51 protein-coding genes and 1 pseudogene (2 of these 52 cut by a window edge) are annotated in these 55,429 nt (G+C 73.1%); 29 read left to right on the top strand and 23 right to left on the bottom strand.

Annotated elements, in window-relative coordinates:
- The 3 genes in view from ACZ3UD_RS01525 to ACZ3UD_RS01515 are tightly spaced (at most 56 nt apart) and all read right to left on the bottom strand, a layout consistent with a single transcriptional unit that may run on beyond the window.
- A protein-coding gene (locus tag ACZ3UD_RS01525; protein WP_465581029.1) for a methylated-DNA--[protein]-cysteine S-methyltransferase crosses the window boundary here: on the bottom strand, positions 1–216 show its 5' end (the start). It extends 294 nt beyond the left edge of the window; the window shows 216 of its 510 coding nt (coding positions 1–216); its start codon is at positions 214–216; its stop codon lies beyond the left edge, outside the window.
- A complete protein-coding gene (locus tag ACZ3UD_RS01520; protein ID WP_465581027.1) occupies positions 213–1,787 on the bottom strand; it encodes a DNA-3-methyladenine glycosylase 2 family protein in 1,575 nt (524 codons plus the stop codon). Before ACZ3UD_RS01520 ends, ACZ3UD_RS01525 begins: the two co-directional genes overlap by 4 nt.
- 56 nt (positions 1,788–1,843) lie before the next feature.
- The gene (locus ACZ3UD_RS01515; RefSeq protein WP_465581024.1) at positions 1,844–3,025 is read right to left on the bottom strand and encodes a right-handed parallel beta-helix repeat-containing protein; all 1,182 of its coding nucleotides are present in this window, start codon (positions 3,023–3,025) and stop codon (positions 1,844–1,846) included.
- A 134-nt stretch (positions 3,026–3,159) separates the two neighbouring features.
- Here ACZ3UD_RS01515 and ACZ3UD_RS01510 point away from each other — a divergent pair, with 134 nt between their 5' ends.
- The gene (locus ACZ3UD_RS01510; protein ID WP_465581022.1) at positions 3,160–3,639 is read left to right on the top strand and encodes an ASCH domain-containing protein; all 480 of its coding nucleotides are present in this window, start codon (positions 3,160–3,162) and stop codon (positions 3,637–3,639) included.
- Positions 3,640–3,705: 66 nt separating this feature from the next.
- Here ACZ3UD_RS01510 and rsgA read toward each other — a convergent pair.
- Positions 3,706–4,847, bottom strand: a pseudogene (gene rsgA, locus ACZ3UD_RS01505) (ribosome small subunit-dependent GTPase A).
- 377 nt (positions 4,848–5,224) lie between these two features.
- Positions 5,225–6,211 (bottom strand): cytochrome c oxidase assembly protein, encoded by a 987-nt coding sequence (locus ACZ3UD_RS01500; RefSeq protein WP_465581020.1) that lies wholly within the window; start codon positions 6,209–6,211, stop codon positions 5,225–5,227.
- A 277-nt stretch (positions 6,212–6,488) separates the two neighbouring features.
- Between ACZ3UD_RS01500 and ACZ3UD_RS01495 the strand changes: the two genes are divergently transcribed.
- Entirely contained in the window at positions 6,489–8,198 is a 1,710-nt protein-coding gene (locus ACZ3UD_RS01495; protein ID WP_465581018.1) for an FtsW/RodA/SpoVE family cell cycle protein, read from the top strand.
- Between the two features lie 148 nt (positions 8,199–8,346).
- Here the strand turns inward: ACZ3UD_RS01495 and ACZ3UD_RS01490 are convergent, their stop codons facing one another.
- On the bottom strand, positions 8,347–9,648 hold the full coding sequence (locus ACZ3UD_RS01490) for a YihY/virulence factor BrkB family protein (protein WP_465581016.1): 1,302 nt from the start codon (positions 9,646–9,648) through the stop codon (positions 8,347–8,349).
- A 178-nt stretch (positions 9,649–9,826) separates the two neighbouring features.
- Between ACZ3UD_RS01490 and ACZ3UD_RS01485 the strand changes: the two genes are divergently transcribed.
- The 11 genes from ACZ3UD_RS01485 (at position 9,827) to ACZ3UD_RS01435 (ending at position 19,741) form a co-directional block, all read left to right on the top strand.
- Positions 9,827–9,910, top strand: coding sequence for a putative leader peptide (locus ACZ3UD_RS01485; RefSeq protein WP_317621159.1), 84 nt, complete (start codon positions 9,827–9,829; stop codon positions 9,908–9,910).
- Positions 9,911–10,103: 193 nt separating this feature from the next.
- Positions 10,104–11,828, top strand: a complete 1,725-nt coding sequence (locus ACZ3UD_RS01480; RefSeq protein WP_465581013.1) for a nitrite/sulfite reductase — start codon at positions 10,104–10,106, stop codon at positions 11,826–11,828.
- A gap of 100 nt (positions 11,829–11,928) precedes the next feature.
- A complete protein-coding gene (locus ACZ3UD_RS01475) occupies positions 11,929–12,108 on the top strand; it encodes a hypothetical protein (RefSeq protein WP_465581011.1) in 180 nt (59 codons plus the stop codon).
- Positions 12,089–12,790, top strand: coding sequence for a phosphoadenylyl-sulfate reductase (locus tag ACZ3UD_RS01470; protein ID WP_465581009.1), 702 nt, complete (start codon positions 12,089–12,091; stop codon positions 12,788–12,790). The genes ACZ3UD_RS01475 and ACZ3UD_RS01470 overlap by 20 nt, the downstream gene beginning before the upstream one ends.
- A 46-nt stretch (positions 12,791–12,836) precedes the next feature.
- Complete coding sequence (gene cysC / locus ACZ3UD_RS01465) at positions 12,837–13,418, top strand: adenylyl-sulfate kinase (protein ID WP_465581377.1); 582 nt, start codon at positions 12,837–12,839, stop codon at positions 13,416–13,418.
- Positions 13,415–14,371 (top strand): sulfate adenylyltransferase subunit CysD, encoded by a 957-nt coding sequence (gene cysD / locus ACZ3UD_RS01460; protein ID WP_465581007.1) that lies wholly within the window; start codon positions 13,415–13,417, stop codon positions 14,369–14,371. Before cysC ends, cysD begins: the two co-directional genes overlap by 4 nt.
- Position 14,372: 1 nt before the next feature.
- Positions 14,373–15,722, top strand: coding sequence for a sulfate adenylyltransferase subunit 1 (locus tag ACZ3UD_RS01455; protein WP_465581004.1), 1,350 nt, complete (start codon positions 14,373–14,375; stop codon positions 15,720–15,722).
- A 243-nt stretch (positions 15,723–15,965) separates the two neighbouring features.
- The gene (locus ACZ3UD_RS01450) at positions 15,966–17,132 is read left to right on the top strand and encodes an aliphatic sulfonate ABC transporter substrate-binding protein (protein WP_465581002.1); all 1,167 of its coding nucleotides are present in this window, start codon (positions 15,966–15,968) and stop codon (positions 17,130–17,132) included.
- Positions 17,133–17,318: 186 nt separating this feature from the next.
- A complete protein-coding gene (locus tag ACZ3UD_RS01445; protein ID WP_465581375.1) occupies positions 17,319–18,122 on the top strand; it encodes an ABC transporter ATP-binding protein in 804 nt (267 codons plus the stop codon).
- On the top strand, positions 18,109–19,002 hold the full coding sequence (locus ACZ3UD_RS01440) for an ABC transporter permease (RefSeq protein ID WP_465580999.1): 894 nt from the start codon (positions 18,109–18,111) through the stop codon (positions 19,000–19,002). The genes ACZ3UD_RS01445 and ACZ3UD_RS01440 overlap by 14 nt, the downstream gene beginning before the upstream one ends.
- A 10-nt stretch (positions 19,003–19,012) precedes the next feature.
- Complete coding sequence (locus ACZ3UD_RS01435; RefSeq protein WP_465580997.1) at positions 19,013–19,741, top strand: sirohydrochlorin chelatase; 729 nt, start codon at positions 19,013–19,015, stop codon at positions 19,739–19,741.
- 368 nt (positions 19,742–20,109) lie between these two features.
- On the opposite strand, the gene ACZ3UD_RS01430 is transcribed toward ACZ3UD_RS01435, so the two are convergent.
- Complete coding sequence (locus tag ACZ3UD_RS01430) at positions 20,110–21,141, bottom strand: hypothetical protein (RefSeq protein ID WP_465580995.1); 1,032 nt, start codon at positions 21,139–21,141, stop codon at positions 20,110–20,112.
- A gap of 95 nt (positions 21,142–21,236) precedes the next feature.
- Here ACZ3UD_RS01430 and ACZ3UD_RS01425 point away from each other — a divergent pair, with 95 nt between their 5' ends.
- Positions 21,237–22,115 carry a helix-turn-helix transcriptional regulator gene (locus ACZ3UD_RS01425; protein ID WP_465580993.1) on the top strand — a complete coding sequence of 293 codons (879 nt, stop codon included), beginning with the start codon at positions 21,237–21,239 and terminating at the stop codon, positions 22,113–22,115.
- A gap of 89 nt (positions 22,116–22,204) precedes the next feature.
- On the opposite strand, the gene ACZ3UD_RS01420 is transcribed toward ACZ3UD_RS01425, so the two are convergent.
- The 3 genes from ACZ3UD_RS01420 to ACZ3UD_RS01410 all read right to left on the bottom strand — a co-directional run bounded on the left by ACZ3UD_RS01420 (position 22,205) and on the right by ACZ3UD_RS01410 (position 26,731).
- A complete protein-coding gene (locus ACZ3UD_RS01420; RefSeq protein ID WP_465580990.1) occupies positions 22,205–23,923 on the bottom strand; it encodes a DEAD/DEAH box helicase in 1,719 nt (572 codons plus the stop codon).
- 170 nt (positions 23,924–24,093) lie between these two features.
- Complete coding sequence (locus ACZ3UD_RS01415; RefSeq protein ID WP_465580988.1) at positions 24,094–24,300, bottom strand: cold-shock protein; 207 nt, start codon at positions 24,298–24,300, stop codon at positions 24,094–24,096.
- 316 nt (positions 24,301–24,616) lie between these two features.
- A complete protein-coding gene (locus ACZ3UD_RS01410; RefSeq protein WP_465580986.1) occupies positions 24,617–26,731 on the bottom strand; it encodes an MMPL family transporter in 2,115 nt (704 codons plus the stop codon).
- 564 nt (positions 26,732–27,295) lie between these two features.
- On the opposite strand from ACZ3UD_RS01410, the gene ACZ3UD_RS01405 reads away from it, so the two are divergent.
- The 3 genes from ACZ3UD_RS01405 to ACZ3UD_RS01395 all read left to right on the top strand — a co-directional run bounded on the left by ACZ3UD_RS01405 (position 27,296) and on the right by ACZ3UD_RS01395 (position 30,288).
- Entirely contained in the window at positions 27,296–28,189 is an 894-nt protein-coding gene (locus tag ACZ3UD_RS01405; RefSeq protein ID WP_465580984.1) for a phosphotransferase enzyme family protein, read from the top strand.
- Positions 28,190–28,361: 172 nt separating this feature from the next.
- Positions 28,362–29,363 carry a polysaccharide deacetylase family protein gene (locus ACZ3UD_RS01400; protein ID WP_465580982.1) on the top strand — a complete coding sequence of 334 codons (1,002 nt, stop codon included), beginning with the start codon at positions 28,362–28,364 and terminating at the stop codon, positions 29,361–29,363.
- Between the two features lie 112 nt (positions 29,364–29,475).
- Complete coding sequence (locus ACZ3UD_RS01395) at positions 29,476–30,288, top strand: DUF1963 domain-containing protein (protein WP_465580979.1); 813 nt, start codon at positions 29,476–29,478, stop codon at positions 30,286–30,288.
- 8 nt (positions 30,289–30,296) lie between these two features.
- Here the strand turns inward: ACZ3UD_RS01395 and ACZ3UD_RS01390 are convergent, their stop codons facing one another.
- The 4 genes from ACZ3UD_RS01390 to ACZ3UD_RS01375 all read right to left on the bottom strand — a co-directional run bounded on the left by ACZ3UD_RS01390 (position 30,297) and on the right by ACZ3UD_RS01375 (position 33,453).
- Positions 30,297–30,806: a GNAT family N-acetyltransferase gene (locus tag ACZ3UD_RS01390; RefSeq protein ID WP_465580976.1), complete on the bottom strand. Its 510-nt coding sequence runs from the start codon at positions 30,804–30,806 to the stop codon at positions 30,297–30,299.
- The gene (locus ACZ3UD_RS01385; protein WP_465580974.1) at positions 30,803–31,531 is read right to left on the bottom strand and encodes an exonuclease domain-containing protein; all 729 of its coding nucleotides are present in this window, start codon (positions 31,529–31,531) and stop codon (positions 30,803–30,805) included. The genes ACZ3UD_RS01390 and ACZ3UD_RS01385 overlap by 4 nt, the downstream gene beginning before the upstream one ends.
- Before the next feature lie 83 nt (positions 31,532–31,614).
- Positions 31,615–32,115, bottom strand: coding sequence for a GNAT family N-acetyltransferase (locus ACZ3UD_RS01380; protein WP_465580972.1), 501 nt, complete (start codon positions 32,113–32,115; stop codon positions 31,615–31,617).
- Between the two features lie 63 nt (positions 32,116–32,178).
- Positions 32,179–33,453 carry an SAV2148 family HEPN domain-containing protein gene (locus tag ACZ3UD_RS01375; RefSeq protein ID WP_465580970.1) on the bottom strand — a complete coding sequence of 425 codons (1,275 nt, stop codon included), beginning with the start codon at positions 33,451–33,453 and terminating at the stop codon, positions 32,179–32,181.
- A gap of 409 nt (positions 33,454–33,862) precedes the next feature.
- Between ACZ3UD_RS01375 and glgX the strand changes: the two genes are divergently transcribed.
- From glgX to treZ, 3 genes are all read left to right on the top strand, one after another.
- A complete protein-coding gene (gene glgX / locus ACZ3UD_RS01370; RefSeq protein ID WP_465580968.1) occupies positions 33,863–35,986 on the top strand; it encodes a glycogen debranching protein GlgX in 2,124 nt (707 codons plus the stop codon).
- 71 nt (positions 35,987–36,057) lie between these two features.
- A complete protein-coding gene (gene treY, locus ACZ3UD_RS01365) occupies positions 36,058–38,478 on the top strand; it encodes a malto-oligosyltrehalose synthase (RefSeq protein ID WP_465580966.1) in 2,421 nt (806 codons plus the stop codon).
- 2 nt (positions 38,479–38,480) lie between these two features.
- The gene (treZ, locus tag ACZ3UD_RS01360; RefSeq protein WP_465580964.1) at positions 38,481–40,229 is read left to right on the top strand and encodes a malto-oligosyltrehalose trehalohydrolase; all 1,749 of its coding nucleotides are present in this window, start codon (positions 38,481–38,483) and stop codon (positions 40,227–40,229) included.
- A gap of 1 nt (position 40,230) precedes the next feature.
- Here treZ and ACZ3UD_RS01355 read toward each other — a convergent pair whose 3' ends face one another.
- Both ACZ3UD_RS01355 and ACZ3UD_RS01350 read right to left on the bottom strand, forming a co-directional pair.
- Entirely contained in the window at positions 40,231–41,124 is an 894-nt protein-coding gene (locus tag ACZ3UD_RS01355; protein ID WP_465580962.1) for a transketolase family protein, read from the bottom strand.
- Positions 41,125–41,161: 37 nt separating this feature from the next.
- Complete coding sequence (locus ACZ3UD_RS01350) at positions 41,162–41,869, bottom strand: thiamine pyrophosphate-dependent enzyme (RefSeq protein ID WP_465580960.1); 708 nt, start codon at positions 41,867–41,869, stop codon at positions 41,162–41,164.
- 56 nt (positions 41,870–41,925) lie between these two features.
- Here ACZ3UD_RS01350 and soxR point away from each other — a divergent pair, with 56 nt between their 5' ends.
- Together soxR and ACZ3UD_RS01340 are read left to right on the top strand one after the other, a co-directional pair.
- Positions 41,926–42,474, top strand: a complete 549-nt coding sequence (soxR, locus tag ACZ3UD_RS01345; protein WP_465580958.1) for a redox-sensitive transcriptional activator SoxR — start codon at positions 41,926–41,928, stop codon at positions 42,472–42,474.
- Positions 42,475–42,547: 73 nt separating this feature from the next.
- On the top strand, positions 42,548–43,126 hold the full coding sequence (locus tag ACZ3UD_RS01340; RefSeq protein ID WP_465580956.1) for an aminoglycoside phosphotransferase family protein: 579 nt from the start codon (positions 42,548–42,550) through the stop codon (positions 43,124–43,126).
- Between the two features lie 12 nt (positions 43,127–43,138).
- On the opposite strand, the gene ACZ3UD_RS01335 is transcribed toward ACZ3UD_RS01340, so the two are convergent.
- Positions 43,139–43,660, bottom strand: a complete 522-nt coding sequence (locus ACZ3UD_RS01335; RefSeq protein WP_465580954.1) for a GNAT family N-acetyltransferase — start codon at positions 43,658–43,660, stop codon at positions 43,139–43,141.
- Between the two features lie 349 nt (positions 43,661–44,009).
- Between ACZ3UD_RS01335 and ACZ3UD_RS01330 the strand changes: the two genes are divergently transcribed.
- From ACZ3UD_RS01330 to ACZ3UD_RS01315, 4 genes are all read left to right on the top strand, one after another.
- Complete coding sequence (locus ACZ3UD_RS01330) at positions 44,010–44,435, top strand: SRPBCC family protein (RefSeq protein WP_465580952.1); 426 nt, start codon at positions 44,010–44,012, stop codon at positions 44,433–44,435.
- A 99-nt stretch (positions 44,436–44,534) separates the two neighbouring features.
- Positions 44,535–44,756 (top strand): DUF397 domain-containing protein, encoded by a 222-nt coding sequence (locus tag ACZ3UD_RS01325; RefSeq protein WP_465580950.1) that lies wholly within the window; start codon positions 44,535–44,537, stop codon positions 44,754–44,756.
- Between the two features lie 394 nt (positions 44,757–45,150).
- Positions 45,151–46,410, top strand: a complete 1,260-nt coding sequence (locus ACZ3UD_RS01320; protein WP_465580948.1) for an alpha/beta hydrolase — start codon at positions 45,151–45,153, stop codon at positions 46,408–46,410.
- 521 nt (positions 46,411–46,931) lie between these two features.
- Positions 46,932–47,198 (top strand): hypothetical protein, encoded by a 267-nt coding sequence (locus ACZ3UD_RS01315; RefSeq protein WP_465580946.1) that lies wholly within the window; start codon positions 46,932–46,934, stop codon positions 47,196–47,198.
- 90 nt (positions 47,199–47,288) lie between these two features.
- Here the strand turns inward: ACZ3UD_RS01315 and ACZ3UD_RS01310 are convergent, their stop codons facing one another.
- On the bottom strand, positions 47,289–47,846 hold the full coding sequence (locus ACZ3UD_RS01310) for a hypothetical protein (RefSeq protein ID WP_465580944.1): 558 nt from the start codon (positions 47,844–47,846) through the stop codon (positions 47,289–47,291).
- A 333-nt stretch (positions 47,847–48,179) separates the two neighbouring features.
- Entirely contained in the window at positions 48,180–49,070 is an 891-nt protein-coding gene (locus ACZ3UD_RS01305; RefSeq protein WP_465580942.1) for a LysR family transcriptional regulator, read from the bottom strand.
- A 70-nt stretch (positions 49,071–49,140) separates the two neighbouring features.
- Here ACZ3UD_RS01305 and ACZ3UD_RS01300 point away from each other — a divergent pair, with 70 nt between their 5' ends.
- Positions 49,141–49,890, top strand: coding sequence for a CTP synthase C-terminal region-related (seleno)protein (locus tag ACZ3UD_RS01300; RefSeq protein ID WP_465580940.1), 750 nt, complete (start codon positions 49,141–49,143; stop codon positions 49,888–49,890).
- A 55-nt stretch (positions 49,891–49,945) separates the two neighbouring features.
- Here ACZ3UD_RS01300 and ACZ3UD_RS01295 read toward each other — a convergent pair whose 3' ends face one another.
- Positions 49,946–50,500, bottom strand: coding sequence for a GNAT family N-acetyltransferase (locus ACZ3UD_RS01295; protein ID WP_465581373.1), 555 nt, complete (start codon positions 50,498–50,500; stop codon positions 49,946–49,948).
- 144 nt (positions 50,501–50,644) lie between these two features.
- Here ACZ3UD_RS01295 and ACZ3UD_RS01290 point away from each other — a divergent pair, with 144 nt between their 5' ends.
- A complete protein-coding gene (locus ACZ3UD_RS01290) occupies positions 50,645–51,817 on the top strand; it encodes a sensor histidine kinase (RefSeq protein ID WP_465580938.1) in 1,173 nt (390 codons plus the stop codon).
- 47 nt (positions 51,818–51,864) lie between these two features.
- Here the strand turns inward: ACZ3UD_RS01290 and coaE are convergent, their stop codons facing one another.
- Entirely contained in the window at positions 51,865–52,464 is a 600-nt protein-coding gene (gene coaE / locus ACZ3UD_RS01285; RefSeq protein WP_465580936.1) for a dephospho-CoA kinase, read from the bottom strand.
- A 101-nt stretch (positions 52,465–52,565) separates the two neighbouring features.
- Positions 52,566–53,207, bottom strand: a complete 642-nt coding sequence (locus ACZ3UD_RS01280; protein ID WP_465580934.1) for an MBL fold metallo-hydrolase — start codon at positions 53,205–53,207, stop codon at positions 52,566–52,568.
- 62 nt (positions 53,208–53,269) lie between these two features.
- On the opposite strand from ACZ3UD_RS01280, the gene ACZ3UD_RS01275 reads away from it, so the two are divergent.
- Positions 53,270–53,701 carry a MarR family winged helix-turn-helix transcriptional regulator gene (locus ACZ3UD_RS01275; RefSeq protein ID WP_387617976.1) on the top strand — a complete coding sequence of 144 codons (432 nt, stop codon included), beginning with the start codon at positions 53,270–53,272 and terminating at the stop codon, positions 53,699–53,701.
- On the opposite strand, the gene ACZ3UD_RS01270 is transcribed toward ACZ3UD_RS01275, so the two are convergent.
- Positions 53,684–55,429 carry the 3' portion of an MMPL family transporter gene (locus tag ACZ3UD_RS01270; RefSeq protein ID WP_465580932.1) on the bottom strand. It continues 456 nt past the right edge of the window, so the window shows 1,746 of its 2,202 coding nt (coding positions 457–2,202); its start codon lies off the right edge, out of view; it ends in the stop codon at positions 53,684–53,686. The genes ACZ3UD_RS01275 and ACZ3UD_RS01270 overlap by 18 nt on opposite strands.

Raw genomic sequence — 55,429 nt, 5'->3', positions numbered from 1 at the left:
GCGCCGGCCGGCGAAGTAGGCGGTCAGCTGGGCCACCGGCTCGGCGAGGGCCTCGGGGTCGAGCACCCAGTCGTCGGCGGGCTCGGCCAGCGCGTACTTCTGGCCGGGCGCGGTGACGGTGGCCAGGGCCGCCGCACCGCCGTCCTCGGGCAGCACACCGCTGAGCAGCAGTTGGCCGAAGGGGCTCTCCATGGTGGTGTAGACGGTGGTGCTCATGCCGGGTCGTTCTCCGTTCCGTTGCTGGTGCTGGTGCTCGCGGGGCCGGCCCACAGCCGGTGAACGGCGTAGGAGCGCCACGGGGCCCAGGCCCCGGCCGCGCGGGCGGCGGACTTCGGGTCGCCGGCGGCGCCGAGCCTGGTCAGGCCGTGCTTGACGCCCACATCGCTTGGGAGGAAGACGTCGGGGTCGGCGAGGGCCCGCATCCGCAGGTAGCCGACCGTCCAGGGGCCGATCCCGGGCAGGGCCAGCAGCTGGGCCGCCGCCTCCTCGCGGTCGGCCCCGCTGTCGAGGCGGACCACGCCCTCGGCCAGCGCGGCGCACAGGCCGGTGAGCGCGCAGCGACGGGCCGCGGGCATCGCGAAGTCCGCCGGGTCGGCGGTGGCCAGGGCCGCCGCCGTCGGGAAGAGCAGCCGCAGGCCGCCGCTCGGCTCGGGCAACGCGGCGCCGTACTTCTCGGCGAGCCGGCCCGCCAGGGTGCGGGCGGCACCGACGGTGATCTGCTGGCCGAGGACGGCGCGCACGGCGAGCTCGTGCGGGTCCACATGGCCGGGCGAGCGCAGGCCGGGGCGCTCGCGGACCAGCGGGCCGAGCACCGGGTCGGCGCCGAGCTGCTCGTCGACGGTGTCCGGGTCGGCGTCCAGGTCGAAGAGGATGCGCAGGCGCTGGACGGCGGTCGGCAGGTCGCGCAGGTCGGCGAGCAGCAGGCGGCAGTCGAGCCAGCCGCGGGTGCGCGGCTGGCCCGGCGCGAGGCCGTCGACTTCGGCGATGCCGTGCCCGTACGGGAGCGCGAGGGTGCGCCGGTAGGTGCGCACACCGGGGCGCGCGCCGGGTACGACCTCCTCCACGCCGGGGACGGCACGCAGGGCGAGGAAGTCGATCAGGTGGTCGCTGTCGATCGCGCCGCGGTAGGCGAGGCGCAGGGTGAGGCCGCCGGCCGGGGTCGCGGTGCGGCGGCCGGCCACGACCTCGGCGCGCAGGCCGGTCGGGGTGCGGTCGTAGACCTCGCGGACGGTGTCGTTGAACTGGCGGACGGAGGCGAAGCCGGCCGCGAACGCGATGTCGGTGACGGGCAGCTCGGTGGTCTGCAGCAGGAGGCGGGCGGTCTGGGCGCGGCGGGCGCGGGCCAGGGCGATCGGGCCGGCGCCGAGCTCGGCGGTGAGCTGGCGCTGCAGCTGACGGGCGCTGTAGCCGAGGCGGTCGGCTAGGCCCGCGACGCCCTCGCGGTCCACCACGCCGTCGCCGATCAGGCGCATCGCGCGACCGACCAGGTCGGCGCGGTGGTTCCACTCCGGGGAGCCCGGCACCGAGTCGGGGCGGCAGCGGCGGCAGGCGCGGAAGCCCGCGCCCTGGGCGGCCGCGGCGCTGGGGTAGAAGCGGCAGTTGGCGCGCTTGGGGGTCACGGCGGGGCAGCTCGGTCGGCAGTAGATTCCGGTGGAGGTGACGGCCGTGAAGAAGACCCCGTCGAAACGGGCGTCGCGGCTGTCCACGGCTCGGTACCGGATGTCGTCGTCGATCACGTTGTCCAGTTTGCGGCACCGGATGGGGGGTGACTGGCGGGAATCGGACATCGCCGTTCGGGGCCCTCCCCAGGGCCCCGCCACGGCGCCACCCTCCGCGGACCCGTCTACACCTTGCCGCAGGGCACCGGCTTGTCGTACGGGCCCGTCGCCGTCGTACGGTTGCCGCACACGGTGACCGTTGACGAGTAGTTCTGCACGACGGCTTCCGCGCCGATGAACGTGTTGTGGACCACCTCGCCGCTCGGCACGTCGACCAGTTCGACCCCGGCGGCGAAACCGCACCCGCCGGCTTGGATGGTGGTGGTGTTGCCGGAGACATCGGCCCGGGAGACGTTGCCGAGCGCGATCGTGGTGCCGAACGACCTCAGGGAATTCCCGGTGACCCGCGCCGGACCGTATTCATTCGTCGGCGGAGCGATGTAGACCGGGGGGTAACAGGTGACGGGGTCACTGGTCTGGACGTTGTCCCGGAGGATGAATGGACCGGGCTTCACGCCGTAGTCGCTCGCCGCAGCCAGCAGCCCGAGGTAGACATCGCGGTAGGTGTTCCGGACGAGCGTCACGTCCCCGGTCCACACCGCGCCCTCGATCTCCACGTCGGTCATCCAGTAGCCGACGTTGCTCACGTCGTTGTGCTCGATCACGTAGTTGTGGCAGTTGTCGCACGAGAACGCGTGCCGACCGGTCGTGTGCACGGTGGAGTCGCGGCCGGTGACATCGCGCGGCGCCACGGCGCCGTTGCCCTGGCCGTCCCACGTCCCGCCGGAGAAGAGCTCCACGGCGTCGCCCCAGGTGTTCTCGATGTGCAGCCGTTCGAGCAGAACGCCGTCGGCACCCCCGATCTTGACCCCGGCGTCGTGCTCCCGGGCCGAGTCGTAACAGGAGGGCTGGGCGACCACCGCGCAGTGCTCGGAGAAGTTCGTGCCCTGCAGGGTCAGATCACGGACGACGAAGCCGCCCCCGCGGTCGAACCAGAGCCGCGCGCGGTTGGTACTCGCGGGCGCGTCGATAGTGGCTTTGACGGTCGCGCCGTTGCCCTCGATGGTGATGTTCCTCCGCTGGGTGAAGGTGATCGAGCCGTTGGTCAGGTAACAGCCGTTGCGCGCCAGGCGGATGGTCGCCCCGTCGGGCACCGTACCCAGCCAGGTGTTGAACGCATCGGTGACGTCCTGCGAGCAGTCGGAGGCCACGGGTGGCGTGACCGGGACCGCCCGGGCCGTGCCCGTCGCCGAGATGCTCGCCAGCAGGGCGAGCAGGAAGGCCGTAGCGGTGAAACGCCTCTTCACGTCCAGCTCACTGGAGAATCGACAATTCGTAACAAGATCATCACACTGAGCAATGGTGTGTGCCCGTCGAGGACGACCGTTCGCACCGCCCGAAAATCGCGGGCCCCCGGCGGGCCCGTGGCTACGCTCGCCCCATGAGCGAGAAGCCTGGCGACCGGCCAGCCGACCCCTGCTACACCGGCCCGGACGACCCGCGGGTCGTCGCCCTGCCTCCGGAGGAGTTCGCGTTCCCCGGCCCGCTGCGGGACGAGCTGGTCGCGGCCGTCCTCAGCGGCGCCAAGACCAGCACCACTGGCCTGGTCGCTGACTACGAGCACGAGAACGAGCCCCTGCCGCAGGTCGGCGAACGGGCCGCCGTCCTCGACTCGGACGGCCGCCGGGTCGCGGTGATCGAGACCACGGACGTCCGGGTGGTCCCGCTCGCCGAGGTCGACCTACGGCACGCCCTGGACGAGGGCGAGGGCTACCGCAGCGTGGCCGAGTGGCGTGCCGCACACGAGCGGTTCTGGCGCAGCCCGGAGATGCTCGCCGCCTTCGATGACCCGGGTTTCACCGTGGACGACACCACCCCGCTGGTCCTCCATCGCTTCCGCCTGGTGGCCGACCTCCGCTGAGCCCGCCCCGCTGTGCGGAGACCGGCCGACCTGCGCGGGCAGGCCGGCCGGTCGACGGTCAGCGCTTCACCGGCCTCCCGCGGCACGCATCGACTTGGTGATCGTCTTCCACTTCTGCAGCCTGGCCTTGGCCACCCGGGCGTCCGAGCGCGAGGCGATCCACTCGTTCTCGCGCTGGAGCTTGAGGTAGCTGTCCATCCGGCGCTGCGGCAGCGTGCCGTCGGCCAGCGCCGCCCGGACCGCGCAGCCGGGCTCGGTGTGGTGGTTGCAGTCGTGGAAGCGGCACTCCTCGGCCAGCTCGGCTATGTCGGCGAAGGCCAGGTCCACCCCCTCGCCACCGTAGAGGCCGACCTCGCGCAGCCCAGGGGTGTCGATCAGCACGCCCCCGCCGGGCAGCGCCGTCAGTTCGCGGGTGGTCGTGGTGTGGCGGCCCTTCTGGTCGACCGAGCGAGCCTCCTGGACGGCCATCACCTCGGAGCCGACGAGCGCGTTGGTGAGGGTGGACTTGCCGACGCCGGACTGGCCGATCACCACGGTGGTACCGGGGGCGCAGGCGCGGAGCACGTCGATGCCCTCGCCCGTCTCGGCGCTGACCACCAGCACGGTGACGCCGGGTGCAACCGCCTCGACGTCGGCACGGATGAACTCGGCGTCGTCGACCAGGTCGGCCTTGGTGAGGACGACCAGCGGTTCGGCGCCGGACTCCCAGGCCAGGGCGAGGAAACGCTCGATCCGCCCGAGGTCGGGATCGGCCGCGAGCGAGGCGGCGATCAGGACGGTGTCGACGTTGGCCGCCAGCACCTGGCCGTCGGAGCGCTTGCCGGCCACCTTGCGGATGATCGCGGTGGAGCGTGGCAGCAGCGCGACGACGGCGCCCATCGGCTCTGGGCGTGCAGGTCGGCGGCGGCCCAGTCGCCCGTGCACGGGCAGTTGATCATGTCGGCGTCGCCCACCGGCCGGGTGTCGAGCCGGACGGTGCGCAGCTCGCCCGTCTCCGGGTCGGCCAGGACGGCGTCGCACTGGCCGCGGTCGACCCGGACGATCCGGGCCGGGAGCAGCCCGGCCTCGGCGAGCGGGGCGAACAGCTCGGCGTGTTCGGGCGTCCAGCCGTAGCGGGACAGCGGGGAGTTGTCGACGGAAGAGGAAGAGGAGAGGGAAGAAGAGGAGAGGGAAGGAGAGTACGACGAAACGGAGGCAGCGTTGAACAACGCAGTGGCCCTTCGGGAGGAGATGGTCCCGGCGGGCTACGGCTGGCGCGGAAGGCTCAGCCTGCGGCCGGGAAAAGGAGGTGAACGCGAGTGCTGCCCAGGGCAGCTATCGGGGCGACAACGACCACGGGGTTCACCTCCTGCTCTCTACTCCTCGGGTGGCCCAACGGCCCCCGAACCGGACGCGTCACACGCTAGCGGAACGGCCGTGCGCGGCCAACGTATTTTTGACCTGCGGAAATGCGGCCGCGGCGGCCGGAAGGGGCTCAACAGCGGCCCGGCAACGGCCCGACAGCGGGCCGAGAGCACGCGAGACGACAGGCCGGCAACAGGGGTCCACCAGGGGCCAAAGTTGGCCCCTTCCTCGCAGAACTCCCCTACCCGCCGTACCGGTGCTTGAGGTTCGGGTCGTCCAGCCACCAGGGCCGCATGCCGGTCTCCTCCTCCTCCGGCAGCCCCGCCGCCCGGGCCTCCGTGGCCGCCGCCTCGAAGCGGGCGTCCAGCTCGGCGTCCACGGCCTTGATCTCCTCGCGCCCCTGCACCACCATCCGCCGCACCAGCGCGGCCAGGAACGGCAGCCCGACGAGGTCTCCCAGGACCCAGAAGGCGTTGCCGCCCCAGGTCTGGTCCTGCGCCAGGCTCGGCCCCCAGGGCCGCCCGAGCGCCACGTAGTAGTGCTCGGCGACGAGGTGGCCCCCGTAGATCAGCACGATCCCCAGGCCCGCGTCGAAGATCACCTCGGCGAAGGTGATGAACAGCCCGACCAGGTGCGGGTACTCGTGCCCGACCGGGTCGATCTGCAGCCGCGGCCAGAAGTACGCCAGCCCGAGCAGCACCAGCGTCAGGTGCAGCACCACGTTCCCGGCCCCGCTGGAGAGCGACCACTCGTACCAGGGCGTGAAGTAGAGCAGCCACGGCGGCGCCATCAGCAGCGCGGTCGAGACCGCCGGGAACATCAGCACCTTGGACGGCCGGCTGCGCAGCGCCCGCAGGATCCGCTCGCGGCGGTGCTCCGGCGCGGACTCGACCAGCAGCGAGATCGGCGCGCCGAGCGCCAGCAGCAGCGGGACGACCATGAGCAGCAGCACGACCTGCACGGCGCGGTCGGTGAAGAGGATCCGCTCGTACACACCGAGGCCGGAGCAGGTGCACCAGATCCACAGCAGCAGCCCGCCGAGGAAGGCGCCGGTGCGGGTGGGCTGCCAGCGCCCGCCGCCCCGGTGGACGGTGCGCACCGCGACCAGGTACCAGCCGCCGAGCAGCACCGAGAGCGCGAGCACCAGCGGTTCGAAGGTCCAGGAGGTGACCAGGTCGGACCACTGCCACGCGGGCGGTCCGCTGTACGCAAGCGCCGCGCCGTCCATCCGTCCACTCACCTCGTCCGCAACCGCCGGAAGGCACCGGGCGGGGGCCGCGGCGCCCGGCCATGATGTCCTCCCCCACGGGGTCCGCCCCGGGCGGGGCCCACCTCTATACCGGGACCTGAACAAAGCTTTGCCGAGCCCCGGCAAAGCTTTACCGAGGCAAAGTTCTCCCCATTGCCGGCCCCGGGACCGCAACCGGCGCCGGACCACGTTCGTCTGGCAGGATGCACCGTCGGCGATACCGGCCACGTGGGTGACAGCAAGGGGACGACAAGAGGTGCGAAGCACTGCACGCGGCGAGGGCCGCCGGCTGGCCGCGCGCCACCGCAACATCGAGCTGGGCCTGATGGTCCTCGCGGTGGCCGTCTGTCTGGCGGGACACATCGACGCCTCGCTGGCGCTGACCGGCTCGATGCCGCCGGGGCTGCTGGTGCACGGGCTGTCCCTCGGGGCGCTGGCTGCGGCCGCGCACCTGGCGGTGCGGCGGTTCGCGCCGTACGCCGACCCGCTGATCCTGCCGATCGGGGTGTTCCTGACCGGCTTCGGGCTGATGCTGCTGGACCGGCTGGACTTCAGCTACAAGGCCGCGCACGCGGCCAAGGGCGACTACCAGAAGCTCCCGGCCGCGCCCTCCCAGCTGATGTGGGTGTTCATCTCGGTGGCGGCGGCGATCGCACTGATCGTCTTCGTCAAGCACCACCGCTTCTTCCAGCGGTACGTCTATGTGCTCATGGCGGGCGCGCTGATCCTGCTGGCCGCGCCGGTGTTCTCGCCGAGCGACAGCTTCGGCGCCAAGCGGTGGATCAAGCTCCCCGGACTGCCGTCCTTCGAGCCGGACGAGTTCGTGAAGGTCGCGATCACGATCTTCTTCGCGGGCTACCTGATGGCCTCCCGGGACGCCCTGGCGCTGGCCGGGCGGAAGGTCTGGGGGATGACCCTGCCGCGCGGCCGGCACGCCGGGCCGGTGCTGGCGATCTGGGCGGTCAGCCTGCTGGTGCTGATCTTCGAGCGTGACCTGGGCACCTCGCTGATCTTCTTCGGCCTCTTCATCGTGATGCTGTACGTGGCGACCGAGCGCACCAGCTGGGTGGTGCTCGGCCTGCTGATGGCGGTCGGCGGCGCGACAGTGGTCGGCACCCTGGAACCGCACGTGCACGGCCGTGTCGAGGCCTGGCTGCACCCGCTCGACTACTACAAGCCGGTGCACGACCCGGCGATCTCCGAACAGCCCGCCGAGGCGCTGTTCAGCCTGGGCACCGGGCACATGACCGGGACCGGCCTGGGCTCGGGCCGGCCGTGGCTGATCGGCTTCGCCGGGCGCAGCGACTTCATCTTCACCACCATCGGCGAGGAGCTGGGCCTGGCCGGGGTGACGGCGGTGCTGCTGGTGTACGTGCTGCTGATCCAGCGCGGCCTGCGCACCGCGATCGGCCTGACCGACCCGTTCGGCAAGCTGCTGGCCACCGGTCTGTCGGCGGCGCTCGCGCTGCAGATCTTCGTGGTCGTCGGCGGCGTGAGCGGGCTGGTCCCGCTGACCGGTAAGGCGCTGCCGTTCCTGGCCGCCGGTGGCTCCTCGCTGCTGGCGAACTGGCTGATGGTCGCGCTGCTGATCAAGCTGAGCGACTCCTCGGGGCGCACCGCCATGGAGCCGGCCCCGCCGAGCCCCGAGCCGCTCCCGGCACAGCCCGGCCCGGCCGACCGCTCCGCCGCGCCCGCCCCGGCGGCACCGGGTCCGGACGCAGGTCCGGGCGCGGACGCCGGTACGGCCCCGGGCGCCGACCCGGCGGTACCGAGCCCGACCCCGGGCGGCCTCTCGGACCCCGGCGACCCCACCGAGCTGCGCCCCGCGTTCGGCCACACCCCCGCCGCCCCACAGCCCGGCGGCCCGCAACCCTCGTACGGCTACCCGCCGGTCGCCGACCAGCCCACCCACGGGTACGGCCGGTCCCCGCAGTCCCCGTTCCCCCCGAACCCGGCCGGGACCTGATCACCACCCGACCGCCACATCCGGCCGGAAACACGCACAGGGCCTCCCCCGCACCCGCGGGGGAGGCCCTGTCCGTATGTCCCGAAACGCCCGTCACCACCGGCCGCCGCCCGGAACGCCCGTCACCGTCGCTGTCCCGGAACGCCCGCTACCGCTGCTCCCACGGCGGCCGCGGCGGCCTGGGCGGGTAGCCCGGCATCTGCCGCTCCGGCGGCGGCCCGGCCGGCCGGTCACTGTCCGGCGGCGGCGGGGCGGGCCGGTGGTGCGGCCCGCCGCGGGAGGTGAGGCGGCCGCGCACGTTGTCGGCGGCCAGTATGTCGGCCCACCGCTCGGGGTACTCGGCGGGCACGTCGACGTCGTCGACCTCCTCCTCGCCCCACTCCTCCTCGGCGCCCTCGGCCAGGCCCAGCTCGCGGGCCCGCCGGGCCCGTTCGACGGCCCGTCGGGCGGCGACCTCGCGGACCACGGCGGCGGCCGCCTCCTCGTGGGCCCGCTCGTTCTCGGCGCGGGCGTCGGCGGTCTCCAGGGTGGGCCAGCGACGGTCTATGGCGGCGTTCATGGCGGCGCCGATGAGCACCGCGAGGGCCACCACGAAGATCCACAGCAGTACGGCCACCGGCGCGGCCAGCGAGCCGTACACCGAGGGGCCCTCGACCGAGCTGACCAGGTAGAGCCGCAGGCCGACGCTGCAGAAGACCAGCACGACCAGGGCGACCAGGGCGCCGGGGATGTCCTCGCGCCAGGGCGTGGAGACCGGTACGGCCAGGTGGTAGAGGGTGGTCAGGGAGACGATCAGCAGCAGGATCGCGACCGGCCAGTAGGCGGCGCCGACGAGCCCCGCGATGCCGTGCACGGCGTTCTCGACCAGTCCGGGCCCGGCCATCAGCAGCGGCAGCACCAGCGAGCTGATCACCAGGGCACCGAGGTAGAGGCCGAGTGACAGCAGCCGGGTCTTGACGATGCCGCGCTTGCCGTCCAGCCCGTACATGACGGTGATGGTGTCGATGAAGATGTAGAGCGCCCGGGATCCGGACCACAGCGACAGCAGGAAGCCGATCGAGATGAGGTCGGGCCGGGTGTGGTCGAAGACCTGGCTGAGCAGCGGTTTGACGACCGCGTTGACGGAGGAGTCCGACAGCACCGTCCCGGAGGCCGAGACGATGTCGTGCTTGAGCCGGTCGATGGTGCCGGCGCCGACGAACTCGTCGAGGTAGCCGAGGGTGGCGGCCAGGCCGAGCAGCAGCGGTGGGATCGACAGCAGGGTGAAGAAGGCCGCCTCCGCGGCGAGGCCGGTGACCCGGTACTCGACGCAGGTGTTGGTGGTGTCCCTGACCAAATCCCACACGGTGCGGCGCCAGGTGGCCTGTTTGGCCGCGCGCCGGGAGCCCTTGCCCCGGCGCCGGGAGGGCCGCTCGGGGTTCGGTCTGCTCGTATCGCCTGCTGCTTGCACAGGGCTAACGGTATCGGGCCCCGACAGCTGCGGTTGATCTCCCCGGGGGTACGGGCGCGTGGCCGGACACCGGGCGGGGAGCGGCGGGAACCGTATGGCGTCCCGGATTCTGAAACCCCAGCGTCCAGCATTCGGATGTTAGTGGACCGCGAGTCCCGTGCCGTGCGAATCTCTTGCCATGTCTAGCGCCGGAACCACCCTGGTAGGTCGACTCCACGTCGATCTCCTTCGCGTGTCCAGCGCCATCTGTCCGGTGATCTGAGCCCACCCCGCCGCACCACCGCACCCGGCGCCGACCTCACGCCATCCCGCAGCAGCGGATGCGCAGGCGCCCGCCCGGCCCGGTCACTGCTCTCCCGGTCCTGAGAAACCCGCAGGTCACAGCAGCACCGCAGCGTCGAGCACGCCCAGCGACCCACCCGGCTCCAGCACCACCTGCCCCGAAGGACTTCACCATGGCCACCTCCCCCGAGACCGCCGAGCCCACGGCCGACCGCACCGCCGCGCGCCGACCCGCCGCGGCTCGCAAGGTGACCCGCCACCGCGGCGAGGGCCAGTGGGGCATGGGCCACTTCACCCCTCTGAACGCCAACGAGCAGTTCAAGAAGGACGACGACGGTCTCAATGTGCGGACACGTATTGAGACGATCTACGCGCACCGGGGCTTCGACTCGATCGACCCCGCCGACCTGCGCGGCCGGATGCGCTGGTGGGGCCTCTACACCCAGCGCAAGGAGGGCATCGACGGCGGCAAGACCGCGATCCTGGACCCGCACGAGCTGGACGCCGAGTACTTCATGCTCCGGGTGCGCATCGACGGCGGCCGGCTGACCGTCCCCCAGCTGCGGGCCGTCGCCGAGGTCTCCGAGCAGTACGCCCGGGGCACCGCCGACCTGACCGACCGCCAGAACATCCAGTACCACTGGATCCGGATCGAGGACGTCCCGGCGATCTGGCAGAAGCTGGAGGCCGTCGGCCTGTCCACCACCGAGGCTTGCGGCGACACCCCGCGCGTCATCCTCGGCTCCCCGGTGGCCGGCGTCGCCCAGGACGAGATCATCGACGGCACCCCGGCCATCGAGGAGATCAACCGCCGCTTCATCGGCAACAAGGAATTCTCCAACCTGCCGCGCAAGTTCAAGAGCGCGATCTCCGGCTCCCCGCTGCTGGACGTCGCGCACGAGATCAACGACGTCGCGTTCGTCGGCGTGGTCCACCCCGAGCACGGGCCCGGCTTCGACCTGTGGGTCGGCGGCGGCCTGTCCACCAACCCGCGCCTGGGCGTGCGCCTGGGCGCCTGGGTCCCGCTGGAGCAGGTGCCGGACGTCTTCGGCGGCGTGATCGGCATCTTCCGCGACTACGGCTACCGGCGCCTGCGCAACCGCGCCCGGCTGAAGTTCCTGGTCGCCGACTGGGGCGCGGAGAAGTTCCGTCAGGTGCTGGAGAACGAGTACCTGAAGCACGAGCTGGTCGACGGCCCCGCGCCCGTCGAGCCCGCCGCCCGCTGGCGCGACCACGTCGGCGTCCACCGGCAGAAGGACGGCCGGTTCTACATCGGCTTCGCCCCGCGCGTCGGCCGGGTCGACGGCAAGCTGCTCGGCCAGATCGCCGACCTCGCCGCCGCCCACGGCAGCGACCGGGTGCGCACCACCGCCGAGCAGAAGATGCTGATCCTCGACATCGCCGAGGAGCACGTCGAATCGGTCGTGGCCGGCCTGGAGGCGCTCGACCTGCGGGTCACCCCCTCGCCGTTCCGCCGCGGCACCATGGCCTGCACCGGCATCGAGTACTGCAAGCTCGCCATCGTCGAGACCAAGGAGCGCGGCCGCACCCTGATCGACGAACTGGAGCAGCGCCTGCCGGAGTTCGCCGAGCCGCTGACCATCAACATCAACGGCTGCCCGAACGCCTGCGCCCGCATCCAGGTCGCCGACATCGGCCTCAAGGGCCAGCTGGTCACCGACGAGGACGGCAACCAGGTCGAGGGCTACCAGGTGCACCTGGGCGGCGCGCTCGGGCTGGAGGCCGGCTTCGGCCGCAAGGTCCGCGGCCTCAAGGTCACCAGCGCCGGCCTGCCCGACTACGTCGAGCGCCTGCTGACCCGCTACCAGGCCGACCGCGCCGAGGGCGAGCGCTTCGCCCAGTGGGCGGCCCGGGCCACCGAGGAGCAGCTGTCGTGAGCGAGCGCAGCATGGTTCTCCCCCCGGCCGGAGGCTGGGGGAGCACCGTCAAGAGGTGCGTGATTCACGAGGTGACCGCCGAGCGCAGCGGGGTGGGCGCATGAGTGAGCGTGCCGCCCCGTTCTTCTGCCCCTACTGCGGGGACGAGGACCTGCGCCCGTCCGAGGCCGGGCACGGCGCCTGGGAGTGCCACGGCTGCCGCCGCGCCTTCCAGTTGAAGTTCCTCGGCCTGCTGTCACCGATCAACGGGGGTGCGTCCCATGAGCAGCACGACGACTGACTACGAGGAGATCGCCGTCCGGGCCGGCCGCGAGCTGGAGGAGGCCACGCCGCAGGAGATCCTGCGCTGGGCCGCCGACACCTTCGGCCAGCGGTTCTGCGTCACCTCCTCGATGGAGGACGCGGTGGTCGCCCACCTCGCCTCCTCGGTGTCCCCCGGCGTGGACGTGGTGTTCCTGGACACCGGCTACCACTTCGCGGAGACCATCGGCACCCGCGACGCGGTGGCCGCGACCATGCCGGTCAACGTCATCACGCTCACGCCGCTGAAGACCGTCGCCGAGCAGGACGCCGAGTACGGGCCGAACCTGCACGACCGCGACCCGGACCTGTGCTGCTCGCTGCGCAAGGTCGAGCCGCTGGGCCGCGGCCTCGGCGGCTACGACGCCTGGGCCACCGGGCTGCGCCGCGACGAGTCGCCGACCCGCGCCAACACCCCGGTGGTGGCCTGGGACCCCAAGCGCCGCAAGGTCAAGATCGCCCCGATCGCCCGGTGGACGCAGGAGGACGTGGATGCCTACGTCGCCGCCAACGGCGTGCTGCTCAACCCGCTGCTGTGGGAGGGCTACACCTCGATCGGCTGCTCCCCGCTGTCCTGCACCCGCAAGCCGGGCGAGGGCGAGGACGCCCGGGCCGGCCGCTGGTCCGGCTCCGGCAAGACCGAGTGCGGCATCCACCTCTGACCGTTCACCACTCCCGCGTAAGGAAAGAACCGTGACAGCTGACACTCTGGTAGCCGACGGAGCCGCAGGGGCGGCCCGCGCGGCCGCCCCCTGCGAGCGCGGCGCCACCGTGTGGCTGACCGGGCTGCCGAGCGCCGGCAAGACCACGCTGGCCTTGGCGCTGGCCGAGCGGCTGCGCGCCGACGGCCACCGGGTCGAGGTCCTGGACGGCGACGAGATCCGCGAGTTCCTCTCCAAGGGCCTCGGCTTCTCCCGCGAGGACCGGCACACCAACGTCACCCGGATCGGCTTCGTCGCCGAGAAGCTCGCCGCCAACGGCGTCAAGGTGCTCGCGCCGGTGATCGCCCCGTTCGCCGACTCCCGCACCGCCGTGCGCGAGCGGCACGCCGCGGCCGGCACCGAGTTCCTGGAGATCCACGTCGCCACGCCGGTCGAGCTGTGCGCCGAACGCGACGTCAAGGGCCTGTACGCCAAGCAGGCCGCCGGTGAGATCTCCGGCCTGACCGGCGTGGACGACCCGTACGAGGCCCCGGAGAGCCCGGAGCTGCGGATCCAGACGCAGGGCCGCGCGGTCACCGAGTCCGCCGCCGAGCTGCACGCCTTCCTGACCGAGAGGGGTCTGGCATGACCACCGCGACCGACAGCCCGGTCCGCACCGAAGCCCAGGACGAAAATTCAGGGGGCCCCTTCGCGCTGTCCCACCTGGACGCGCTGGAGGCCGAGTCGGTGCACATCTTCCGCGAGGTCGCGGGGGAGTTCGAGCGCCCGGTGATCCTGTTCTCCGGCGGCAAGGACTCCATCGTCATGCTGCACCTGGCGCTCAAGGCCTTCCACCCGGCGCCGGTGCCCTTCTCCCTGCTGCACGTCGACACCGGGCACAACTTCCCCGAGGTCATCGCCTACCGCGACCGCGTCGTGGCGCAGCACAACCTGCGCCTGCACGTCGCCCACGTCCAGGACTTCATCGACCGCGGCGTGCTGCGCGAGCGCCCGGACGGCACCCGCAACCCGCTGCAGACCGTGCCGCTGCTCGACGCGATCGAGAAGAACCGTTTCGACGCGGTGTTCGGCGGCGGCCGCCGGGACGAGGAGAAGGCCCGCGCCAAGGAGCGCGTCTTCTCGCTGCGCGACGAGTTCGGCGCCTGGGACCCGCGCCGCCAGCGCCCCGAGCTGTGGTCGCTGTACAACGGCCGGCACGCGGTCGGCGAGCACGTGCGGGTCTTCCCGCTGTCCAACTGGACCGAGCTGGACGTCTGGCAGTACATCGAGCGCGAGGGCATCGAGCTGCCGGAGATCTACTACGCGCACGAGCGGGACGTCTTCGCCCGGGGCGGCATGTGGCTGACCGCCGGCGCGTGGGGCGGTCCCAAGGACAGCGAGCCCGTCGAACGGCGGCTGATCCGTTACCGCACCGTCGGCGACATGTCCTGCACCGGCGCCGTCGACTCCGACGCCACCACCATCGAGGCCGTGATCGCCGAGATCGCCGCCAGCCGCCTCACCGAGCGCGGCGCCACCCGCGCCGACGACAAGCTGTCCGAGGCCGCGATGGAAGACCGCAAGCGCGAGGGGTACTTCTAAGATGACCAGCACCACCCGGGAAGCCACCGCCACGTCGCTGCTGCGCTTCGCCACCGCCGGCTCCGTCGACGACGGCAAGTCCACCCTGGTCGGCCGACTGCTGCACGACTCCAAGTCGGTGCTCGCCGACCAGCTGGAGGCCGTCGAGCGCGTCTCCCTGGGCCGCGGCCAGGAGGCGCCCGACCTGGCGCTGCTCACCGACGGCCTGCGGGCCGAGCGCGAGCAGGGCATCACCATCGACGTCGCCTACCGCTACTTCGCCACCCCGCGGCGGCGGTTCATCCTCGCCGACACCCCCGGACACGTGCAGTACACCCGGAACATGGTGACCGGCGCCTCCACCGCCGAGCTCGCCGTCGTGCTGGTCGACGCCCGCAACGGCGTGGTCGAGCAGACCCGCCGGCACGCCGCCGTCGCCGCGCTGCTGCGGGTGCCGCACGTCGTCCTGGCCGTCAACAAGATGGACCTGGTCGACTACGCCGAGCCCGTCTTCGCCGCCATCGCCGAGGAGTTCACCGGCTACGCCGCCTCGCTCGGCATCAAGGACGTGCTGGCGGTCCCGATCTCCGCCCTGGCCGGGGACAACGTCGTCGAGCCGTCCGCCCACATGGACTGGTACGGCGGCCCGACCCTGCTGGAGCACCTGGAGACCGTCCCGGTCGGCAGCGACCCCAGCCAGGAGAGCGCCCGCTTCCCGGTCCAGTACGTGATCCGCCCGCAGACCGAGAAGCACCCCGACTACCGCGGCTACGCGGGCCAGTTGGCCTCCGGCGTGCTGCGCGTCGGCGACCCCGTGACCGTGCTGCCCTCGGGCCAGACCACCACCGTCGCCGGGATCGACGCGCTCGGCCGCCAGAGCGACATCGCCTGGGCACCGCAGTCGGTCACCGTCCGGCTCGCCGACGACCTCGACATCTCCCGCGGCGACCTGATCGCCGCCGGGGCGGCCCCCGCCCCCACCCAGGACATCGAGGCCACCGTCAGCCACCTCAACGAGCGGCCGCTGCGCGCCGGGGACAAGGTGCTGCTCAAGCACACCACCCGCACGGTGCGCGCGCTGGTCAAGGAGATCTCCTACCGGATCGACATCACTGCGCCGATCAGCGAAGGGGGCCTCGAACAGCGCCCCGCCCCCGAGGGGTTGAACGTCAACGACATCGGCCACGTGCGGCTGCGCACCGCCGAGCCGCTGGCCCTCGACACCTACGCCGACAACCGCCGCACCGGCTCGTTCCTGCTGATCGACCCGGCCGACGGCACCACCCTCACCGCCGGGATGGCGGGCGAGGCCTTCGAGACCGTACGCACCTCCGACGCACCCGACGCATCCGAAGAGGAGGACTGGGTCTGATGCCCAGCGAGGCGTTCTCGGGCATGGACAAGGAAGGCGGCCGCATCGGCAGCGGCTCCCTCGGCAGCGGCCAGGGCGGCTTGACCCGATGTGTGGACCGACAGGCCTGAGAACGCCCTGTCACCGGGCTGACTTCCCCCCACAGCCACCCGGCTTGCCCCGGCACCCGTGCCGCGCGCACCACCTTCCGAACTTCCCGCCCGAGACCGCCTCCTGACGGTCCGTCCGCGAACAGGACTCACCATGGCACCGAACCCGACGCCCTTCCATACCCTCTCCCGCCCCAACGCCGGGCGGATCAGACGCCACGCCGTAGCCGCCGTCGCCGGCCTGACCGCCGTGGCCCTGCTGTCGGCCTGCGGCTACGGCTCCAAGGCGGCCGACAACGGCTCCGCCGACGGCTCGTCCAACTCCGCGGCCACGGGCGGCGCTTCGGGCGCGAAGCTCTCCGCGGACACCGTGAAGATCGGCTACTTCGCCAACCTGACCCACGGCACCGCCCTGGTCGGCCTCCAGGAGGGCATCTTCCAGAGGGAGTTGGGCGCCACCCAGGTCAAGACCCAGGTCTTCAACGCGGGCCCGTCCGAGATCGAGGCGCTCAACGCCGGCTCCATCGACATCGGCTGGATCGGCCCCTCCCCCGCGATCAACGGCTACACCAAGTCCGACGGCAAGTCGCTGAAGATCATCGGCGGTTCGGCCTCCGGCGGGGTCAAGCTGGTGGTCAACCCGGCGAAGATCTCCTCGCTGGACGACCTCAAGGGCAAGAAGATCGCCACCCCGCAGCTGGGCAACACCCAGGACGTGGCACTGCTCAACTACCTCGCGGGCAAGGGCTACAAGGTCGACGCGGCCTCCGGCGCGGGCGACGTCTCGGTGGTGCGCACCGACAACAAGGTCACCCCCGACGCCTACCGGCAGGGCTCCATCGACGGCGCCTGGGTGCCCGAGCCGACCGCCTCCAAGCTGGTCACGCTCGGCGCGAAGGTCCTGCTCAACGAGAAGGACGTCTGGCCGGACAAGAAGTTCGTGATCACCAACATCATCGTCTCGCAGAAGTTCCTCAACGAGCACCCGAACGTGGTGGAAGCCGTACTGCGCGGCTCGGTGAAGACCAACGCCTTCATCAAGGCCAACCCCGACCAGGCCAAGGCCGACGCCAACGAGGCCATCAAGAAGGACGCCGGTAACGCGCTGGAGCCGGCCGTCCTCGACCCGGCATGGCAGGACATCGACTTCCTCGACGACCCGCTGGCGAACACCCTCCAGGCCGAGGCCGACCACGCCGTCACCGCCGGGCTCCTCAAGAAGCCGAACCTGAACGGCATCTACGACCTCACCCTGCTCAACAAGGTCCTCGCGGCACAGGGCCAGGCCCCCGTGGCGGACGCCGGACTCGGCGCCAAGTAGAGCCGACCGTACGGCAGTTCGCCCCCCGAACCCGCGGTCCGGTCCCCCGCCCGCCCGGTCGATCCCCGATCGATGCCCACCGGGACGGGCGGGGGCCGGACCCCGGCCCCCGCTTCGCAGCCCTTTCCCTCCTCGCCCGCCGAGGGCCAGGAGGGGCCCATGACCACTCACGCAGGAGGTGCCCGGATGACCCCGGCACTGACCACCGAGGCCAACACCCCCGTCGTCGACGCCCCCGGCGGCACGCCCGCCGTCCGGATCTCGCACGTGCACAAGTCCTTCGGCCGCCCGGGCGCCCAGACCCACGTCCTGGACGACATCACCCTCGACGTCGCGCCCGGCGAGTTCGTCACCCTGCTCGGCGCCTCCGGCTGCGGCAAGTCCACCCTGCTCAACCTGGTCGCCGGCCTGGACGAGCCCAGCCGCGGCACCATCGAGGTGCCCGGCGGGCGCCCCGCCCTGATGTTCCAGGAGCACGCGCTGTTCCCCTGGCTCACCGCCGGCAAGAACATCGAACTCGCCCTCAAACTGGCAGGCCGCCCCCGCCCCGAACGCCGCGCCGAGGCCGAGCGCCTGCTCGAACTCGTCCGTCTGAAGGGCTCCTACGGCAAGCGGGTGCACGAGCTGTCCGGCGGCATGCGCCAGCGCGTGGCGATGGCCCGCGCCCTCGCCCAGGGCAGCAAGGTCCTGCTGATGGACGAGCCGTTCGCGGCCCTCGACGCCATCACCCGCGACGTGCTGCACGACGAGATCACCCGGATCTGGGCCGAACGCCGGCTGTCCGTCCTGTTCGTCACCCACAACGTGCGCGAGGCGGTGCGCCTGGCCGAGCGCGTCGTGCTGCTCTCCTCCCGGCCCGGCCGGGTCGCCCGCGAGTGGCGGATCGACCTGCCGCAGCCGCGCCGCATCGAGTCCTCCGGCGTCGCCGACCTGTCCATCGAGATCACCGAAGAACTGCGTGGGGAGATCCGTCGCCATGTCCAGCACTGACACCGCCCCCGCCCGGAACGACAGCGACACCGCCGAGGTCGGGGCCGGCCTGGACGCCCTCGACTCCGTCGCCGCCCAGCGCAGTTCGATCGGCGAGGTGCTGCGCACCAAGGCGCTGCCGCCGCTGATCGGCGCGCTGGTGGTGCTCGCGCTCTGGCAGGGCGCGTACAGCCTGCACCTCACCTCCTCGTACAAGCTGCCCAGCCCCGCCGACGTCTGGCACTCCCTCCAGGACCTCTGGTACCAGGGCACGCTGTTCTCGATCATCTGGACCAGCGTCTGGCGCGGCCTGTCCGGCTTCCTGCTCGCCGTCGTCATCGGCACCCCGATCGGCCTGGTGGTCGCCCGGGTCAAGCCGGTGCGCACCGCGATCGGCCCGGTCCTGCAGGGCCTGCAGTCGCTGCCCTCGGTCGCCTGGGTGCCCGCCGCGGTCATCTGGCTCGGCATCAACGACTCGATGATGTACGCGGTGATCCTGCTCGGCGCCGTCCCCTCCATCGCCAACGGCCTGGTCGCCGGCATCGACCAGGTCCCGCCGCTGTTCCTGCGCGCCGGACGCACCATCGGCGCCACCGGTCTGACCGGTGCCCGGCACGTGCTGATCCCCGCCGCGCTGCCCGGCTACCTGGCCGGCCTCAAGCAGGGCTGGGCGTTCTCCTGGCGCTCGCTGATGGCCGCCGAGCTGGTCGCCTCCTCCCCCGACCTCGGCCGGGGCCTCGGCCGGTTCCTGGAGGACCAGCGCGAGTTCTCCGACATGTCCGGCGTCCTGCTCGGCATCATCCTCATCCTGTTCGTCGGCATCGCCATCGAGCTGCTGGTGTTCACCCCGATCGAGCGCCGGGTGCTGCGCAACCGCGGCCTGCTGGCCGCCGCCAAGTGAGGCCCCGCTGATGCCCGCCCTTCTCCTCATCGCCCACGGCAGCCGCGACCCGCGGCACGCCGCGACCGTCGCCGCCCTGGTACGGCAGGTGCGGGCGCAGCGGCCCGGCCTGGAGGTCGCCACCGCCTACCTGGACCACTGCGCCCCGCGGATCCCCCAGGTCGTCGGCCGGCTCGACGACGCGGTGGCCGTCCCGCTGCTGCTCAACCGGGCCTTCCACGCCAAGCACGACATCCCCGCCGCCCTGCGGGCCGCCGGCGCCGCACTGCCGGTGGCCGACGTCCTGGGCCCCTCGCCCCTGCTGCTGACCGCCCTGGACCGCCGCCTCGCCGAGGCCGGGCTCGACGCCCACTCGGCCGCGGTCCGGGCCCGTACGGGCGTGGTGCTGGCCGCCGCGGGCTCCTCCGACCCGGCCGCCGACGCCGCCACCCGCGCCGTCGCCGCCGAATGGCGCCGCACCCGCGGCTGGGCCGCCGTCGAGGTCGCCTACGCCTCGGCCTCCGGCCCGCGCGTCCCCGACGCCCTCGCCGCCCTGCGCGCCGCCGGCGCCCGGCGGACCGCCGTCTCCCCCTACCTGCTGGCCCCCGGCCTGCTGCCCGACCGCATCGCGGCGGCCTCCGCCGGGGCGGACGCGGTCGCCGACACCCTCGGGCCCGCCCCGGAACTGGCCGCCCTGCTGCTGGAGCGCTACGACGAGGCCCGCCGGGCGGCGGTGGCGGTTCCGGCGCTCACCGCCTGAGCGCGGGGTCGACTCACCCGCGGTCCAGGATGCCGTGCTCGCTGAGGTCGGCGGCGTGGCGCGCAACAGTGCGACAGTCCGCGTCGTCGTGGAGGACCGTGAGTCCGTGGTGGGCGGCCGTCGCCGCAATCATCAGGTCGACCGCAGAGGCACTGCGGTGCTGGCCGGCGAGCGTCCGCCGCCGCACTGTCGATCCAGCGCCCTGCATTCTTCGGCGCCGAGACGTCGGGGTGGAGCTCGGCGAACAACTCGGAAAACTCGTCGTACTCCCGGCCGTCGCGCGCACTGAAGAGGAGCTCGGCACGCTGCGGGTAGCACGACGCGATCGGCACCTTGCCGACATCGATCGCCGGAGGAACTCGCCTTGCTCAGATCCGCCGCAGCACGAAACTGTCCGCCGGGTGGCCGGCGTTGGCTTCGGTGAGGCCTCCGGAGAGCTGGTAGAGGGCGCCGGCGGGGCCGGTGGTGACGGCGGTGGGGGTGGGGTCGGTGGAGGGGTGGACGGCGGTGAGGCGGGCGGTTCGCCAGTGGTCGTCGGAGCGCAGCTCCACCTCGGCGTCGCGGCCGGCGCCGTAGAAGAGGTTGGTGACGCCCGCGATGGTGCCGTCCGGGCGGGCGAAGATGCCGTCGAGGTGGAGCAGGGCCCCGCCGTCGGCGACCTCGACGCGGCGCAGGGCGGCCGGGTCCCACAGCGGGACCTGCCACAGGGTGCCGTCGTCCCACTTGCCGAGGACGAGCCGGCCGCCCTGGTAGGCGATGCCGTTGAGGCCGTAGGAGCCGGCGGGGGCGGTGAGGCGGTCGTCGCGCAGCAGGACGGAGCCGGTGCCGTCGGGGTCGACCTGGTAGACGTACGGGGCGAAGGAGTCGGTGACGTAGGCGGTGCCGTCGGGGGCGACGGCGATGTCGTTGGCCAGGTGGGCGCCGCCGTCGGCGGCGACGGCGGCGAGGTCGGTGTAGAAGAGCCGGCGGCCGGTGTCCAGGTCGTAGGCGGCGATGCCGGCGACGCGGCCGAGGGTGGCGGGGCTGGTGCGTTCGCCGATGCCGTTGTCGAGGTTGGTGACCAGGATGCGGCGGTGGGCCTGGTCGATCCGCAGGCCGGCGATCTCGATCAGGGTGTCGGGGTCGTCGATCAGGGTGCGGACGCTGCCGTCGGCGGCGACGGCGGAGACGGTGCCGTGGCGCAGCGAGCCGACCAGGAAGCGGTGGTGGGCCGCGTCCCAGACCGCGGTCTCGGGCACCAGGGTGGGCGCGTGGCCGGCGATCACGGCCGGGGCCGGACGGTGGGCGGCCGCGGCGGCGGGTAGCGTACCGGCGGTGCCGAGCAGGGTGGCGGCCGCGAAGGCGACCAAGGCGCGGCGGACAGTACGGTTCTGGCGGTTCATCACGAGTCCCTTGTGCATGCGGTGCGTTGTCGTGATCAAGCTTCGTTCGGGCGCCGGGGGCGCGGCAGTGCGTGGGGATACTGGTAGTTCGACCACCAGGAAGGACGGGGGACATGAACGAGGTGGAGGAGCGTCGCGCGGAGCTGTCGAGCTTCCTGCGCACCCGGCGGGCCCGGCTGACGCCGCAGGACGTGGGGCTGGCGCCGGGGGTCCGGCGGCGCACGCCGGGGCTGCGGCGGGAGGAGTTGGCGCTGCTGGCCGGGGTGGGCGTGACCTGGTACACGTGGCTGGAGCAGGGGCGGGACATCCATCCGTCGCCGGAGGTGCTGGCGAGTCTGGCGCGGACGCTGCGGCTGGACCGGGCGGAGACGGCGTACCTGTTCCGGCTGGCGAGCAGTCATCCGCTGGACGGCGAGGTGACGGCGGCCGCCGAGGTCCCGGCGGCGCTGCTGCGGCTGATGCACGCCCAGTGGCCGTCGCCGGCCTGGGTGATGGACGCCAACTGGGACGTGCGGGCCTGGAATCCGGGTGCGGACGCGCTGTTCGGGCTGTCCGGGCGGCCGCCGGAGGAGTGCAACCTGGCGTGGGTGGTGTTCGGCAACGCGGTGCACCGGCGCCGGGTGGAGCACTGGGAGGAGCACGCCCGCCGTTTCCTGGCGCAGTTGCGCTCGGCGTACGCGGAGCGGGGCGGGGAGGCGACGGCGGTGGGCCGCCGGCTGGGCCGGATGATCCAGCAGGTGCGCGGCGAGCATCCGGAGGCGGACCGCTGGCTGGACGAGCACCAGGTCGCGGAGCGTTCGGGCGCGGAGAAGGTGGTGCGCCACGAGGAGTTGGGCGAACTGCGGATCGACCAGCACGTGCTGCTGGCCGCGGAGGGGCTGCAGTTGATCGTGATGGCGCCGCGTGACGCGGAGACGGCGGAGCGGCTGCGCCGGCTGGCGCCCGCCGCGGCTGCCGAGCCCGCCGCGAGTGCCTCGACGGTCCAGCGGTAAACGGCCCGGCGGCACCGGGCCCGGAAAACGGCCGGGGCCCCTCATCGTGAGGGGCCCCGCAACCGTCGGTAAAACTCTTCCCGCAGCCGTCAGTCGGCCTTGCGCCGCTGGCGCCCGGTCCCGTAGTTGGAGCCGGACTTGGAGCCGCTGCCGGGCTTGGCGCGGCCCGAGGAACGTCCGATGAAGCCGGCGGCCTGGGGCCGCTCGCCCTGGCCGGCCGTGCCGAAGCGCTGCTTGGGGCGCGGGCGGCGGGGGTTGCCGTTCATGTCGACGTCGGCGGGCAGCCCGGAGCGCTTGGCGGGGCGGCGGCGCGGGGCGGCGGCCTTGCCGTCGGCGGGCTTCTCGACGGCCGGGGCGGCCGCGGCGGCGGGGACGAGCACGGCGACCGGGACGCCGCTGGGCGTGCGGGCGCCGGTGATCCGGGCCAGGTCGGCGTCGCCGGGGCGGACCTTGGTGACGGTCGGGCGGATCCCGGCGACCGTCATCAGCCGGTTGACCTCGCGGCGCTGTTCGGGCAGCACCAGGGTGACGACGGTGCCGGACTCGCCGGCCCGGGCGGTGCGGCCGCCGCGGTGCAGGTAGTCCTTGTGGTCGATCGGCGGGTCGACGTTGACGACCAGGTCGAGGCCGTCGATGTGGATGCCGCGGGCGGCGACGTTGGTGGCGATCAGCGCGGTGACGTCGCCGTCGCGGAACTGGTCGAGGACGCGGTTGCGCTGCGGCTGGGACTTGCCGCCGTGCAGGGCGGCGGCCTGGACGCCGGTGGCGCGCAGCTGCTTGGCGAGCCGGTCGGCGCCGTGCTTGGTGTGCACGAACATGATCACGCGCCCGTCGCGGGAGGCGATGTGGGCGGTGGTGGAGGCCTTGTCGGCGGGGTCGAGCTGCAGGACGTGGTGGTCCATGGTGGTGACCGCGCCGGCCGAGGGGTCGACCGAGTGGGTGACCGGGTCGTTCAGGAAGCGCTTGACCAGCCGGTCGACGTTGCGGTCCAGGGTGGCGGAGAAGAGCATTCGCTGCCCGTTCTCGGCGACCTGCTCCAGCAGCTTGCTGACCTGCGGCAGGAAGCCCATGTCGGCCATCTGGTCGGCCTCGTCGAGGACGGTGATCGCGACGTCGGAGAGGCTGACGTCACCGCGCCCGATCAGGTCGTCCAGTCGGCCGGGGGTGGCGACCAGGACCTCGGTGCCGCGGCGCACCGCGTTGGCCTGCCGGCTGATCCCCATGCCGCCGACGACGGTGGTGATCCGCAGGTTGACGGCGGTGGCGTAGGGGGTGAGCGCCTCGGTGACCTGCTGGGCGAGCTCGCGGGTGGGCACCAGGACGAGCGCCAGCGGGTGCCGGGCGTCGGCGCGGCGGCCGGCGGTGCGGGCGAGCAGCGGCAGGCCGAAGGCGAGGGTCTTGCCGGAGCCGGTGCGGCCACGGCCGAGGACGTCGCGGCCGGCGATCGAGTCGGGCAGGGTCGCGCCCTGGATCGGGAACGGCTCGGTGACGCCTTCGCGGGTGAGGGCGCTGAGGATCGCCTTGGGCAGGTCGAGTTCGGCGAAGGTGGCCGCCGGGGGCCGGGCCGGGGTGCCCTCGACGACGGTGAAGTCGGCGGGCTCGGCGGCGGTGGTGCGGGCGCTCTTGGAGGAGCCGGTCTTGGGGGCGCCGGTCTTGGGGGCGCCGACGCGGCTGCGCGGCTTGCGGGGGCGCTCGGCGCTCTCCCCGCCGCGGCGCGGGCGGTCGGTGCGGCGGCCCTGGTCGGCCGGGCGGTGCTGGTCGTTGTCGCGGGCGCCGCGGTCGCGGGGCGGGCGGGCAGGGGTGGTCACGGGGTCTCCGTCCGTCGGTCACCAGCCCGCGGTCGCGGGCTGGTCGGCCGTCGGATTGGAGTGCGCCGCCCCGGCCGTTCGGCGGCATGAACGAGGGCCCGCACCGTCGAGCGGTGCGGGCCCCCGCTTCACGAGATCAAGAAGATCGCGCGTCAGCGTGGTGGCTGACGTCAGCCGATGATCTGGATGTTCTCGCCCTGCGGGCCCTTCTGGCCCTGGGTGACGTCGAACTCGACGCGCTGGCCCTCGACGAGCTCACGGAAGCCCTGGGCGACGATGTTCGAGTAGTGGGCGAACACGTCCGGGCCGCCGCCGTCCTGCTCGATGAAGCCGAAGCCCTTTTCGCTGTTGAACCACTTCACGGTGCCGGTAGCCATAACCGTCTCCTCCTATTGGGGCATCAGGGACTCACACCTCGTGAATCCCCAAGTAGCCGCGATCCCCATCCGGAGACTGAAACACCGGACAAAACAAATGCGCCTGTTGGTTGGGACCAGCAGGCGCACACAAGCGTTCATGGGAACCAAAACTGCAACTGCTTCGACTGTAGCACGGCGACACCCCGATTGACCGGGGAGTTTTCTGCCCGGAAGATCACGTTTGCCGTCCCGGGAAAGCGGGGAGCGGCGCCCCGCCGAAGCGGGGCGCCGCCCGTGGTTCAGCCCGTGATCAGACCGTGACCGAGCGCTCGATTCAGCGGCGGCCGGCCGGCTCCGGCACACCGTGGGCGGCGGCCAGCGGGGCCGGGCCGTGGCCGGGGCGGGCGTCGCCGCCGTGGCCGGGCCACCAGGCCTTGCTGCCGAGCAGGGCCGTGACGGACGGGGTGAAGAACATCGCCATCACGAAGGCCGCGAGCACGATGCCGAAGGCCAGCGAGAAGCCGAGCTCCATGAAGAGCGTGTTGCCCGCGAGCATGAACGTCGCGAACGACGCCGCCAGGATGAAGCCGGCCGCCGCGACGGTCGGACCGCCGTGCTTGACGGCCTCGCGGGCCGCGTCGCGCGGGTTGCGACCCTCGCGGGCCTCCTCCCGGAGGCGGGCGATGATCAGGATGTTGTAGTCCGTACCGATCGCCACCACGAACAGGTAGATGAAGATCGGCAGCATGAACATCAGCCCCTCCTCACCCTTGATGTTCTGGAACAGCAGGGTGGTGGCGCCGAGGGTGGCACCGAAGCCGAGGCCGACCGAGGCCATCAGGTACCAGGGCGCGACGATGCTACGCAGCTGCAGGCCCAGGATGATCATGATGAGCACGGCCGCGATCGGGAAGACCAGCTTGTAGTCGTGGGCCATCGCGGCGTTGATGTCCTTGAAGACGGACGTCATGCCGCCGACCAGGGCCTGGGTGTCGGCCGGCGCCGCTCCGTGGGCGGCGTCGCGCAGCCTCACCACGGTGTCGATCGCCTCGTTGGTGGCCGGCGCGTCCTTCAGCTCCACGGTGAAGTCGGCGGTGGCGCTGTCCTTGCTGATGCCCCGCTCCTTGGTGGGCATCACCACGTTGGCCACACCGTCGACCCCGCCGATCCGGCCGGCGAAGTCCTTCAGCTGGCCCTCGCTCAGCGCGGTGCCCTTGGTGCTGGTCAGGAAGACGTGGCTCGGGTCGGCGGCGCCGGCCGAGAACGCCGACATCATCTTGTCCTGGACGACCATCGACTCCTTGTCCTTGGGCATGGAGCTGCCCGCGAGGTCGTAGGTGCCGGTGTAGTTGATGCCGGCCAGGGCCAGGACGACCAGCAGACCGCCGGAGACCAGGGCGACCAGGCCGGGCTTCTTGCCGGTGATCCGGCCGAGTGCGGCGAAGCGGGCGTTCTGGGGCTCGCGCATCCACTTCTTGCCGGGCCAGAACACCGCCTTGGACGGGATCACGGCGAGCACGGCCGGGGCCAGGGTGAGCATGACGAGCGCGGTGGCGAGGACGGCGATGGCGAGCGCAGGGCCGAGGGCGGTGAACATGCCGAGGCTGGAGAGGATCAGCACCGCGAAGGCGACGGCGACGGCACCGGCGGCGGAGGCGATCGCCTCGCCGACCCGGCCGACCGCGTTGGCCACGGCCTGCTTGCGGTCGTCTCCGGCCCGCAGCCGCTCCCGGTAGCGGAACGCCAGGAAGAGGAAGTAGTCGGTGCCCACACCGAGCACCACGATGATGAGGATCGCCGAGGTCATCGGCGTGGTCTCCAGGCCGAACGCCTTGATCGCGTCGTTGATCAGGCCCTTGGCGGCCGGCATCGCGATCACCAGCGACAGCAGCACCGGCAGGAGACCGGCCAGGATGCTGCGGAAGATGATGCCGACGATCACGATGACCAGCACCAGGCCGCCGAACAGGACGATGGCGTCGGTGGAGCCCGAGGAGTCCTTCTGGTCCAGCTGAGTCGCCGCGTCACCGCCGACCCGGAACTTCAGCCCGGTGCCGTCGGCGAGCTTGGAGCCCTCGTCGCGCAGCTTCTTGGCCGCTTCGGTGAACTGGGGGTCCTGCTGCTTGGTCTGGTCGATGGCGACCTGGGACAGCGCGTACTTGCCGTCCTTGGACTTCGACTGGTCGAGGACCGGCAGGACCTGCTGGACGAGCGGGATGTGCGCGTCGGTCAGGCCCTTGACGACCTTGTCCATCGAGGCCTGGTCGTCCTTGGTCAGCTGGCCCCCGTCGTTGCGCTCGAAGAGCAGCAGGGCGGACGGCGTGAAGCTGGACGGGAAGGCGCGCGACTGGAGCTGCGATGCCTGGATGGACTCGTAGTGGGTGGGAAGGAACTTCGACTGGTCGGTCTGGTCGGCGACCGTCGCGGCGCTCGCCGAGATGGCGATCATCCCGACCACCCACGCGGCGATCACCCACCACGCGCGGCGTACGACAAAGTGTCCTAGTCGGTGGAACATGCTCGAATGCCTCCTGGGCATGGTTCACCGCAGCCCTTGGGGGACGGGACGCTGGGCGACGGCAGGACCGGCGCTGTGAGCGCGCGAGGCGCTTCACTTGCCGGTCGGCAGGTAAGTAGGTCTGGGCGTCATCCTACGAGTACGTGCTTGCCGCCCGGCAAGGAGCCCCCGTAATCCAACCCCCGTACGGGGCCGCCCCGAACCGGCCCCGACCCAGTTTCTCCCGACCGCACCCCGGTTGACCTCGTACTCCGGGTGGAGACATCTCCCCCTCAGGGTGGAGCCCGTCCCCTACCTCCGAGGAGGAGGCGTCAGGGTCGCGGGGTAGGGGAAATCCCCACCCCGGCCCCGAGGGAGTTTGACGTCCCGGGTCCCCGCCGGTCCGATTCCGGGTCCCGCACACCGCGGGGCCCGGCGTCCGCGCGTCACCCCGTGCGTCATGATGATCACCGTCCGGGGCCCTCCGGATGCACGCCGGCGGAACGGAGTCCAGCCATGATCCCCTTCGACGAGGGCCGCGCCCGGCTGCTGCTCGCCCACGCCTGCGAGTCCGCCGGACTGCCCGGCCCCGGCGACGCCCGGCTGCTCGCGCTCGGCGAGAACGCCGTCTTCGACCTCGGCGACCCGGCCGTGGTCGCCAAGGTCGGCCGCGGCCCCGAGCTGTACGACCGGGCGCACCGCGAGCTGGCCGTCGCGCACTGGCTGGCCGGGCAGGACGTCCCGGTGGTGCGCCCCTACCAGGAGGTGGCACCCGAGCCGCAGCTCGCCCACGGGCACCCGGTCACCTTCTGGCACCGGCTCGCCCCCGCCGTACGCCCCGCCCGCCCGACCGACCTCGCCCCGCTGCTGCGCGCCCTGCACCGACTGCCGCTGCCGCCCTTCCGGCTCGGGCGGCGCGACCTGCTGGCGCCGGTGGAGCGCTGGCTGGCCTCCGCCGAGGACCGCGTCGACCCCGAGGACGTCGCCTTCCTGCGCCACCGCCGGGACGCCTTCGAGGCCGCCCTGCCCGACCTGGTACCGCAGCTGCACCCCGGGGTGATCCACGGCGACGCGCTGCCGCGCAACGTCCACGTCGGCCCGGACGGGCCGGTGCTGCTCGACCTGGAGAACGTCTCGCACGACCTGCGCGAGCACGACCTGGTGGTCCTCGCGCTCAGCCACGACCGGTACGGCGTGCCGGGCGAGGAGTACCGGGCGTTCACGCAGGCGTACGGCTGGGACGTGCGCGACTGGCCCGGCTTCGCGGTGCTGCGCGGGGCCCGGGAGACCGCCAGCGCCTCCTGGGTCGCGCAGCAGGCGGCGGGCAACCCGGCCGCGCTGGCGGAGTTCCGGCGCCGGGTCGACTCGCTCCGCGAGGGGGCCACTGACGTGCGGTGGTACCCGTTCTGACGGTGCGGGGATACCCCGGCTGAGGGGCGGGTGCCAACCCGGGCGAGTGTGAGAAGGCTCTTAAGCCGGATCGGTCCGGCGCGCAACCGGGCCACGTACGGTTGGCGTCCTATCGGACAGTCATCCTGACCGAGGAATCGGCCCCCCTTCTCGTACCTCAGGAGCCGCCGCCATGCCCACGGCCGCCGCCCGTCGACCCTCCCACCCGACCCGCACGGCCCGTGGCCGCAGCAGGCTGATCGCGGGCTGCGTCGTGGTGGCCGCCCTCCTAGGCCTGACCGCGTGCGGCACCGCCAGCGGGGCACTGCAGTCGCCCAGCGCCTCCGCCCCGGCCCCCGGTGACACGCCGCAGCAGCCGACCGGCACGGGCGCCGCCACCATCGCGCCCGCCCCCGGCTCGGACGCGGCGGACGACTCCGGCCCGGCGGCGCCGGCGGTCACCCCGAAGTCCAAGACCCCGGCGGCGCCGGCAGCGCAGGCCAAGACCCCGGGGCAGCCCTCCGCCGACGGGGCCCCCTCCTCCCCCGCCGCGCCGTCCGCCACGCCGCCCGCCATGCCGCCCGCCCACACCGGGCCAGACAAGGTCATCGGCTCCACCGCCTCCGGCGGCCGTACCGTCGCGCTCACCTTCGACGACGGCCCCGGCCCGGCCACCGGCCAGATCCTCGATCTGCTCGCCCAGTACCACGTCAAGGCCACCTTCTGCGAGATCGGCCAGAACGCCGCCGCCAACCCGGCCCTGGTCAAGCGGGTCATCGCCGAGGGCCACCGGCTCTGCGACCACAGCGTCCACCACCCCCAGCCCTTCGAGAAGCTCCCGCACGACAAGGCGGTGTACGAGATCACCAGCGCCCGGGACATGATCGTCCAGGCCGGCGGGCCGGGCACCCGGGTCAGCTGGTTCCGCGCCCCCGGCGGCGGCTTCAACGCGGACAACGAGCACATCACCGCGAGCCTCGGGATGTCCTCGCTCGGCTGGTCCGTCGACCCGCGTGACTGGTCCCGCCCGGGCGTGCCCGCGATCGTCTCCGCCGTGCAGAGCCAGCTCAAGCCCGGCGGCGTGATACTGATGCACGACGGCGGCGGCGACCGCAGCCAGACCGTGGCCGCGCTCAAGCAGCTGCTGCCGTGGCTGGTCGCCCAGGGGTACACCTTCGACCTCCCGGCCGCGTAAGGAAGTTGAGCTTCCGACTGATCGAACCACCGGACGGCGCCGGAGAGTTCGGACGGGCCGAGGCACTCCTGCCGTCCGGGCCGGAGCGACCGCGGCCATAGGGTGGGGCGCCGTGACCGACACCGCCCCCAGCCCCGCCGAACTCGTCGCCGCCGTTCCCGGGCTCGCCCGCCACCTGCGGCGGGCCACTCTGCTGCACCCGTACGCCGAACCCGACGCCGAGGTGTTCGGCAGCCGGATCGGCGGCCCGGCACTGTGGCCGGCCGGCGAGCCCTGGCCGCACTGCAGCGCCCGGCACCCGGACGACGACTACCGGATCCCCCGCAAGCCCCCCGAGGAGCGTGCCGCACCGACGGCCCTGATCCCGATCGCGCAGCTGCGCGCCGAGGACGCGCCTCACCTGCCCTGGCCGCAGAACACCGACCTGCTCCAGGTGCTCTGGTGCCCCAACGACCACGACGACATCCAGGGCAAGCGCTACTACTACGGCCCCGCCGTCGAACTCCACTGGCGGCGCGCCGCCGACCTCGCTCCCGCCGCTCCCCCGCCGCCCCTGCGCAGCGAGGAGGACTACTACCTGCCGCAGCCGTGCGCGCTGCGCCCCGAGCAGGTCCTCGACCTGCCCGACCAGGACGAACTGCCCGAGGAACTCAACCGCGCCGTCGCCGAGTTCGCCGAACGGCGGGGGATCGAACACGAGCGCGACCTGGGCCGCGCGGAGGGCTGGAAGGCAGGCGGCTGGCCGTCCTGGCACTCCACCGACCTCATCCCGGTCGACTGCGACTGCGGGGCGCGGATGACGCACCTGCTGACGATGGAGAGCGGCGACGACCCGGGCCTGTCGCTGGGGCGGTACGGCGAACTGCACGTGTTCGTCTGCCCGGTGGACCTGGCGCACCCGGTGGGGCTGGACATCCAGGGCTGAGGCTCAGCTCAGCCCAGGTGCAGCCGGTAGACCTGGCGGGAGCCACCCTCCGGCCCGGGTTCGGCGGCCTCGGCCGGGGTGAAGCCCAGCCGTTCGTAGAACACCCGGGCGCCGCTGGTCACCGCGCCGGGGTGGTCCGGCCCGAAGGTCACCACCTCGACGACGGCCGGGGCGCGGACGTGGCGGCGCAGCGCGTCCTCGGCCAGGGCGCGGCCGAGGCCGGTGCCCCGGGCGCGGTCGGCGACCACCAGCCAGTGCAGGTGGTGCCGCGGGGGCGTGGCGCCGTCGGTGCCGAACAGCAGTCCGCCGAGCACGCCTTCGCCGTCCTCTTCGGCGACCGTCGCAAGCCCCCGGTCGATGCACTTGCGCACGGCCCGGTGGAAGCCGGGCTCGGCCACCATCGGGCCGAACCAGTGCTCGACCTCGGCGGCCAGGGCGAGGAAGCCGGGCAGGTCGTCGGGGCGGGCGGGGCGGACGGCCGTCGGGCCGTGGCCGGCCGTCCGGCCACGGCCCGTCATCCGGCCGCGTCCGGCTGGTCCGACGGTCTGGACGGCCAGCGCGGGTCGACCACGGCCAGCGGGTCCTTGCCGCGGCGCAGCCAGGCCTGCAGGTCCTCGGCCCACTCCCGGTACCAACCGATCTGCCGCCGGTGCAGCTCGGCCGGCGCGACCTCCCCCACCTCGGCCGGGTAGCGCCCGCCCAGCGCGACGGCGACCCGTACGGCGGCCAGCGCGTCGCTGCCCGCCTCGTGCGCGTCCGTCAGCTCCACCCCGTACACCTCGCACACCCGCTGCAGGGTGCGCGAGCCCTTGCGGTACCTGTCCACGGCCCGGTCGATCACCAGCGCGTCCAGCACCGGCCCGACCGGCCCGCCCAGGCGCTCCGCGAGCGTCGCCAGCCCGTACCGGCGCAGCTCCGCGTCGAGCAGCGACAGGTCGAACGGCGCGTTGAACGCCACGACCGGCCGCCCGGCCGCGATCCGCTCGCAGAGCGCGGCGGCTATCTCCTCCACCGCCTCCTTGGCCGGCCGCCCCTTGCCGCGGGCCACCTCGTCCCCGATCCCGTGGATGGCCTCCGCCTCGGCGGGGATCGGAATCCCGGGGTCGAGCAGCCAGTTGGCGGCCGCCACCCGCTCGGCGCCGACCGTGTCCACGAGCGCGGCCGTGACGATGCGGTCCACGGCCGGGTCGGTGCCCGTGGTCTCCAGGTCGAAGCCGACCAGTGGCTGCTGCCACCAGCTCATCAGGTGTGTCCTTCCGTCCAGCCGCTCGAAACAGCCCCTATCATCACCCGCCCCACCGACAACCCGACCGGCAGGGGAGCCGATCACGGGCCGGGCAGCCCCAGGGCGTTCCTCGGACCTGAGCCCGCGGTCGGCGCCGGCTCCCGGAGCATGGAGACGTCGATCGGGTCCTCGTGGACGACGGTGAAGCCGTGCCGCTCGTACAGCCGCTGGGCGGCGCTGCCCTGGAGGACGACCAGGCGCATCGGCTCCCGGGCGGCGTCGGCCTCGGCGAGGAGGTGGCGCAGGACGGCGGTGCCGAGGCCGCGGCCCTGGAGGTGCGGGGCGAGGTAGAACAGCTCCAGGTGGCGCCCGCCCTGCTCGTCGGGGCGGATCGTGACGCAGCCCGCGAAGGCGCCCTCGACCAGCAGCACGGACGTGTACCGGGTGGAGAAGGACTTCCGCACCCGCTCCCGGGAGCGGGTCGGGTCCCAGCGGCCGAGGCGTTCCAGGTCGGCGCGCATGACCTGGGCCTTGAGCTCGACGACGGCTTCGAGGTCCTTGCGGCCGGCGGGTTCCAGGGTCCAGGCGGGGAGACTGTTCACGGCGGGCAGTGTTCCACCGGCGACGGGGCTCCGACCAGCGCCCGCCTTTTTGAAGAACACTGCTCAGGATACGGACCGGGAGTCCGCCCAGATCCCCTCGAACTCCTCGCGGTAGACCTCCAGCAGCCCCGGTTCGGTGCCGCCCGGCTGCTGGCCGGCGCCGCCGCGCAGGATCAGCGCCGGGGACTCCATGCCCCGGGAGCGGCGCAGGTAGGGCTGGATGACGCCGAGGTCGCGGGTCTGGCGGCGGCCGCCGACCTGGCCGGTGGGGCGGGGGCCCTCGACCAGGTAGGCGGTGAAGCGCGGGGTCTCGTCGAAGACCCGGATCTCGAAGCCGCCCTGGTCGCGCAGCCGGGCCCGGACCCGGCGCACGTGCATGATGTTCATCTCGATCGAGCGGGACAACTCGCCGCGTGAGAGCCCGAGTTCGCGTTCGCGGCGGCGCACCGCGCTGCTGGCCGGGTTGAGGAACAGCAGCCGGACCCGGCAGCCCTCCCCGGCCAGGCGCACCAGGCGCTTGCCGGTGTAGTTCTGGCAGAGCATGCCGAGGCCGATGCCGAGCGCGTCGAGGCGCCGGGCGCCCTCCAGCAGGTCCTCCACGGGCAGGTCGCGCTGCAGCCGGACCCGGTCGGCGTGCACCGCGACCACGTCCGCGTAGCGCCCGGCGACCAGGGACTCCACCACATCGGCGGGCACCCCGCCCGCGCCGCCGTCCAGGACGGCGAGCAGCCGGGCGGCGGCGCGCTCGGTCTGGGCCAGCACGGTCTGGGTGAGCACCCGGTTGCGGGAGACCACGTGCCGGGCCACCTCCAGCTCGTCCAGGGCGAGTTCGATCTCGCGCCGGTCGGCGAGGTACGGCTCGAAGCAGGGCCAGTGCTGGACCATCAGTTCGCGCAGCTGGGGCAGGGTGAGGAAGACCAGCGGGTCGTCGTCGGCCGGGTCGAGCAGGTAGCCCTTGCGGCGGCTGACCTCGCGCACGGCGCCGGCCCGGTGGGCCCACTCCTCGCCGGCCGGTCCGGCGGCGGCGGTGACCCAGTCCTCGCCGTGGGCGGGGGCGTAGATGGGGTGCAGCACCTCGTCGACCAGGGAGCGCAGCCGCTGTTCGACCAGGTTGAGCCAGACGTAGGCGCGGCCGGACAGTCGTACCCGCTGGTAGGCGTCCTCCCACTCCCCGGCCGACCAGGCGAGGGCGGGGACCTCGACCGGGCCGCTCTGGGCGGGCACCAGTGCGCGGCCGGTCAGGGTGGGGCGCATGACCACCGTGGGCGCCTCGCTGCGGGTACCGCCCCGGTCGGGGCCGTCGGGCCCGGAGCCACGGCCGCCGGCCGGGAACACCATGCGCCACCTCATCTGGTTGCTGCGGCCGACCCCCGCGGGCACGGGGACCGTTGACGGACCGTCGAGGGTCCGCTCGGGCGGCCGGGGCGGCCGGACGATCAAGGGTACTGCCCGTCGCGATCCGCCCGCAGCCGGATGCCGGTGGGCCTCCCGCGCACCGCCGGGCGCACCCGCCACGGGCTGGCGCCATTCTTCACAAGATTCACCCCTGGACACCCGTTCGGGCGAACCCCTGCGCTGTCTCCCGGCCGCCGGGGAAGGGCTCGGGGAGTATGCGGGCTGTGCCGTGCGTCACGGCGCGCGAGCGCCGCACATGCCCGGCCGCCCGGCCGGGAAGAGAGCGTCCGGGTCCGGGCAGATTGTCGGACTAGATGTCAGTTTCTGTCGGCAGCAAGGAAGTTGAGGACTCATGCAGGTCTGGCCCGGTAAGCCCTACCCCCTCGGCGCCACCTACGACGGGGCCGGCACCAACTTCGCGGTGTTCTCCGAGAGTGCCGACCGGATCGAGCTGTGCCTGATCGACGAGGACGGCTCCGAGACCGCCGTCGAACTGCGCGAGACGGACGCCTTCGTCCGGCACGCCTACCTCCCGGGCGTCCAACCCGGCCAGCGCTACGGCTTCCGCGTGCACGGCCCGTACAACCCGGGCCTGGGCCAGCGGCACAACAGCGCCAAACTGCTGCTGGACCCGTACGCCAAGGCGATGAGCGGGCACATCGACTGGGACGAGTCGGTCTACGGCTACCACTTCGGCGCCCCCGAGCGCCGCAACGACCTCGACTCCGCCCCGCACACCATGCACTCGGTGGTGATCAACCCGTACTTCGACTGGGGCACCGACCACCCTCCGCGCACCGACTACCACCGCACCGTCATCTACGAGGCCCACGTCAAGGGCCTCACCAAGCTGCACCCGGGCATCCCCGAGGAGATCCGCGGCACCTACGCGGGCCTGGCCCACCCGGCGGTGATCGAACACCTGGCCAAGCTCGGCGTCACCGCGATCGAGCTGATGCCGGTGCACCAGTTCGTCCGCGACCACCGGCTGCGCGACCTCGGCCTGGCCAACTACTGGGGCTACAACACGATCGGCTTCTTCGCCCCGCACTCCTCCTACTCCTCCACCGGCGACCGCGGCCAGCAGGTGCAGGAGTTCAAGTCCATGGTCAAGGCGCTGCACGCGGCCGGGATCGAGGTGATCCTCGACGTCGTCTACAACCACACCGCCGAGGGCAACCACCTCGGGCCGACGCTCTCCCTGCGCGGCCTGGACAACGTCTCCTACTACCGGCTCGCCCAGGACCAGCGCTTCTACGAGGACACCACCGGCACCGGCAACAGCCTGCTGATGCGCAGCCCCCACGTGCTCCAGCTGATCATGGACTCGCTGCGCTACTGGGTCACCGAGATGCACGTCGACGGCTTCCGCTTCGACCTCGCCGCCACCCTCGCCCGGCAGTTCCACGAGGTCGACCGGCTCTCCTCCTTCTTCGACCTGGTCCAGCAGGACCCGGTGGTCTCCCAGGCCAAGCTGATCGCCGAGCCCTGGGACCTCGGCGAGGGCGGCTACCAGGTCGGCAACTTCCCGCCGCTGTGGACGGAGTGGAACGGCATGTACCGGGACACCGTGCGCGACCTGTGGCGCGGCGAGAACGCCGCCCTCGCCGAGTTCGGCTCCCGGCTCACCGGCTCCTCCGACCTCTACCAGGACGACGGCCGCCGCCCGATCGCCTCCATCAACTTCGTGACCTGCCACGACGGTTTCACCCTGCGCGACCTGGTCTCCTACAACGACAAGCACAACCAGGCCAACGGCGAGGACAACCGGGACGGCGAATCCTTCAACCGCTCCTGGAACTGCGGCGTCGAGGGCCCCAGCACCGACCCGGCCGTCGAGGAGCTGCGCGCGCGCCAGCAGCGCAACCTCATCGCCACCCTGATGCTCTCCCAGGGCGTGCCGATGCTCTCGCACGGCGACGAGCTCGGCCGCACCCAGCTGGGCAACAACAACACCTACTGCCAGGACAACGAGCTCACCTGGGTGCACTGGCCCGAGGGCGACGGGCCGCAGGCGCGGCTGCTGGAGTTCACCCAGGGGATGATCTGGCTGCGCCGCGACCACCCGGTGTTCCGGCGGCGGCGGTTCTTCCACGGGCGGCCGGTCTCCGCGTCCGGCGGGTACGACGACCTCACCGACATCGCCTGGTTCACCCCCACCGGGGAGGAGATGACCAAGCGCAACTGGGGCGCCAGCTACGCCAAGTCGCTGACCGTCTTCCTGAACGGCTACGCCATCTCCGAGCCGGACCGGCGCGGCGGGCGGATCGTCGACGACTCCTTCCTGCTGATGTTCAACGCCCACTTCGAGCCGCTGGAGTTCACCGTGCCGGCCGGCCACGGACAGGAGTGGCAGGTCGTGGTCGACACCGCCCAGCCCCGGCTGCCCGCCCCGGGCACGGGGACGAGGGTCAAGGCCGGGGACACGCTGTGGCTCATCGACCGCTCGCTGATGGTGCTGCAGCGGCCCGCCTAGGGCGTGTGCGCTCACCTGTTCGGGCCAGCAGCGGGTCTTGGCGGCGGGCCGGGCCGGGTACCTATGGACACATGACCTCCGCCGCCGAGCCCGCGCAGCCCCGCCCGGCCGCCACCGTCCCCACGTCCTCGTACCGCCTCCAGCTCCAGCCCGGCTTCACCCTGCGTGACGCCACCGCCGCCGTGCCCTACCTGGCCGCCCTCGGCGTCTCCCACCTGCACCTGTCCCCGCTGCTGGAGGCCGCCCCCGGCTCCACCCACGGCTACGACACCGTCGACCACACCCGGATCAGCGAGCAGCTCGGCGGTGAGGCGGCGCTGCGCGCCCTGGCCGCCGAGGCGCACCGGCACGGACTGCGGCTGATCGCCGACGTGGTGCCCAACCACATGGCCGTACCCGTCCCCGAACGGCTCAACGGGCCGCTCTGGCAGGTGCTGCGGGACGGTCCCGACTCGCCGTACGCGCGCTGGTTCGACATCGACTGGGCCGCCCAGCCCGGCCCCGCCGACGCCCCCGGGCGCGGGCGGGTGCTGCTGCCGCTGCTGGGCGACCGGCTCGGCGCCGTGCTGGACCAGCTGACCGTGGACGGCGAGGTGCTGCGCTACCACCGGCACGAGCTGCCGCTGCGGCCGGGCACCGCGGGGCTGCCGCTCACCGAGCTGCTCGCCCGGCAGTGGTACCGGCTCGCCTGGTGGCGCCTCGCCCGCACCGAGCTCAACTACCGGCGCTTCTTCACCGTCAACGAGCTGATCGCCGTCCGGGTCGAGGAGCCCGAGGTCTTCGCCGCCACCCACGCGGTGCTGCTGCGGCTGCACGCCGACGGCATCCTGGACGGCTTCCGGATCGACCACCCGGACGGGCTCGCCGACCCGCGCGGCTACCTGCGCCGCCTGGCCGAGGCCACCGGCGGCGCGTACACCGTGGTCGAGAAGATCCTCACCGGCGAGGAGCGGCTGCCCGAGGACTGGCCGGTGGCCGGCACCACCGGGTACGACGCGCTGCGCCGGATCGACGGCGTGCTCACCGACCACGCGGGCGCCTGCCGCCTGGCGGGCGCGTACGAATCCTTCCTGCACGGCGGGCCGGTCCGCGACCCCTGCCAGGACCCGCACCCGGCGATCGCCGCCGCCCGGCGCGGCCGGGCCGACATGACCGGGCCCGGCGGCGAGCTGGCCGCCGAGGTCGAGCGGCTGGTGCGGATCGCGCTGCGGATCGGCGCCGCCGAACCCGCCCACGCCGACCACCCGCCCTGGCAGCTGCGCGCCGCGCTGCGGCGGCTGCTCAGCGACTACCCGGCGTACCGGCCGTACGCGCTCCCCGGAGAGCCCGTCTTCGACGACCCGCTGCGAACCGCCGGCTCCGAGGACCCGACCGAGCGCCTGGTGGCCGCGCTGGCCCTCGGCGAACTGGGCCGCGGCCCGGACAAGGACGAGTTCTGCGCCCGCTTCGCGCAGACCGCCGCCGCGGTGGCCGCCAAGGGCGTCGAGGACACCGCCTTCTACCGCTGGAACGCGCTGCCCGGCCTCAACGAGGTCGGCGGCGAGCCCTCCCGGCCCGGGGTGCACCCGGCCGAGTTCCACGACTGGTGCCGCTACCTGGAGCGCACCTGGCCGCACAGCATGACCGCGCTCTCCACCCACGACACCAAGCGCAGCGCCGACGCCCGGGCCCGGCTCGCCGTCCTCGCCGAGCAGCCCGACGCCTGGGCCGCCGAGGCCGCCGCCTGGTCCACCGCCGCCGGGCCCGGATTCGACCGCGACGCCGACTGGCTGCTCTGGCACACCCTCGTCGCCGCCTGGCCGATCGACCCGGACCGGCTGGTCGCCGCCCTGCTCAAAGCCGCCCGCGAGGCCAAGCTGCACACCTCCTGGACCACCCCCGACGCCGACTACGAACAGGCCCTGGAGCGGCGGGCGCGCTCGGTGTACGGCAACCCCGGGCTGCTCCCCCGGATCGAGGGCCAGGTGCACGCGCTCGCCCCCCACGCCCGCGCCAACACCCTGGCCGCCGCGCTGCTGCACCTGACCATCCCGGGCGTGCCCGACCTCTACCAGGGCAGCGAGGAGCCGTTGTACACCCTGGTGGACCCGGACAACCGGGGCGTGGTCGACCTCGGCGCGCTCGCCGTGCGGCTCACCGACTCGGCCACGGCCCGCCCCGGCGACCTCGCCCGGGAGAAGCTGCACCTGACCGCCACCGCGCTGCACCTGCGCCGCTCCCGCCCGCTCGGCGCCTACCGCCCGCTGACCGCCGTGGGGCTCGCCGGCGACCACCTGCTGGCCTTCGCCCGCGGCGAGGACGTGATCACCGCCGTCACCCGGCTGCCGTACGGGCTGGCCCGGGCGGGCGGCTGGCGGGACACCGTCCTGGAGCTGCCCGCGGGCGGGGCCTGGACGGACGAGCTGACGCTGCGCGGCTTCCCGGCCGGGGCGGTGCCGGTGGCGGAGCTGCTGGCGGGCGCCCCGGTGGCACTGCTGACGAGGAGGGGCTGAGCATGCCGCACTACGAGGTGTGGGCGCCGTTCGCGACTTCCCGCGTCACCGTCCAAGTCAACGGATTCGACCACGAGTTGGCCCGTAGCCCGGACCGGGACGGCTGGTGGTCCGGCGAGGCCCCCGAGGGCGACTACGCCTTCCGCCTCGACGGCGGCCCACCGCTGCCCGATCCGCGCTCGCCCCGGCAGCCACACGGCCCCGACGGCCCCAGCCGGGCGGTGGACCACGCCGCCTTCCGCTGGTCGCAGACCAGTTGGCACGGCCGCCCGCTGGCCGGCTCGGTGCTGTACGAGCTGCACATCGGCACCTTCACCGCGAGCGGCACCTTCGACTCCGCCACCGACCACCTGGACCACCTGGTCGAGTTGGGCGTGGACTTCGTCGAGCTGCTGCCGGTCTGCCCGTTCCCCGGCAAGCACGGCTGGGGCTACGACGGGGTCTCGCTGTGGGCAGTCCACGAGCCCTACGGCGGGCCCGAGGGGCTCAAGCGCTTCGTGGACGCCGCGCACCGCAAGGGCCTCGGGGTGGTGCTGGACGTGGTGCACAACCACCTCGGCCCGTCCGGCAACTACCTTCCGCTGTACGGCCCGTACTTCACCGAGCGGCACCACACCCCGTGGGGCTCGGCGATCAACCTGGACGCCCCCGGCTCGGACGAGGTGCGCCGCTACCTGATCGACAGCGCGCTGACCTGGCTGCGCGACTACCGGATCGACGGTCTGCGGCTGGACGCGGTGCACGCCCTCGCGGACGACCGGGCGGTCCACTTCCTGGAGGAACTCTCCGACGAAGTCGACAAGTTGGCGGTGGCCGTCAACCGGCCGCTGTTCCTGGTCGCCGAGTCCGACCGCAACACCCCGCGCACAACCGCCGCCCGCGAGGCCGGCGGCCAGGGCCTCACCGCGCAGTGGAGCGACGACTTCCACCACGCCCTGCACTGCGCGCTCACCGGCGAATCCCAGGGCTACTACGGGGACTTCGCGCGCGCGCCGCTCGCCGCCGTCGCGAAGACGCTGCGGCGCGGGTTCTTCCACGACGGCACCTGGTCCTCCTTCCGGGGGCGCAGCCACGGGCGGCCGTTCCCGCCGGATGCGGGCCACCGGCTGCTCGGCTACCTGCAGACCCACGACCAGGTCGGCAACCGGGCGCTCGGGGACCGCATCTCCACCACCGTGTCCACCGGCCGGCTCGCCTGCGGCGCCGCGCTGGTGCTCACCTCGCCGTTCACCCCGATGCTGTTCATGGGCGAGGAGTGGGGCGCCGCGACGCCCTGGCAGTACTTCACCGACCACACCGACCCCGCCCTGGCGGAGGCCGTCCGCCGGGGCCGGCGGCGGGAGTTCGCCGAGCACGGCTGGGCCGCCGAGGCCGTCCCGGACCCTCAGGAGCCGGCCACCGTGCTGCGCTCCGTCCTCGACTGGACCGAGCCCCGGCGCGCCCCGCACGCCGAACTCCTCGACTGGTACCGGCGGTTGCTCCGGCTGCGGCGCGAGCACCCGGAGCTGTCCGACCCGGACCTGGGCGCGGTGCGGGTCGCGTTCGAGGAGGCGGCCGGCTGGCTGGTGGTGCACCGGGGGCCGTACCGGGTGGCGGTCAACCTCGGCACGGCCGAGGCCGCGCTGCCGCTGGAGGCCGCCGGGCGGGAGCTGGTGGCGGCCTTCGGGGCGGCGGCGCTGGAGGGGACGGCGGTGCGGCTGGGGCCGGATTCGGTGGCGGTCGTACTCATTCGAGCCGCCAGTGGAATGTGAGCTACCAGAGGAAGGTGCCGATCCGCTCCCGCAGCGCGGGCGCGTCCAGGCCGTAGGCGCTCAGGTGCTCCGCCATCGAGCCGTAGTGCCGGTGCTCCTCGCGCGGCACGCCCAGGGCCAGCACCCGATGCGGGCGGTCGGCCAGCGCCGCGTGCGCCTCGTTCGCCGAGGTGCCCGCCAGGTACGGCTCCACCAGCACCACGTCCGCCCGCTCGCCGACCGCGGCGCGCAGCCCGGCGGCGTCGAAGGGGCGCACCGTCGCCGCGTACAGCACGGTGGTGTCCAGGCCCTCGGTGGCGGCCAGCACCGCGTCCAGCATCGGGCCGACGGCGAGCACCACACCGCGCGAACCGGTCCGCACGGTGGTGAAGCGGCCCGGCTCGACCTCGACGGGCGCGGCGTTCTGGTGGTTGGAGAGCCGGACGTACACGTTGCGGTCGCCGTCCGCGACGGCGTGCTCCAGCAGCTGCTCGGCCTCGTCCGGGTGGCCCGGCACGTGCACCGTCCAGTCCGGCAAGGTGTCCAGCAGGGCGACGTCGCCCGGGGACATGTGGGTGCGGCCGGCCGCCGGGTTGTCGTAGGAGCCGCCCGCGCTGACCAGCACGGCGCCGACGCCCTGGTGGACCAGGCTCAGCTTGAGCTGCTCGAAGGGCCGTTCCACCAGGAAGCTGGCGAAGGTGTGGGCGATCGGGCGCATCCCGCTGAGCGCCATGCCGCCGGCCGCGCCGATCAGCAGCTGCTCGCGGATGCCGACGTTGACCACCCGGTCGGGGTGGCGCTCGTGGGCCGGCTCGAAGGCGGCGGCGGTGATGTCGGCCAGCACGACGGCCAGCCGGGGGTCCTCGTCCAGCAGGCGGGTGGTGACGGTGACGAAGCGCTCGCGCATGGTGTCCATCGGAGAAGTGCCTTTCGCGGTAGGAGTTCCGGCTGTGTCAGGAGTACTTCGGCTCGACCCGGGCGACCACCACGTGGGGTCGGCCCGGGTGCGCGGTGGTGTAGGCGCGGTGCAGGGCCTCGTGGTCGCGGCCGTCCACCGTCGCGGTGGACCAGCCCGCGGCCGCGAACCGCTGGGCGATACCGCCCTGCCAGGCGTGGGTGGCCGAGGAGTTGTCGATCACCACCACGTGCAGCCGGTCCAGCCCGTACGCGCCGGCGAAGGCCACCGCCTCGTGGTTGGAGCCCTCGTCGAATTCGGCGTCACCGACCAGCACCCACACCGCCGGGTCGGTCAGCCCCTGCGCCCGCAGGCCGAGCGCGGTGCCGACGGCCAGCGGCAGGCCGTGGCCGAGCGAGCCGGAGGAGATCTCCACGCCGGACAGCAGGGTGCGGTCCGGGTGGTAGCCCAGCGGCGAGTCGTAGCCGCCGAAGCTCGGCAGCACGGCGGGGTCGATGAAGCCCCTGGCGGCCAGTACGGCGTAGTAGGCCATCGGGCCGTGGCCCTTGGAGAGCAGGAAGCGGTCGCGGTCCTGCGCCTCGGCGGTGTCCGGGGTGACCCGCAGGACCCGGTCGTACAGCACCCAGAGCGCGTCCAGCGTGGAGGTGGCCGCGACGTCGTGCTTCTCGTCGCCGGTCATCAGCGCCATCAGCCGCTGGAGGTCCTCGAAGCGGGCCGGGGCTGTCGTCTCTGTCTTCGTCGTCATGCACCGATCGTGCAACTTAAAGCGAACTTGAGGTCAAGCGGCTACAGTGGGTGCCCATGACCGCGACACCCGACGGCGGCCGCACCGCCCCGCGCTCCGGCGACCTGCTCACCATCGGTCAGCTGGCCGCCCGCAGCGGCCTGGCCGCCTCCGCGCTGCGCTACTACGAGAGCCTCGGCCTGATCCACGCCACCCGCACCGCCGGCGGCCAGCGCCGCTATCCCCGCGGCATGCTGCGCCGGATCGCCTTCGTCCGGGCCGCCCAGCGGGTCGGCCTCTCCCTGGACGAGGCCCGGGTCGCCCTCGACCGGCTGCCCGAGCGCCCCGCGCCCAGCGGCACCGAGTGGACCACCGTCGCCGCGTCCTGGCAGAGCCGGATCGACGAGCAGATCGCCGAACTCGAACTGCTCAAGGCCAAGCTCACCGGCTGCATCGGCTGCGGCTGCCTCTCCCTCACCCGCTGCGCCCTCTACAACGCCGACGACCGGGCCGCCCGGACCGGCCCCGGCGCCCGCTACCTGCTCACGCGCGACCCGGACACCGGCCCGGAGCCCGCCCCGGCGGACGTCCCGGGCCGCTGCGACACCCGGCCCGACACGCACTGAAAAGCCGCTGCCGCACGGCGGCCGGTGCGCCTGCGGTGGCCGGCACGCTGTCTCTGGTGGAGACGGACGAACAGTGGGACGCGGTCGTCCCCGACGAGTCGGTGATGCGCCCGGGCGCCGAGGTCCTCTGCACGCCCTCGACGCCGAACCACTCGCCGACACCCTCGCCCCCGGCGACTGGCCCGCCTTCCTCGCCGGGCAGCACGCGGGCGCCCTCGCCCGCCAGCGCGAACACGGCCTGCCGGACGCCTGGTTGGAGCAGATCCCGGACTTCCTGGCCGCCGCCCCGATGCCGACCGCCCCGATACCGACCGCCCCACAACGTGCCCTGCTGCACACCGAGTTCATGCGCGAGCACCTGATCACCGACCCGGCCGGCCGCTGGCAGCTCACCGGCCTGATCGACTTCGAGCCCGCGATGATCGGCGACCCGGCCTACGACCTGGTCGCCGTCGGCCTCTTCACCACCCGCGCCGACCCGCACCTGCTCGGGCAACTGCTCACCGCCTACGGCCGGCCCTTCGAACCACGGCTGCTGATGGCGTACACGCTGTTGCACGTGTACAGCAACCTGCCGTGGTACCTGCGGGAGTTGAAGCCCTCGGCGCGGACCCTGGACGACCTCGCCGAGGAGTGGTTCGCAGCCGCCTGAAAGGCGTCTTGTTCAGGGCCTCGGGTCGGTGCGCAGCAGGCCGTAGAGCACTCCGTCGCGCCACTGCCCGGCGCGGAAGGTCACCGCACGCTGGACACCCTCACGGGTGAAGCCGATCTTCTCCAGGGCGCGCTGCTCCGCGATGTTGTCGACGTCGGTGTCCGCCTCCACCCGCATCACCGGCGTGTGCGAGAACAGGTAGTCCACCAGCAGGCGTTGGGCCTGGGTGCCGATCCCCCGTCCGCGCGCCTGCGGCATCAGCTGGATGCCGATGTTCCAGTACGGCGCCGTCGGCAGCATCCCCTTCCGCCGGGCGGCGACGAAGCCGCAGAACTCGTCGTCGGCGACGACCGCGAAGATCCACTGGTCGTCCCCGAGCAGCCCGTGCTCCGCCCACCGGCGCCGGAACCGCTCCGGGTCCCGCCAGCCGTACCACTGGAACTCGCCCATCACTTCGGGGTCGTTGACCAGTCGGCCGAACGCGGGCAGGTCGGCTTCGGCTATCGGACGCAGGGATACCGTTTTATCGCTCACGCAGGCGCCAACGCGCGGCCCGCCATGAGGGTTCCGCTGATTATCGGTCGGGATCAGGGTGCGGTCGAGCGGGCGAACCGGAAGCCCCCGTCGTCGAGCAGGTCGTACAGCCCGGCTGGTTCGGGTCACGGACGAGGCGACGGGGGCCAACGCCATCGGCTTCCTCACCGGCGATCGCAGCGCCACATCCGTCCGCTTCACCGACGAGGAGGGGCGGATCCTCGCCGCCGGGGTCGTCCTGGGCGAGTGAGCGGCCCGACCGGCTTGTCCACTGTGGTGCCGTCATCTGACGTAACGTCGGACTGAGCACCGACCAAACGGACGAAGGGCGGCAACAACCATGGCGGTCTTGACGGTCAGCACAGTGGTGGAGGCTCCCGCCGAGCGGGTGTGGGAGCTGGTCGGGGACTTCCACGCCCTCGGCGACTGGCACCCCCACCTGCCGACGAGCCGACTCGGAAACGGGCCGGCGGGCAACGCGATCGGCTCGGTCCGGGTCTTCGAGCTGCCCGACGGCGTCGTACTGCACGAAACGCTGCTCGCCTACGACGACGAGGCCCGCAGCTACACCTACAGCTTCCCCGACGGCACCTTCCACTTCGACGGCTACCGGGCCTCCCTGCGGGTCACCCCGGTGACCGAGCTGGGCGCCAGCTTCGTGGAGTGGAGCGTCAGGTACGACATCGAGGCCGAGCACCGCAAGGACTCCACCGAGCGCGTACACGGCGTCTTCACCTCCGGCCTCGCCGCCCTGCGCGAGCGCTTCGCGGCCTGACCCGGCCGGGCTCCCGACGGGCGCTCGAACGCGTCCCTGAACGCTCTGGAGGGGTTACGAGTCGCGCGACCTCATCACACAGAAGAGAGACACGCTCAAGTGACCCACTTCCCTGTCGCCTCCGCACTTCCCGTGCGGTGGAAGAAGGCAACCGCCAGCAACCCGAACGACACCTGTGTCGAAGTAGCCGGCGGCATCGCCGACATCGTCCCGGTCCGCGACAGCAAGGACCCCCATGGGCCGGCCCTCAGCTTCGCCCCCGAGGCCTGGCGCTCCTTCATCGTCGGCATCCGCTCCGACGACTTCCCGGCCAACCGCTGACGCACTTCCCACCGGGCGGCTCCGCGGGACACGCGGAAGCCGCCCGTCCACTCGACGAGCGCGTGCGGCAGAGCCAGCGCGACGGGATGGGTGACCAACGATGTTCCCTGGCCGGCTGGTTGAGACGTGAGACATCTCGCTCAACCGCCCGGGAGCAATGGGTCGTGCTCCTTGAAATGCGGTCGCGCCTGTGTCCTAACGGTCGTGCAATGGGCGGCAGTTCGTCGTGAGCATGCCTGCCTGGCCGAGCTGGTCCCTGTCACTCTCACACGGCTCTGAACGGCGGCGGCGTCGCAGAGCAGCTCCGAGCGGCCTCCCAGCCGGCGCCCAGCGCTCTCCCAGCGGCCTCCCAGCCTCTAACCCCCCTCTCATCTCCCCCACCTAGCCTCCGCGCATGAACGTCTCCCTGCTCGACGGCTGGTTCCCCTGGACGGTCCAGGCCGCGGCTCTCGCCCTGTTCCTGACCGCGGTGGGCTGGCGGGACCGGACCTGGCAGCGCAAATGGGGGCCGATCGCGCTCGGGACCGCGCTGGCGATCACCGCACTCCTCGCCGTCGGCGTGCTCACCCTGGCCGGGATCACCGATCCGATCCCGTCCGGGGTGTGGCTGTGGAGCGGGGTGGCGATCGCCGCGTTCAGCGTGCTGGGCTTCGGCTGGCGCGGCGCGAAGTGGTGGCGGCGGGCCCTGGTGGCGCCGACCGCCGTGCTGGCGCTGTTCTGCGCCGCGAACAGCGTGAACATCGCCACCGGCTACTACCCGACGATCGACGACGCGATCGGCGAGCTCAGCGGCCAGCCGCTGCCGGACCAGATCACCCTGGCCGAGCTCACCAAGATCCACGGCAAGACCAGGACCGGCCGCATCGTCCAGGTCGACATCCCGGACACCGCGAGCGGCTTCGCCCACCGCCAGGAGCTGGTCTACCTCCCGCCCGCCTGGTTCCGCAGCCAGAACCGGCCCAAGCTGCCGGTGCTGGAGATGATCGGCGGCGAGTTCGCGGCGCCCGACAACTGGATCCGCTCCGGCAACGCGGTGAAGACCGCCGACGAATTCGCCGCCAAGCACAACGGCTTCAGCCCGATCCTGGTCTTCGTGGACGCCACCGGCGGCTTCCGGGTCGACACCGAGTGCGTGGACGGCCCGCACGGCAACGCCGAGAGCCACCTAGTCAAGGACGTCCCGCCGTTCGTCCAGAAGACCTTCAACGCGGCCACCGACCCGCACAAGTGGGGCGTGGCCGGCTGGTCGATGGGCGGCACCTGCGCCGTCGACCTGGTCGTCGAGCACCCCGACCTCTTCACCCACTTCGGCGACTTCTCCGGCGACAAGGGCCCGTACATCGGGGACAAGGACCACACCATCCAGGAGCTGTACGGCGGCGACGCCGCGGCCTGGGCGGCCCACGACCCGCTGACCGTGCTCGCCCACCACCCCAAGTACCAGGGCGTCTCCGGCTTCTTCGGCCAGGGCGACGAGGAGCACGGCCAGATCGAGTCCGCCAAGGCCCTGGAGGCGGCCGCCAAGAAGGACGGCATCCGCACCACCAGCGCCGTCGGCTCGGGCAAGCACTCCTGGCAGACCGGCGCCGCCACCTTCACCCAGGCCCTGCCCTGGCTCGCCCAACAGCTCGGCGTCCCGGGGACCCACCCGTAGCGGAGGGCCGCCTCCGGCAGCCCCTCCCCCGTAACAGCCGGGTCCGGATCCCGTCCGGATTCCGTCCCGGCCGTGCGCGCACCGCACACCCTCCGCGTACGGCCCGGATACGCATTGTGGGTGGGATCACACCCGCCCGCCACCAGGGGAAAGCCTTGGCGTCGGGCATCCCGGCGCACCCGGTGGGCACCGCCCCGGACGGGCACGACCCACCACCGAACCGGGCGCCCGGCACGGAAATCCACCGCACCGGGCGAGGTCCGACCACGGGCGGTGGAACCTCACGGCCCTCCCCCACCATCCATCGCTTCCGCCGCTCTCGCACACATGTTCACCACCAGCCCGCTGCAACTGCCGCACTCCCCCGGCCCCCCGGAGGAATTCCGCTTTGCTCCCGGCGCCCCCGTGTCATAGGTTTCGTCCGCCGTCGACGCAGCACCTGCTCTGACCGTCCCTCAGAGCAGTGGTGGGCTGCGGAGCCAGGGGGCCGGACGGCAGCACGAAACGGGGGAGGAACAGCCATGCCGAGTGCCCGCAGCCACGGGTCGACCGGTCGGCGAGGACGGACGGGCGACTTCGCCGCCACCGTGACGATCCCGCAGGCCGACGGTTCCGCCGTCACCCTCCACGAGTACGTGGTCAACGCGGGTGGGACGGTCAGCGAGCTGTCCGTCTTCGCCACCGCGAAGGCCGGCGCCCAGCCCAAGGACGCCCGGAAGGCGCCCGAGGACGAGTACGTCGGCACCGGCATGACGGCCCCGCTCTGCGAGGCCCTTCCGGGCTGCTGACCCGAGCGGCCCAGCAACACCCACACAGACGGCCGCCAGGTCCGTCCGGCGCAGGGGACCGGACGGACCTGGCGGCACACTTTCACGCGCTCACAGCCCCAGGCGGCTGAGCGCCGTGGTCCAGTCGCTGGCGATCGCACTACGGGCGGCCGCCAGGGTCACTCTGTGGCCGCACACCGCGGTCTTGAGCTTGTTCTCGACCGAGTCCTTGCTCTGTGCCGGCTGGCTGCCGTAGCGCGGCTCGGGCCACAGGTTGCGCGGGTCGCGCGGCGCGCCGCCGAGCTCCAGCGGGACGAAGTGGTCCTCCTCGTAGTCCGCCGGGTTGGTGTCCGCGTAGCCGTACTGCGCGATCTGCTGCGTCTTCAGCGCGTTGGTGTAGCTGACCGGCGGGCGCACGGTGGCCGTCCAGCCGGAGACGCAGATGGTCGAGCCGATGGTGGCCTGGGTGACCGCCGGGTTGTACGCACCCGGCGTGCAGGACGGATCGGGCAGCGGCAGCCGCGCCTGCGAACAACTCGCGGCGAGCGTACCGGACTTGACCGGCTCGTGGTTCGCCGGAGCGGCGGCCTGCGCGGTACCGGCGGCGAGCCCGGCGGCGGCGAGGGCGGCCGCCGCGGCGACGACGGTGAGACGCTGACGGAGCATCATGTGGCGCTCTCCAGGGGCCGGCCCGGCCGATCGCCGGGCGACTGTGCCCATGACAGCACCGCCCGCGCGACAGGCGTCAGGCCCAGGACGTGAACGAGTGGTGACCACCCCTCCACATCCCCCGGCGGTCACCCGCCCGTCAACACCTCCCCGGCACGCGTACGCAGGTGCAGGGCGCTCCGGCCGGTCCGACGGGTCGCCACCAGGCCCGCGGCGAGCAGCGCGGCGCGGGTGCGGCCCAGGACGGCGGCGAGACCGGTGGAGGACGCCCTGGGCTGTTCCCACAGCAGCCCGACCCCGGCCGCCGGGTAGCGGGCCGCCGCGAACTGACGCCTACCCCACCAACAACCGCGCCAGCAGCGCCGCCGGCCCCTCCGGCAGGCTGCCGTGCACCAGTTCGGTGCGGTGCACCAGCCGCGGCCCGGCGATCGGCGCGCAGGCGACGCCGGGCGCCCGCGCCACCACCGCCTGAGGCAGCAGGGTGAGCCCGTGCCCGGTGGCGACCAGGGCGAGCAGCCCGTGCACGTCGGTGCCCCGGTAGCGGGTGGCGGGCCGGAAGCCGTCCGTCCCGGCGGCCGCGCGCAGCCGGGCCGTGGTCGGGGTGAGGTCGGGGGCGTCGAGCCAGCGCGCGGCCGACAGGTCGGCGAGCGCGACGCCGGTGCGGCCGGCCAACGGGTGGCCGACCGGCAGGGCGACCGCGACCGGCTGCTCGTCCACCGCGACGGTGGTCAGCGGGCCGACCTCGGGCAGCGACAGCGGGTCGCTGGGCGCGGCCAGGCCGTCGATCAGCGCGAGGTCGACCTCGCCGGTGGCGACCTGAGCGGGCAGCACGTCCTGGGCGAGCACCCGGACGATGGGCTCGACGCTCGGGTACGCCCGGCGCACCTCGCCGAACGCGCGCCCCAGCTCCACCCCGACCGCCAGCGGGGTGGCGCCGAGCACCAGCCGGGCGCCGGGGGCGCCTGCCAGGCGTGCGACGTCGGCGCGCGCCGCCTCCAGCCGGACCAGCAGCGGAGCGGCGTGCTCCAGCAGCCGCCGCCCGGCCTCGGTCGGGCCGACCGGGCGGCGGACCAGCAGGGCGGCGCCGAGATCCGCCTCCAGAGCGGCGATCTGCTGGGAGATCGCGGACTGGGTGTAGCCGAGCTCGCGGGCCGCCTCGGAGAAGGAGGCGAGGCGGGCGACGGTGACGAAGGTGCGCAGCTGCTGCGGATCCACGGCGGTCATCAACCGATCTGATCGATACGTAAGAAATCATCGTTGGCGCTGATCTCGGATTCGGGGTCAGGATAGCCGCATGACCTACCTGACCCCGCGGGTCGCCCTGGTCGGCGACCGCTCCCCCGCCGTCCGCTCGCACGCCCGCATCCCCGGCCTGCTCGACGCCCTCGCCGAACACGACCAGCTCGTCCTGGACGCCTATTGGATCCCCACCGAGGACGCCGGGGCACCGGGCGCGCTCGGCGGCTTCGACGCCGTGTGGCTGCTGCCCGGCAGCCCGTACCGCAGCGAGGCCGGCGCCCTGGCCGCCGTGCGCACCGCCCGCGAGCGCGGCATCCCCTTCCTCGGCACCTGCGGCGGGTTCCAGCACGCGGTGCTGGAGTACGCCCGCAACGTCTGCGGCATCACCGGCGCCGTCCACGGCGAGGAGCACCCCGAGCTCGACCAGCAGGTGATCGTCCCGCTCAGCTGCTCCCTGGTCGGCCACGAGGGCGCCGTCGCGATCACCCCCGGTACCCTGGCCGAGCGCGCCCTGGGCGCCGCCCACACCCAGGAGCGCTACCACTGCAACTACGGCCTCAACGCCGACTACCTGGACGAACTGCGCGCCCACGGGCTGCGCTTCAGCGGTGCGGACGCCTCCGGCGAGGTCCGGGTGCTGGAGCTGCCGGAGCATCCCTTCTTCCTCGCCTCGCTGTTCCAGCCGGAGCTGTCCGGCGACGGCACCCGGGCCCACCCGATGATCCGCGCCCTGGCCGCGGCCGCCGTCGCCCACGCGGCGCGCGCCGAGGAGGCGCTCACGGGCACCGGGCAGGCGGCTGTCTGAGAGGCTGTCTGAGCGGCCGTCTGAGCGGCCGTCTGAGCGACGGCCACCTCGACCGTCACATCGGCAGCGAGCGCAGCCGCACCGGCCCCTCCGGCCACCCGGCGCCCTCCACCAGCGGGCGCCACATGGTGCGCAGGGGCATCACCGCGAGCCGCTGCTCCGGCTGTTCGACGGTCACCTCCTCGGCCACCTCGCGAAAGCCCAGCCCCCGGTAGAACGCGGCCAGCGGCGGGCGGCAGAACAGCAGCGCGTACCGGAAGCCGAGCGTGCGGCCGTGGTCGAGCGCGGCCCCGACCACGGCCTGCGCGAGGCCACCGCCGCGCCGGTCGGGGGCGACGCAGACGCCGCCGACGCCGATCGCCTCCAGGTCGACGCCGCCGACGGTGAGCGGCAGCGGCAGCAGTCCGGCGTGAGCGACCAGCCGGCCGTCGGCGGCCCGGACGCCGAAGTGGATCTCCTTGGGCAGGAAGGTCAGCCCGGTGTAGGCGACCCCGTACGGATCCTCGCCGGGGCCGAGGATCTCCTCCTGCTCGTCACGGGAGTACTGCTCAAGCCGGACCACGGTCGGCGGTTCGTAAGACTGCGGTTCGGAAGAAAAACGATCATCCATCACGTCATGCTCCCTTCCCCGCGAACCCCGTTCCAGTCCCCCTGTTCCAACCCTCGTTCGAGTCCTCCGCTCCGTCCCCGTTCCAGTCCTCTGTTCCGTCCCTGCCCGGCCACCTGTTCGGTCGGGTGTGGAAGCATTCCCCTCATGCGCCAGCCCACCGAACAGCCGGCCGTCGACCTCGCCGCACCGCTGCCCGGCCCCCTGCTGCGCCTGCCCCGCCCGGTCCGGACCCTCGCACCGACCGCCGCGGTGCTGCTGATCCTCGTCCCGCTCGCCGCACAGGACCCGGACTTCGGCCCGACCACCTCCCCCCACGTCAACGCGGGCCTGATGGCCTTCGGCGCCCTCGCGCTCGCGTTCCGTCGCCGCTACCCGTCGGCCACCGCGGCGGCCACTCTGCTGAGCGGCCAACTCCCGCTCGCCGGCGCCCTGTACGGGCTGGCCGCGCGGCGCGGCGCCAACCCGCTGCTGTACGCCCTGGCGGCGCTCTCCGAGCTGCGGCTGCTGGTCCCCTTCGACCTCGGGGACGTCAGCACCCCGTCCGCGCTGGCCAATCTGGTCGAGGACCCGCTGGTCTTCGGCGCCGTCCCGCTCGCCCTCGGACTCACCGCCCACCAGCGCGCCCGTACGGTGAGCGTGCTCGCCGAGCGGAACCGGCTGCTGACGGAGGCCCGCGAGCACGCCGAGGAGCGCGCCGCGGCCGCCGAACGCGCCCGGCTGGCCCGGGAGATGCACGACGTGGTGTCCAACCGGGTCTCGCTGATCACCCTGCACGCCGGCGCCGGGCAGATCGCCCAGGCCGACGACCCGGCCGCCGTCCGGGAGACCCTCGGCCTGATCCGCGCCCTCGGGCTCCAGGCGCTCACCGAACTGCGCGGCCTGCTCGGGGTGCTGACCCCGGCCTCCGACCAGGCGCCCTCGCTGGGCGGCCTGCCCACCCTGGTCGAGGAGTCCCGGCAGGCCGGGCTGGCGGTGGGCCTGACACTCACCGGCCCGGACGAGGGGCTGCCCGCGCCCGGACCGGCGGTGCAGTACGCGGCCTACCGGATCGTCCAGGAGGCCCTGACCAACGCCCACAAGCACGCCCCGGCGGCCGACGTGGCCGTCACGGTCGAGGTCGCCCCGGACGGGCTGCGCCTCGCGGTGGTCAACTCCCCCACCGGGACGGCCGGTACGCGGCCCTGCCTGCCCTCCGGCGGGCACGGCCTGGACGGCATGCGCACCCGCGCCGACGACCTCGGCGGCACTCTGCACGCCGGGCCGACGCCCGAGGGCGGCTTCGCCGTCCGGGCCCGACTGCCGCTCAGCACGGCCTGAGCCCCAGCACCGTCCGAGCCCCGGCACGGCTGCACCCAGGGCGTGTCCTAGGTAGCGGCGCGCTTCGCCAGCTCCGCCCACACCTCGTCGACCCGCGCCGAAAGCGCCTCCAGCGGCCCGCCGTTGTCGATCACCAGGTCGGCGATCGCCAACCGGTCCTCCCGGGTGGCCTGCGCGGCCATCCGGGCCCGGGCCTCCTGCTCGGCCATCCCGCGCAGCCGCACCAGCCGGTCCAGCCGCACCTCGTCGGCGGCGTCCACCACCACGACCAGGTCGAACAGCGGCGCCAGTCCGTTCTCGGCCAGCAGCGGCACATCGTGCACCACCACCGCGTCCGGCGCGGCCGCCGCCTCCAGCTCGGCGGAGCAGGCCCGCACCAGCGGGTGGACGATCGCGTTCAGCGCCTGGAGCCGCTCCGGGTCGCCGAACACGACCGCCCCGAGGGCCGGGCGGTCCAGCGTGCCGTCCTCGCGCAGCACCTGCGGGCCGAACTCGGCGACCACGGCCGCCAGACCGTCCGTCCCGGGGGCGACCACCTCGCGGGCGATCAGGTCGGAGTCCACGATCACCGCGCCGCGCGCGGCGAACAGCCGGGACACCTCGCTCTTGCCCGCGCCGATGCCACCCGTCAGTCCGATCTTCAGCATGGCGTCAGGCTACCGGTGGCCGCTCGGGCCCGTCAGCACGGGCCCGGCAGCACGGGCCCGGCAGCCGAAGCCCATCAACCGCAGCCGGACAGCCGGACCCCTCAGCCCAGCTCCAGACTCTCCTTCTCGCCGAGCACGGTCAGCCCCGCGCCGGTGCCCGGCCCGTCCGGCCCGAGCAGCCGGGTGGCCACCATGTGCCCGATCGGGCTGAGCGTCGCCTCGTGGACCGGCACCGCCACGCGCGGGCCCGCCTCCCGGACGTAGTCGACCACCTCGCCGGCCTTGCTCCACGGTGCCGCGAGCGGCAGCAGCAGGGTGTCCACGGCGTGCGGCGGCACGGTGAAGGCGTCGCCGGGGTGGAACAGCCGGCCGTCGAAGAGGAAGCCGATGTTCTTCACCCGCGGGATGTCCGCGTGGATCTCCGCGTGCCACTCGCCGTGCACCGAGACGCCGAGTCCGGCGATCTCGAAGGCGTCGCCCTCGCCGACCGCGGCGACCCGCTGCCCGACGCCCTCCAGCTGGGCGGCGACGGCGCTGTTGGTCCACACCCGCAGCGCCGGGTCGGCCTCCAGCGCGGCGCGCAGCCGGGACTCCTCGAAGTGGTCCATGTGCTCGTGGGTGATCAGGACGGCGTCCGCCCCTGCCAGTGCTGCGGGGTCGGTGAAGGCCCCCGGGTCGACGACGACGGTGGCGGTGTCGTGCTCGATGCGTACGCAGGCGTGTCCGAACTTGGTGATTCGCATAGCCGAAACCATACAGCATGACTGTACAGTTTTGCTGCAGAGATTCCGGATAGACTGCTCCCATGCCTCGCGAAGCACCGCACCCGGACACCCTGGAACTCGCCGCCGACCTGCGCACCGCCCTCGGCAGCCTGGTCCGCTCCCTGCGCGACAGCGACGAACTGCCGCCGAACCAGGCAGCCGTCCTCGGCCTGCTGGTCCGCGACGAACGCTCCTACACCGTCGCCGAACTCGCCGAACGCCGGCGCGTGCGCCACCAGTCGATGGCCCGCACCGTCGCCCTGATGAGCGAGGCCGGGCTGGTCGCCCAGCAGCCCCACCCCACCGACGGCCGCAAGCAGCTGATCGCCGCGACCGAGGCCGGCCGCACCGCCCTGCTCGACCAGCGGGCCCGGCGCGAGCACCACATCGCGACCGCCATCGAGTCCCGCCTCACCGCCGAGGAACGGGCCCAGCTGCGCGCGAGCGTCGAGCTGCTACACCGCCTGAGCTGAGCCCACCAGCTCCGGCCGCTGCGCCTGGACCGCCGACTGCTCCAGCGAGGGCAGCTCGACGTGCTCGCTCAGCCCGAAGCGCTTGTGCAGCCGCTTCAGCGGGGCCGGCGCCCACCAGTTGAACTCGCCGAACAGGCTCATCGCGGCGGGTACCAGCAGGCAGCGCACCAGGGTGGCGTCCACCGCGACCGCCACCGCCAGCGCGATGCCCATCTGCTTGACCATGAGCATGTCCCCGGCCGCGAAGCCCGCGAAGACGATCACCATCAGCAACGCCGCCGAGGTGATGATCCGACCACTGCGCTGGACGCCCAGCTCCACCGCCCGGGTACAGCTGTGCCCGCGCTGGTGCAGCTCCTTGATCCGGGCGAGCAGGAACACCTCGTAGTCCATCGACAGCCCGAAGGCGAAGGCGAAGACCAGCACCGGGATGAAGGTCTCCAGCCCGCCGGTCGGGCTGAAGCCGAGCAGCCCGCTGAGCCACCCGTCCTGGAACACCAGGGTCAGCGCGCCGAGCGAGGCACCCAGCGAGAGCAGGTTCATCAGCAGCGCCTTGACCGGCATCACCAGCGAGCCGGTCATCAGGAACAGCAGCACCAGCGTCCCGGCCGCGACCAGGCCCAGCGCCCACGGCCCGCGCGACAGCAGCTCGTCCTTGAAGTCCACCACCGAGGCCGCGCCGCCGGTCACATAGGTCTTCAGCCCGCCCCGGTCGGCCCGGAGCTCGTCCACCACCTGCTTGGCCGTGTCGCCCTGCGGGTCGCCGTGCACCAGGACGTCCACGGTGGCCACCTTGTCGCCGACCGGGGTCACCGCCCGCACCCCGCTCACCCCGGGGAGCTTGGCGACCACGTCGTCCGCGTACGCCTGGGCGACGTGCGCGCCGCCCTCGACCACCACGGTGATCGGCGCGGCCGCGACCTGCGGGAAGCGGTGGTCGACGGTCTCGGCGACCTGCCGCCCGGCCGAGGAGGCGGGCAGCACGGCGGCGCCGGAGCTGCGCATCTCGGCGTGGAGGAACGGCGCCCCGGCCGCCATCAGCAGCGCCACGCAGGCGAGCGCGACGAGCACCGCCCGCTTGCGGACCCGGCGAACGGTCCGGCTGAAGAAGCCCTCGTCCGGCACGGGCGCGGCGGGCGCCTTGATCCGGGAGCCGGCGAAGCCGAGCAGCGCGGGAACCAGGGTCAGCGCGGCCGCGACCGCGATCACCACCACGCTCACCCCGGCCGCGGCGACCGCGCCGAGCACCGGGCTGGTGAAGACAAACAGGCCGGACAGCGCGACGGCGACGGTCAGTCCGGAGAAGGCCACGGTGCGTCCGGCGGTCGCGGCGGTGCGCTCGACGGCGGCGGCGATGCCCGCGCCGTGGCCGCGTTCCTCGCGGAAACGGTTCACCATCAGCAGGGCGTAGTCGATCGAGAGCCCGAGCCCCAGCACGGTGGCGATCGGCAGCACGCTGGTGTCGATGTCCATGATCTGGCTGAACCCGAACATGGCCAGCAGCGCCCCGCCGATCGAGGCGATGGCGCCGATCACCGGCAGTGAGGCGGCGGCCAGACCGCCGAAGACCAGCACCATGACGACCAGGGTGAGCGGCAGGGTCACCATCTCGCCGAAGCGGGTGTCGCTCTCGGTCTGCTTCTTGACCTCCTGCTGGAGCACCAGGTCCCCGCCGACGGTCACGTGCGCCCCGCCGGCGCCGTTCAGCACGGCCAGCCGGTGGGTGAC

This window comes from Kitasatospora sp. NPDC023118 (assembly GCF_055560875.1).
This window is presented reverse-complemented; position numbering and strand designations above follow the sequence as displayed.

Bases quoted from the DNA above. Each gene is read 5' to 3' on its own strand.
- ACZ3UD_RS01520 (WP_465581027.1), bottom strand. From the start codon at position 1,787: ATGTCCGATTCCCGCCAGTCACCCCCCATCCGGTGCCGCAAACTGGAC.
- ACZ3UD_RS01510 (WP_465581022.1), top strand. From the start codon at position 3,160: ATGAGCGAGAAGCCTGGCGACCGGCCAGCCGACCCCTGCTACACCGGC.
- ACZ3UD_RS01500 (WP_465581020.1), bottom strand. From the start codon at position 6,211: ATGGACGGCGCGGCGCTTGCGTACAGCGGACCGCCCGCGTGGCAGTGG.
- ACZ3UD_RS01485 (WP_317621159.1), top strand. From the start codon at position 9,827: ATGTCTAGCGCCGGAACCACCCTGGTAGGTCGACTCCACGTCGATCTC.
- ACZ3UD_RS01480 (WP_465581013.1), top strand. From the start codon at position 10,104: ATGGCCACCTCCCCCGAGACCGCCGAGCCCACGGCCGACCGCACCGCC.
- ACZ3UD_RS01475 (WP_465581011.1), top strand. From the start codon at position 11,929: ATGAGTGAGCGTGCCGCCCCGTTCTTCTGCCCCTACTGCGGGGACGAG.
- ACZ3UD_RS01470 (WP_465581009.1), top strand. From the start codon at position 12,089: ATGAGCAGCACGACGACTGACTACGAGGAGATCGCCGTCCGGGCCGGC.
- cysD (WP_465581007.1), top strand. From the start codon at position 13,415: ATGACCACCGCGACCGACAGCCCGGTCCGCACCGAAGCCCAGGACGAA.
- ACZ3UD_RS01455 (WP_465581004.1), top strand. From the start codon at position 14,373: ATGACCAGCACCACCCGGGAAGCCACCGCCACGTCGCTGCTGCGCTTC.
- ACZ3UD_RS01450 (WP_465581002.1), top strand. From the start codon at position 15,966: ATGGCACCGAACCCGACGCCCTTCCATACCCTCTCCCGCCCCAACGCC.
- ACZ3UD_RS01445 (WP_465581375.1), top strand. From the start codon at position 17,319: ATGACCCCGGCACTGACCACCGAGGCCAACACCCCCGTCGTCGACGCC.
- ACZ3UD_RS01440 (WP_465580999.1), top strand. From the start codon at position 18,109: ATGTCCAGCACTGACACCGCCCCCGCCCGGAACGACAGCGACACCGCC.
- ACZ3UD_RS01435 (WP_465580997.1), top strand. From the start codon at position 19,013: ATGCCCGCCCTTCTCCTCATCGCCCACGGCAGCCGCGACCCGCGGCAC.
- ACZ3UD_RS01430 (WP_465580995.1), bottom strand. From the start codon at position 21,141: ATGCACAAGGGACTCGTGATGAACCGCCAGAACCGTACTGTCCGCCGC.
- ACZ3UD_RS01425 (WP_465580993.1), top strand. From the start codon at position 21,237: ATGAACGAGGTGGAGGAGCGTCGCGCGGAGCTGTCGAGCTTCCTGCGC.
- ACZ3UD_RS01415 (WP_465580988.1), bottom strand. From the start codon at position 24,300: ATGGCTACCGGCACCGTGAAGTGGTTCAACAGCGAAAAGGGCTTCGGC.
- ACZ3UD_RS01410 (WP_465580986.1), bottom strand. From the start codon at position 26,731: ATGATCGCCATCTCGGCGAGCGCCGCGACGGTCGCCGACCAGACCGAC.
- ACZ3UD_RS01405 (WP_465580984.1), top strand. From the start codon at position 27,296: ATGATCCCCTTCGACGAGGGCCGCGCCCGGCTGCTGCTCGCCCACGCC.
- ACZ3UD_RS01400 (WP_465580982.1), top strand. From the start codon at position 28,362: ATGCCCACGGCCGCCGCCCGTCGACCCTCCCACCCGACCCGCACGGCC.
- ACZ3UD_RS01390 (WP_465580976.1), bottom strand. From the start codon at position 30,806: ATGACGGGCCGTGGCCGGACGGCCGGCCACGGCCCGACGGCCGTCCGC.
- ACZ3UD_RS01385 (WP_465580974.1), bottom strand. From the start codon at position 31,531: ATGAGCTGGTGGCAGCAGCCACTGGTCGGCTTCGACCTGGAGACCACG.
- ACZ3UD_RS01375 (WP_465580970.1), bottom strand. From the start codon at position 33,453: ATGGTGTTCCCGGCCGGCGGCCGTGGCTCCGGGCCCGACGGCCCCGAC.
- glgX (WP_465580968.1), top strand. From the start codon at position 33,863: ATGCAGGTCTGGCCCGGTAAGCCCTACCCCCTCGGCGCCACCTACGAC.
- treY (WP_465580966.1), top strand. From the start codon at position 36,058: ATGACCTCCGCCGCCGAGCCCGCGCAGCCCCGCCCGGCCGCCACCGTC.
- treZ (WP_465580964.1), top strand. From the start codon at position 38,481: ATGCCGCACTACGAGGTGTGGGCGCCGTTCGCGACTTCCCGCGTCACC.
- ACZ3UD_RS01355 (WP_465580962.1), bottom strand. From the start codon at position 41,124: ATGGACACCATGCGCGAGCGCTTCGTCACCGTCACCACCCGCCTGCTG.
- ACZ3UD_RS01350 (WP_465580960.1), bottom strand. From the start codon at position 41,869: ATGACGACGAAGACAGAGACGACAGCCCCGGCCCGCTTCGAGGACCTC.
- soxR (WP_465580958.1), top strand. From the start codon at position 41,926: ATGACCGCGACACCCGACGGCGGCCGCACCGCCCCGCGCTCCGGCGAC.
- ACZ3UD_RS01320 (WP_465580948.1), top strand. From the start codon at position 45,151: ATGAACGTCTCCCTGCTCGACGGCTGGTTCCCCTGGACGGTCCAGGCC.
- ACZ3UD_RS01315 (WP_465580946.1), top strand. From the start codon at position 46,932: ATGCCGAGTGCCCGCAGCCACGGGTCGACCGGTCGGCGAGGACGGACG.
- ACZ3UD_RS01310 (WP_465580944.1), bottom strand. From the start codon at position 47,846: ATGATGCTCCGTCAGCGTCTCACCGTCGTCGCCGCGGCGGCCGCCCTC.
- ACZ3UD_RS01305 (WP_465580942.1), bottom strand. From the start codon at position 49,070: ATGACCGCCGTGGATCCGCAGCAGCTGCGCACCTTCGTCACCGTCGCC.
- ACZ3UD_RS01300 (WP_465580940.1), top strand. From the start codon at position 49,141: ATGACCTACCTGACCCCGCGGGTCGCCCTGGTCGGCGACCGCTCCCCC.
- ACZ3UD_RS01295 (WP_465581373.1), bottom strand. From the start codon at position 50,500: ATGGATGATCGTTTTTCTTCCGAACCGCAGTCTTACGAACCGCCGACC.
- ACZ3UD_RS01290 (WP_465580938.1), top strand. From the start codon at position 50,645: ATGCGCCAGCCCACCGAACAGCCGGCCGTCGACCTCGCCGCACCGCTG.
- coaE (WP_465580936.1), bottom strand. From the start codon at position 52,464: ATGCTGAAGATCGGACTGACGGGTGGCATCGGCGCGGGCAAGAGCGAG.
- ACZ3UD_RS01280 (WP_465580934.1), bottom strand. From the start codon at position 53,207: ATGCGAATCACCAAGTTCGGACACGCCTGCGTACGCATCGAGCACGAC.
- ACZ3UD_RS01275 (WP_387617976.1), top strand. From the start codon at position 53,270: ATGCCTCGCGAAGCACCGCACCCGGACACCCTGGAACTCGCCGCCGAC.